The organism is Microbacterium sp. A93 (genome assembly GCF_051842835.1).
Genome location: NZ_JBPXMT010000008.1, coordinates 55,587 through 113,257 on the forward strand (window position 1 = coordinate 55,587; position 57,671 = coordinate 113,257).

General features: G+C 70.2%; 45 protein-coding genes (1 of these 45 only partly in view). 19 read left to right on the plus strand and 26 right to left on the minus strand.

Going from position 1 to position 57,671, the window contains the following annotated elements; genetic code table 11:
* Window positions 1–840: the 3' portion of an MFS transporter gene (locus tag ACSU1G_RS19765; protein ID WP_439281701.1), read on the plus strand. 537 nt of this gene lie to the left of the window's left edge; 840 of the gene's 1,377 nt are visible here — the last part of the coding sequence; its start codon lies beyond the left edge, outside the window; it ends in the stop codon at window positions 838–840.
* 113 nt (window positions 841–953) lie between these two features.
* Here ACSU1G_RS19765 and gatB read toward each other — a convergent pair whose 3' ends face one another.
* The 4 genes from gatB to ACSU1G_RS19785 all read right to left on the minus strand — a co-directional run bounded on the left by gatB (window position 954) and on the right by ACSU1G_RS19785 (window position 5,085).
* Complete coding sequence (gatB, locus tag ACSU1G_RS19770; protein WP_439281702.1) at window positions 954–2,468, minus strand: Asp-tRNA(Asn)/Glu-tRNA(Gln) amidotransferase subunit GatB; 1,515 nt, start codon at window positions 2,466–2,468, stop codon at window positions 954–956.
* Window positions 2,468–4,012: an Asp-tRNA(Asn)/Glu-tRNA(Gln) amidotransferase subunit GatA gene (gatA, locus tag ACSU1G_RS19775; RefSeq protein ID WP_439281992.1), complete on the minus strand. Its 1,545-nt coding sequence runs from the start codon at window positions 4,010–4,012 to the stop codon at window positions 2,468–2,470. The genes gatB and gatA overlap by 1 nt, the downstream gene beginning before the upstream one ends.
* A 54-nt stretch (window positions 4,013–4,066) precedes the next feature.
* Window positions 4,067–4,363, minus strand: coding sequence for an Asp-tRNA(Asn)/Glu-tRNA(Gln) amidotransferase subunit GatC (gatC, locus tag ACSU1G_RS19780; RefSeq protein ID WP_439281703.1), 297 nt, complete (start codon window positions 4,361–4,363; stop codon window positions 4,067–4,069).
* 83 nt (window positions 4,364–4,446) lie between these two features.
* A complete protein-coding gene (locus tag ACSU1G_RS19785) occupies window positions 4,447–5,085 on the minus strand; it encodes a GNAT family N-acetyltransferase (protein WP_439281704.1) in 639 nt (212 codons plus the stop codon).
* A gap of 73 nt (window positions 5,086–5,158) precedes the next feature.
* On the opposite strand from ACSU1G_RS19785, the gene ACSU1G_RS19790 reads away from it, so the two are divergent.
* The gene (locus ACSU1G_RS19790) at window positions 5,159–5,449 is read left to right on the plus strand and encodes a hypothetical protein (RefSeq protein ID WP_439281705.1); all 291 of its coding nucleotides are present in this window, start codon (window positions 5,159–5,161) and stop codon (window positions 5,447–5,449) included.
* A 20-nt stretch (window positions 5,450–5,469) separates the two neighbouring features.
* Here ACSU1G_RS19790 and ACSU1G_RS19795 read toward each other — a convergent pair whose 3' ends face one another.
* Genes ACSU1G_RS19795 through ACSU1G_RS19805 form a run of 3 tightly spaced genes read right to left on the minus strand, consistent with a single transcriptional unit; the run spans window position 5,470 to window position 7,135 of the window.
* Entirely contained in the window at window positions 5,470–6,327 is an 858-nt protein-coding gene (locus ACSU1G_RS19795; protein ID WP_439281706.1) for an SDR family oxidoreductase, read from the minus strand.
* A gap of 33 nt (window positions 6,328–6,360) precedes the next feature.
* Window positions 6,361–6,756 carry a hypothetical protein gene (locus ACSU1G_RS19800; protein ID WP_439281708.1) on the minus strand — a complete coding sequence of 132 codons (396 nt, stop codon included), beginning with the start codon at window positions 6,754–6,756 and terminating at the stop codon, window positions 6,361–6,363.
* A gap of 28 nt (window positions 6,757–6,784) precedes the next feature.
* A complete protein-coding gene (locus tag ACSU1G_RS19805; protein ID WP_439281709.1) occupies window positions 6,785–7,135 on the minus strand; it encodes a metalloregulator ArsR/SmtB family transcription factor in 351 nt (116 codons plus the stop codon).
* 145 nt (window positions 7,136–7,280) lie between these two features.
* On the opposite strand from ACSU1G_RS19805, the gene arsB reads away from it, so the two are divergent.
* A complete protein-coding gene (gene arsB / locus ACSU1G_RS19810; protein ID WP_439281993.1) occupies window positions 7,281–8,348 on the plus strand; it encodes an ACR3 family arsenite efflux transporter in 1,068 nt (355 codons plus the stop codon).
* Entirely contained in the window at window positions 8,345–8,797 is a 453-nt protein-coding gene (locus tag ACSU1G_RS19815; protein WP_439281711.1) for an arsenate reductase ArsC, read from the plus strand. Before arsB ends, ACSU1G_RS19815 begins: the two co-directional genes overlap by 4 nt.
* Window positions 8,798–9,115: 318 nt before the next feature.
* On the opposite strand, the gene ACSU1G_RS19820 is transcribed toward ACSU1G_RS19815, so the two are convergent.
* Genes ACSU1G_RS19820 through ACSU1G_RS19840 form a run of 5 tightly spaced genes read right to left on the minus strand, consistent with a single transcriptional unit; the run spans window position 9,116 to window position 15,499 of the window.
* Entirely contained in the window at window positions 9,116–9,580 is a 465-nt protein-coding gene (locus tag ACSU1G_RS19820; protein ID WP_439281712.1) for a glutaredoxin domain-containing protein, read from the minus strand.
* A 4-nt stretch (window positions 9,581–9,584) separates the two neighbouring features.
* Window positions 9,585–10,517 carry an inositol monophosphatase family protein gene (locus ACSU1G_RS19825; protein WP_439281713.1) on the minus strand — a complete coding sequence of 311 codons (933 nt, stop codon included), beginning with the start codon at window positions 10,515–10,517 and terminating at the stop codon, window positions 9,585–9,587.
* Window positions 10,514–13,045, minus strand: a complete 2,532-nt coding sequence (ligA, locus tag ACSU1G_RS19830) for an NAD-dependent DNA ligase LigA (RefSeq protein WP_439281714.1) — start codon at window positions 13,043–13,045, stop codon at window positions 10,514–10,516. Before ligA ends, ACSU1G_RS19825 begins: the two co-directional genes overlap by 4 nt.
* A 9-nt stretch (window positions 13,046–13,054) precedes the next feature.
* A complete protein-coding gene (locus ACSU1G_RS19835) occupies window positions 13,055–14,680 on the minus strand; it encodes an arylsulfotransferase family protein (RefSeq protein ID WP_439281715.1) in 1,626 nt (541 codons plus the stop codon).
* A gap of 3 nt (window positions 14,681–14,683) precedes the next feature.
* The gene (locus ACSU1G_RS19840; protein ID WP_439281716.1) at window positions 14,684–15,499 is read right to left on the minus strand and encodes a Crp/Fnr family transcriptional regulator; all 816 of its coding nucleotides are present in this window, start codon (window positions 15,497–15,499) and stop codon (window positions 14,684–14,686) included.
* A 141-nt stretch (window positions 15,500–15,640) separates the two neighbouring features.
* On the opposite strand from ACSU1G_RS19840, the gene ACSU1G_RS19845 reads away from it, so the two are divergent.
* From ACSU1G_RS19845 to ACSU1G_RS19855, 3 genes are all read left to right on the plus strand, one after another.
* The gene (locus ACSU1G_RS19845) at window positions 15,641–15,877 is read left to right on the plus strand and encodes a heavy-metal-associated domain-containing protein (RefSeq protein WP_439281717.1); all 237 of its coding nucleotides are present in this window, start codon (window positions 15,641–15,643) and stop codon (window positions 15,875–15,877) included.
* A gap of 39 nt (window positions 15,878–15,916) precedes the next feature.
* Window positions 15,917–17,938: a heavy metal translocating P-type ATPase gene (locus tag ACSU1G_RS19850; RefSeq protein ID WP_439281718.1), complete on the plus strand. Its 2,022-nt coding sequence runs from the start codon at window positions 15,917–15,919 to the stop codon at window positions 17,936–17,938.
* 97 nt (window positions 17,939–18,035) lie between these two features.
* On the plus strand, window positions 18,036–18,941 hold the full coding sequence (locus ACSU1G_RS19855; RefSeq protein ID WP_439281719.1) for an NADP-dependent oxidoreductase: 906 nt from the start codon (window positions 18,036–18,038) through the stop codon (window positions 18,939–18,941).
* A 119-nt stretch (window positions 18,942–19,060) separates the two neighbouring features.
* Here ACSU1G_RS19855 and ACSU1G_RS19860 read toward each other — a convergent pair whose 3' ends face one another.
* The 12 genes from ACSU1G_RS19860 to ACSU1G_RS19915 form a co-directional block, all read right to left on the minus strand.
* Window positions 19,061–19,840 carry a hypothetical protein gene (locus ACSU1G_RS19860; protein WP_439281720.1) on the minus strand — a complete coding sequence of 260 codons (780 nt, stop codon included), beginning with the start codon at window positions 19,838–19,840 and terminating at the stop codon, window positions 19,061–19,063.
* 76 nt (window positions 19,841–19,916) lie between these two features.
* Window positions 19,917–21,587, minus strand: a complete 1,671-nt coding sequence (locus ACSU1G_RS19865; RefSeq protein ID WP_439281722.1) for a serine/threonine protein kinase — start codon at window positions 21,585–21,587, stop codon at window positions 19,917–19,919.
* Window positions 21,584–23,548, minus strand: coding sequence for an FHA domain-containing protein (locus ACSU1G_RS19870; protein WP_439281723.1), 1,965 nt, complete (start codon window positions 23,546–23,548; stop codon window positions 21,584–21,586). Before ACSU1G_RS19870 ends, ACSU1G_RS19865 begins: the two co-directional genes overlap by 4 nt.
* Window positions 23,545–24,489 (minus strand): PP2C family protein-serine/threonine phosphatase, encoded by a 945-nt coding sequence (locus ACSU1G_RS19875; protein ID WP_439281724.1) that lies wholly within the window; start codon window positions 24,487–24,489, stop codon window positions 23,545–23,547. Before ACSU1G_RS19875 ends, ACSU1G_RS19870 begins: the two co-directional genes overlap by 4 nt.
* Window positions 24,486–25,760: an RDD family protein gene (locus ACSU1G_RS19880; RefSeq protein ID WP_439281725.1), complete on the minus strand. Its 1,275-nt coding sequence runs from the start codon at window positions 25,758–25,760 to the stop codon at window positions 24,486–24,488. Before ACSU1G_RS19880 ends, ACSU1G_RS19875 begins: the two co-directional genes overlap by 4 nt.
* A 7-nt stretch (window positions 25,761–25,767) precedes the next feature.
* On the minus strand, window positions 25,768–28,374 hold the full coding sequence (locus tag ACSU1G_RS19885; protein WP_439281726.1) for a transglutaminaseTgpA domain-containing protein: 2,607 nt from the start codon (window positions 28,372–28,374) through the stop codon (window positions 25,768–25,770).
* Complete coding sequence (locus ACSU1G_RS19890; protein ID WP_439281728.1) at window positions 28,371–29,681, minus strand: DUF58 domain-containing protein; 1,311 nt, start codon at window positions 29,679–29,681, stop codon at window positions 28,371–28,373. Before ACSU1G_RS19890 ends, ACSU1G_RS19885 begins: the two co-directional genes overlap by 4 nt.
* A gap of 16 nt (window positions 29,682–29,697) precedes the next feature.
* Complete coding sequence (locus ACSU1G_RS19895) at window positions 29,698–30,777, minus strand: AAA family ATPase (RefSeq protein ID WP_439281729.1); 1,080 nt, start codon at window positions 30,775–30,777, stop codon at window positions 29,698–29,700.
* Between the two features lie 94 nt (window positions 30,778–30,871).
* The gene (locus ACSU1G_RS19900) at window positions 30,872–37,078 is read right to left on the minus strand and encodes an Ig-like domain-containing protein (protein WP_439281730.1); all 6,207 of its coding nucleotides are present in this window, start codon (window positions 37,076–37,078) and stop codon (window positions 30,872–30,874) included.
* Between the two features lie 169 nt (window positions 37,079–37,247).
* Window positions 37,248–38,390: an adenylate/guanylate cyclase domain-containing protein gene (locus ACSU1G_RS19905; protein WP_439281994.1), complete on the minus strand. Its 1,143-nt coding sequence runs from the start codon at window positions 38,388–38,390 to the stop codon at window positions 37,248–37,250.
* A gap of 196 nt (window positions 38,391–38,586) precedes the next feature.
* Window positions 38,587–39,261 carry a PH domain-containing protein gene (locus tag ACSU1G_RS19910; protein WP_439281731.1) on the minus strand — a complete coding sequence of 225 codons (675 nt, stop codon included), beginning with the start codon at window positions 39,259–39,261 and terminating at the stop codon, window positions 38,587–38,589.
* A 54-nt stretch (window positions 39,262–39,315) separates the two neighbouring features.
* Window positions 39,316–40,146 (minus strand): biotin--[acetyl-CoA-carboxylase] ligase, encoded by an 831-nt coding sequence (locus ACSU1G_RS19915; RefSeq protein WP_439281732.1) that lies wholly within the window; start codon window positions 40,144–40,146, stop codon window positions 39,316–39,318.
* 319 nt (window positions 40,147–40,465) lie between these two features.
* Here ACSU1G_RS19915 and ACSU1G_RS19920 point away from each other — a divergent pair, with 319 nt between their 5' ends.
* On the plus strand, window positions 40,466–42,052 hold the full coding sequence (locus ACSU1G_RS19920) for an acyl-CoA carboxylase subunit beta (RefSeq protein ID WP_439281734.1): 1,587 nt from the start codon (window positions 40,466–40,468) through the stop codon (window positions 42,050–42,052).
* Window positions 42,053–42,096: 44 nt separating this feature from the next.
* The gene (locus tag ACSU1G_RS19925; protein WP_439281736.1) at window positions 42,097–42,333 is read left to right on the plus strand and encodes an acyl-CoA carboxylase subunit epsilon; all 237 of its coding nucleotides are present in this window, start codon (window positions 42,097–42,099) and stop codon (window positions 42,331–42,333) included.
* Between the two features lie 278 nt (window positions 42,334–42,611).
* Here the strand turns inward: ACSU1G_RS19925 and ACSU1G_RS19930 are convergent, their stop codons facing one another.
* The gene (locus ACSU1G_RS19930) at window positions 42,612–43,562 is read right to left on the minus strand and encodes an endonuclease domain-containing protein (RefSeq protein ID WP_439281737.1); all 951 of its coding nucleotides are present in this window, start codon (window positions 43,560–43,562) and stop codon (window positions 42,612–42,614) included.
* Between the two features lie 356 nt (window positions 43,563–43,918).
* Between ACSU1G_RS19930 and ACSU1G_RS19935 the strand changes: the two genes are divergently transcribed.
* From ACSU1G_RS19935 to ACSU1G_RS19955, 5 genes are all read left to right on the plus strand, one after another.
* Window positions 43,919–45,604: a DUF885 domain-containing protein gene (locus tag ACSU1G_RS19935; protein WP_439281738.1), complete on the plus strand. Its 1,686-nt coding sequence runs from the start codon at window positions 43,919–43,921 to the stop codon at window positions 45,602–45,604.
* An 8-nt stretch (window positions 45,605–45,612) separates the two neighbouring features.
* Window positions 45,613–46,296 (plus strand): Maf family protein, encoded by a 684-nt coding sequence (locus ACSU1G_RS19940; protein ID WP_439281995.1) that lies wholly within the window; start codon window positions 45,613–45,615, stop codon window positions 46,294–46,296.
* A gap of 202 nt (window positions 46,297–46,498) precedes the next feature.
* Window positions 46,499–48,331, plus strand: coding sequence for a biotin carboxylase N-terminal domain-containing protein (locus tag ACSU1G_RS19945; protein ID WP_439281740.1), 1,833 nt, complete (start codon window positions 46,499–46,501; stop codon window positions 48,329–48,331).
* A gap of 15 nt (window positions 48,332–48,346) precedes the next feature.
* A complete protein-coding gene (locus tag ACSU1G_RS19950; protein ID WP_439281741.1) occupies window positions 48,347–49,645 on the plus strand; it encodes an alpha-hydroxy acid oxidase in 1,299 nt (432 codons plus the stop codon).
* 134 nt (window positions 49,646–49,779) lie between these two features.
* The gene (locus ACSU1G_RS19955; RefSeq protein ID WP_439281742.1) at window positions 49,780–51,210 is read left to right on the plus strand and encodes an MFS transporter; all 1,431 of its coding nucleotides are present in this window, start codon (window positions 49,780–49,782) and stop codon (window positions 51,208–51,210) included.
* Between the two features lie 149 nt (window positions 51,211–51,359).
* On the opposite strand, the gene ACSU1G_RS19960 is transcribed toward ACSU1G_RS19955, so the two are convergent.
* Complete coding sequence (locus tag ACSU1G_RS19960) at window positions 51,360–52,772, minus strand: NAD(P)H-quinone dehydrogenase (protein WP_439281743.1); 1,413 nt, start codon at window positions 52,770–52,772, stop codon at window positions 51,360–51,362.
* Window positions 52,773–52,901: 129 nt separating this feature from the next.
* On the opposite strand from ACSU1G_RS19960, the gene ACSU1G_RS19965 reads away from it, so the two are divergent.
* The 5 genes from ACSU1G_RS19965 to ACSU1G_RS19985 all read left to right on the plus strand — a co-directional run bounded on the left by ACSU1G_RS19965 (window position 52,902) and on the right by ACSU1G_RS19985 (window position 57,671).
* On the plus strand, window positions 52,902–53,708 hold the full coding sequence (locus tag ACSU1G_RS19965) for a purine-nucleoside phosphorylase (protein ID WP_439281996.1): 807 nt from the start codon (window positions 52,902–52,904) through the stop codon (window positions 53,706–53,708).
* Window positions 53,709–53,722: 14 nt separating this feature from the next.
* Window positions 53,723–55,582 carry a phospho-sugar mutase gene (locus tag ACSU1G_RS19970; protein ID WP_439281744.1) on the plus strand — a complete coding sequence of 620 codons (1,860 nt, stop codon included), beginning with the start codon at window positions 53,723–53,725 and terminating at the stop codon, window positions 55,580–55,582.
* 9 nt (window positions 55,583–55,591) lie between these two features.
* Entirely contained in the window at window positions 55,592–56,251 is a 660-nt protein-coding gene (deoC, locus tag ACSU1G_RS19975; RefSeq protein ID WP_439281745.1) for a deoxyribose-phosphate aldolase, read from the plus strand.
* Window positions 56,252–56,340: 89 nt separating this feature from the next.
* Window positions 56,341–56,592: a hypothetical protein gene (locus tag ACSU1G_RS19980; RefSeq protein ID WP_439281746.1), complete on the plus strand. Its 252-nt coding sequence runs from the start codon at window positions 56,341–56,343 to the stop codon at window positions 56,590–56,592.
* Window positions 56,593–56,669: 77 nt separating this feature from the next.
* On the plus strand, window positions 56,670–57,671 hold the full coding sequence (locus ACSU1G_RS19985) for an acyltransferase family protein (protein ID WP_439281747.1): 1,002 nt from the start codon (window positions 56,670–56,672) through the stop codon (window positions 57,669–57,671).

Sequence of the window (57,671 nt, forward strand, 5' to 3'; positions counted from 1 at the left end):
GTACCGGGCCACCCAGACGGCGAGACACCCAGGACCCCCTTCGACCTGACCGGGGCCCTCCTGTTGGGCGCCGGTCTCGGAAGCCTGCTGCTGGGCATCAGCGAGGGCCCCACGTGGGGCTGGACGGCACCGTGGACGATCGTCGTCCTCGTGGTCGCCGTCGCCGTGCTGGCGGTGTGGGTCCGTTGGTCCCTGCGCGTGCGCCATCCGTTGATCAACCTGCGCGTCTTCGCCCACGGCGAGGTCCTGTTGGCCAACGGCTCGGCCATCGGTCTCGGCGCCGCCATCTACATCGGCCTCTCGGTCTCCAGCCTGGTGGCCCAGGCTCCGGCCGATACCGGGTACGGACTCGCCATGCCGGTCTTCTGGGCAGGGTTCGTCATGCTGCCGCTGTCCGTGGGCAGTTTCCTGGCCAACCGGATCGTCCGCCGGGTCTCCCGGCAGGTCCCGCTCACGGCGCTACTGCCGATCGGGGCGGGACTGACCGCCGCCTCCGGCACCCTGCTCTGGCTGGCCCACACGCAGCTGTGGGAGGTACTGCTCGGCATGTTCCTGTTCGGGCTGGGCATCGGCTCCAGCTATGCGGCCATGCCGGCTCTGATCGCCCGGAATGTGGCCGCAGAAGGACTGGGCAGCTCAGTCAGCTTCAACCAGGTCCTGCGGACGATCGGCAGCTCCTTCGGCACCGCCGTCTCGGCCGCGATCCTCGCCGTCACCGCCGCCCCTGACGGCCAGACCACCGATGCGGGCATCACCGGCACCTTCGGGCTCGGAGCCGTCCTGTGTCTGGCGGTGTGCCTGGCCCTGGTCACCCATGCCGTGGTGCGCCGCGTGAGGTGAGAGCCGCCGCACGCTCCCCGGAGACTCAGCCCCAAACGACCGTTGACCCGTCCATCTCCGGGGCATGAGCACGTGATGCTCGCGGGGATGGACGGGTCAACGAGGGGGTGCGGCTACTCGGTGACTCCCAGCTGCTCCATCACGATCTCGCGCACGCGGGCGGCATCGGCCTGACCGCGGGTGGCCTTCATGACGGGGCCGATCAGGGCACCGATGGCCTGCAGCTTGCCGGCCTTGATCTTGTCCACCACGCCGGGGTTCTCGGCGATGGCGGCCTCGACCGCGGCGTTCAGGGCACCGTCGTCCGAGACCACGGCCAGGGAGCGGGCCTCGACGATGGCCTTCGGGGAGCCCTCGCCCTCGGCCACGAAGCCGAGGACCTGCTTGGCGATCTTGTCGTTGATCGTCTTCTCGGCGATCAGCGTCTCGACCTCCACCACGTCTGCGGGGGTGACCCCCAGCTCGGCGATGTCCTTTTCTGCGAGGTTGGCCAGACGGGCGATCTCGCCCATCCACCACTTGCGGGCGGCTGCGGCCGAGGCACCGGCCTCGATGGTCGCGGCGATCTCGTCCATCACCCCGGCGTTGACGACGTCCCGGAACTCCTCGTCCGAGAAGCCCCAGTCCGCCTTCAGGCGCCTGCGGCGATCTGCCGGCGGCTCGGGCAGTTCGGCCCGCAGGCGCTCGATCCACTCGGCGTTGGTGTGGATCGGCACGAGGTCCGGCTCCGGGAAGTAGCGGTAGTCATCCGCATCCGACTTCGGACGGCCGGAGGTGGTGGTGCGGGTGGCCTCCTGCCAGTGGCGGGTCTCCTGGGTGACGGTGCCGCCGGAGGACAGGACCGCGGCCTGGCGCTGGATCTCGAACGTCACCGCGTGGGCCACGGCCCGGGTGGAGTTGACGTTCTTCGTCTCGGTGCGGGTGCCGAACACGGTGGATCCGTGGGGCATCAGTGAGACGTTGGCGTCGCAGCGTACATTGCCGCGTTCCATCCGGGCGTCGGAGATGCCGAGGTTCTTGACGATGTCCCGGATCTGGGTGACGTAGGCCTTGGCCAGTTCCGCGGCCCGTGCGCCGGCCCCGGTGATCGGCTTGGTGACGATCTCCACCAGTGGCACGCCGGCACGGTTGTAGTCCACCAGCGAGGAGGCTGCGTCCTGGATGCGGCCGGAGGCCCCACCCTGGTGGGTCAGCTTGCCGGCGTCCTCCTCCATGTGCGCACGCTCGATCTCCACGCGGAAGACCGTGCCGTCCTCGAGTTCCACGTCCAGCCAGCCGTCGTAGGCGATCGGATCGTCGTACTGGGAGGTCTGGAAGTTCTTCGGGGTGTCCGGGTAGAAGTAGTTCTTCCGGGCGAAGCCGCAGACCTCCGCGATCTGGCAGTTCAGGGCCAGGCCGAGCTTGATGGAGTAGTCCACGGCGGTGCCGTTGACCACGGGCAGCACGCCCGGCAGGCCGAGGTCCACCGGGGTGACGCTGGTGTTCGGCTCGGCCCCGAAGCCGTTGGGGGCCGAGGAGAACATCTTGGTCTTGGTGTTGAGCTCCACGTGGACCTCGAAGCCGAGCACCGGCTCATAGGCGGCCATGGCCTCGTCGAACGTGAGCACCTCATCGGTGACGGCGGCCATCAGTTCTCTCCTCCTGCAGTGGTGGGGGTCAGTTCCGGGGCCTGAGCCCAGAACGGGGTGCCCCAGGACTGCTCGAGGCGGGTCTCCAAGGCTGCGGCGGCGCGGTACATGGTGGCGTCCCCGCGGGCCGGGGCCAGGAACTGGATGCCGACGGGGAGGCCTTCGGACAGGCCGGCAGGCACCGAGATGCCCGGGATGCCGGCCAGGTTGGCGGGGATGGTGGCCACGTCGTTGAGGTACATGGCCAGCGGGTCATCCAGCTTCTCCCCCAGGGGGAAGGCGGTGACCGGCGACGTCGGCGAGACCAGCACGTCGACCTGCTCGAACGCCGCGTCGAGGTCGCGCTGGATCAGGGTCCGGACCTTCTGGGCGGAACCGTAGTACGCGTCGTAGTATCCGGCCGAGAGGGCATAGGTGCCCAGGATGATGCGCCGCTTGACCTCGTCGCCGAAGCCGGCCGCACGGGTGGCGCCCATGACCTGCTCGATGGTGCCGCCGCCGTCGGGAACCACGCGGTTGCCGTAGCGCACGCCGTCGAACTTGGCGAGGTTGGAGGAGACCTCCGAGGGCATGATCAGGTAGTAGGCGCCCAGGGCGTAGCCGAAGTGTGGGCAGGAGACCTCGGTGATCTCGGCGCCGGCCTCCTTCAGCACCTCCACAGCCTCCTGGAAACGGGCCAGCACGCCGTCCTGGTAGCCCTCGCCCCGCAGCTCGGACACGATGCCGATGCGCAGGCCTTTCAGCTCGCCGTTGCGGGCGGCCTCCAGCAGTCCGTCCATCGGCTCGGGCAGCGAGGTGGAGTCCTTGGGGTCATGGCCGCCGATGAGCTCCTGTAGGGCCGCGGCGTCCGCCACGGTGCGGGTCACGGGGCCCACCTGGTCCAGGGAGGAGGCCATGGCGATGACTCCGTAGCGGGAGACCGCGCCGTAGGTGGGCTTGGCGCCCACGGTGCCGGTGACGGCGCCGGGCTGGCGGATGGAGCCGCCGGTGTCCGTGCCCAGGGCCAGCGGGGCCATGAAGGCCGCCACGGCAGCGGCGGAGCCACCGCCGGAGCCGCCGGGGGTCCGGTCCAGGTCCCAGGGGTTGCGGGTGTCCCCGAAGGCCGAGTGCTCCGTGGAGGAACCCATGGCGAACTCGTCCAGGTTGGTCTTGCCCAGGATCGGCAGCCTGGCAGCGCGGATCCGCTCCACCACGGTGGCGTCATAGGGACTCATCCAGCCCTCGAGCATCTTCGAGGCGGCGGTGGTGGGCTGTCCCACCGTGACGATGAGGTCCTTCACCGCGATCGGCACGCCGGCCAGCGGGTGCAGGGCTTGGGCGTCGGCGCCACCGGCGGCGCGGATGGCGTCCACCTCGGCGGCGACGGCGAGCGCCTCCTCCGTGTTGACGTGGAGGAAGGCGTGGATCCCGCGGCTGCCACCCCGGCTGGAGCCGTCGGAGCCGTCGGGACCGTCGGCGGCACCGTCCACGGCGGTGATGCGGTCCAGGTGCGCCTGGGTCAGGGCCACGGAGGTGACGTCGCCGGCACGGAGCCGTTCGGCCATCTGCAGGGCGGTCAGCCGGATCAGTTCGTCGGTCTTCTGCTCAGCCACGTCCGATCACTCCCCGTCCAGAATCGCGGGGACCTTGAACTGGCCGTCCTCGGCGTCCGGTGCCATGGCCAGCGCCTGCTCCTGGGTCAGCATGCCCGTGGGCACGTCCTCACGGAAAACGTTCTGCAGCGGTATCGGGTGGGACGTGGGAGGCACGTCCGCCCCGGCGACTTCGCTGACAGAGGCGATAGCATCCATGATGACGTCGAGCTCCCCGGCCATGGTGGCCAGTTCGTTCTCGTCCATCCGGATGTGGGCCAGCCGCGCCAGATGCGCGACGTCCTCACGGGTGATGGCAGACATGAAACTCCTGCGGTTGAAGCGGGGTGGGTGGTTCGGTCACCCAGTCTAGTGCGGCGGCCGGCACCCTCCGGATCAGTACGGGCTCAGAGAATGCGGCGGTAGACCCAGTACAACGGGTCGTCACCGTCCGTGGGCTGTTGGCCGATGTCCGAGAGGCGCCAGTCCCGCTCCGGCACCCGCACGAACCCCTCGGTCTCGTAGAGTCGGTGCGCCCCGGCCATGGTCATCATGGTGGTCAGCACCACGGCGTCCACGCCCTCGAGTTGTTCGGCCCGGTCGATCGTGGCCCGCACCAGGGCGCGGGCCACCCCGCGGCGCTGGACCCCCGGGTCCACCGCGAGCATCCGGAACTCCAGTTCGCCCTCGCGCGCGGTCTCGGACATCGGCATCCCCGGCAGGGTCAACACCACGGAACCGGCGACGACGGCCCCCGCCTCGGTCTCCACCTCGCCGACCAGCACCCTGGCCTGGCGGGCCCGGTGGGCCACGTCCTGCAGGTGCTCGATGTACTCGTCCGCCGGGTCGATATGACCACCATCCACATAGGAGTTCACCGTGAGGTGGGCGATGGCCTCGTGGTCAGACTCCCGCGCATCCCGGACGGTGACCCCTTCAACGCGGGAGGACGGCTGAGGCCAGCCGGCGGACCGAAGGGCCGGGTGCAGGTCCGCCGTGGGGTCAGCAGTGAGGTCAGCGGGGGCGTGGAGATCGTCATGCGGCACGGCAGAGATCCTACGCCGCCCCTCGAGGCCGCCGGGTGCGGTCTCGGGTAGCTTAGATAGCACACTAACTATTGTGACCGTTCGGGCCCGTCGGCACCGCGACGAGGACACATCGAGAGCGAGCATCATGAGCGGCAAGGCCTACTCCGTGACCTCCGACAGCACCGGCCTGGGCTTGGGCTTCCGGTTGCGCTGGCGTCTGGCCTACATGGTCACCTTCGTCACCGGTTCCGCCAGCCGGCAGGGCACGCTGGATCCGAGTGCGCAGTTGCGCCTGGACCGCGCACGGCGTCTCCTCGCTGGCTACGAGGCGCAGGGCACCGAGCCCCCGGTCGCACTGACCCGGCTCGTCCGCGGGACCTGAGAACCGAGCGCCCCCCGGCATCAGCCCCGGCGGGCGTGCAGGAACGTCCTGAAGTCCACCGGCGCCGTTCCGGTCACCCGCTCGATGTCCCCGCTGACCACGTCCAGCTCGCCCGCGGCGATGGCCGTGTAGGTCGAGACCCAGGCATCAGCCTGCCAGGGCGGCGGGTTCCAGGCCTTCCGGGACTCGTAGGCCTCCTCCACGGTCTCGTCCTGGAAGCGCACCGGGTGCCCCTCCACCTCGGTGATGATCCGGGCAACGTCCTCGAAGGTCAGGGCCTCGGGGCCGGTCAGCCGGTAGGCGTGCCCCTGATGCGGCGCGGGGTCGCGCAGGATGTGGGCTGCCGTGCGGGCGACGTCGTCGTGGGCCACGAAGGCGCACCGGCCCTGCCCGGCCGGACCGCGGATGATCCCGTCCTGACCGACCACGCCACGGGCCACATCCATGTAGAAGCTGTCCTGCAGGAAGGTGTACGCCATCCCCGAGGCCGCCAGGTCCACCTCGGTGTCCGCATGGGTCCGGGCGAAGGTGAAGGTGGCCTCCGGGCTCGCCCCGAGGAAGGAGGTGTAGACCACGTGCCGCACCCCGGCGTTCGCGGCCGCCGCCACGAACTCCTCATGCTCGGCCTCCCGGTCCTCGGATTCGGAGGCGGAGACCATGAACACGGTCCCGACGCCGGCCAGGGCCTCGGTGACCGCGTCGCCGTCCCCATAGGGCGCCCGGTGCACGGTGGCGTTCGGCAGCTGCGGCGCCTTCTCCGGTGTGCGGACCAGCAGACGCAAGGGCACCTGGGCGTCGGAGAGCAGACGGGCCACCCGCCCGCCGAGTTGGCCGGTGGCCCCGGTGACGGCGATAGGCGCTGGGATCTCAGGGGTCATGAACTCACCTTAGGCCTCGCAGCACGGGCCGTCCTAGCCCAGGATCATCGGGAGCAGCGAGAGGGCGAATCCACACAATCCCGCCCCGGCGATCGCGCCGCCCAGGGCCAGGCACACAGCCGTCAGTGGCCGGCGGGCCTCCAGCCGCATGCGGGACGGGTCACGGCGGCTGACGTAGGCCACGCAGTCCTCCCGCCCGAACAGCCGGCCACGCTCGGCCCGGTGGAGGCTTCGCCCGTGGAAGTCCCCGGCCGCGAACCAGCGGGCCAGGACCATCCGGGGTTGCTGCACCACGACGATCTCCACGGGGACGAAGACCGCATCAGCCGAACGCATCAGGAGGCCGAACAGCAGCAGTGGCACCCCGGCGATCAGTCCGATCCACGCGAGGACTTCCCCCGCCATCCCGGCGCCGTCGATTCCGTTCACGGTCCAAGATTAGTCGCATCCGGCGGTGTCAGCCGATCTCGAGCAGGCCGCGCAGGGTGGCAAAGGCCTCGGGGACCACGGTGTAGTGCGCCCACTTGCCGCGTTGCTCCCGGGTGAGCAGGCCGGCGTCGACCAGCTTCTTCATGTGGTGACTCACGGTGGACTGACTGATGCCCAGGTCCTCGGTGAGGTCACATCCACAGACCGCCTCGCACCCCTGGGCCGCCACATGTGAGAGCAGGCGCAGGCGCATGGGATCAGCCAGGGCCTTGAAGCGCTCCGCCGAGCGCTGGGCATCCCCCACACCCAAGGGGCCGCTCGACAGGGAGCAACAGCCGTCGGCCGAGCGGTCGAGGTTCACAGAGGTGGTCAGGGCCATGCCAGCATCTTACATTGACGCTCATCGATATGTCCCGCTAGTCTTCACTTCGACCTTGATCGATATGAAAGCGGGCCGCACCGTGAGTTCCCCGAGTCCGACCACCACCTCACCCGTGGCTCAACCACAACCCGTGGCGCAACAGATGTCCTTCCTGGACCGCTGGCTGCCGGCCTGGATCCTGGTGGCCATGGCAGTGGGCCTGGCCCTGGGCCGGTTCATCCCGGGTCTGGACACGGCGCTGGAAGCGGTGAAGATCGGTGAGGTCTCCCTGCCGATCGCCATCGGCCTGCTGGTGATGATGTACCCGGTGTTGGCCAAGGTCCGCTATGACGAGACCCACCGGGTCGCCGGGGACAAGCGCCTGATGGTCACCTCACTGGTGCTGAACTGGCTCGTGGGTCCAGCCCTGATGTTCACCCTGGCCTGGCTGATGCTGCCGGACCTGCCCGAGTACCGTACCGGGCTGATCATCGTCGGCCTGGCCCGGTGCATCGCCATGGTGTTCATCTGGAACGATCTGGCCTGCGGTGACCGGGAGGCCGCCGCCGTGCTGGTGGCCATCAACTCCGTGTTCCAGGTCGTGGCCTTCGGCGCCCTGGGCTGGTTCTACCTGCAGGTGCTGCCCTCCTGGCTGGGACTGGCGACCACCTCGGCCGACTTCTCCGTCTGGGCGATCGTCCTCAGCGTCCTGATCTTCCTCGGCATCCCGCTCCTGGCCGGCTTCCTGACCCGCCACTTCGGCGAGAAGGCCAAGGGCCGCACCTGGTACGAGGAGACCTTCCTGCCGCGGATCGGCCCCTGGGCCCTGTACGGACTGCTGTTCACCATCGTGCTGCTCTTCGCCCTGCAGGGCGAGGCCATCACCTCCAACCCGTGGGACGTGGCGCGGATCGCCTGGCCCCTGCTGACCTACTTCGTGCTGATGTTCAGCATCTCCCTGATGGCCTCCAAGGCCGTGGGCCTGAACTACGCCAAATCCACCACCGTGGCCTTCACCGCGGCCGGCAACAACTTCGAGCTGGCCATCGCCGTGGCCATCGGCACCTTCGGCGTCACCTCCGGCCAGGCCCTGGCGGGCGTGGTCGGCCCGCTGATCGAGGTCCCCGTGCTCGTCGGCCTCATCTACGTCTGCCTCTGGGCCGGCCGCCGGCTCTTCCCCGGCGACCCGACCGTTCCCACCGCCCCCTCCATTGATCGGCTCCCCGCATGAACACCGAACACCCGACCACGTCCACCCCCCAGCCCTCGGTACTGTTCGTCTGTGTGCACAACGCCGGCCGCTCCCAGATGGCCGCCGCCTACCTCCAGCACCTCGCCGGCGGCCGAATCGAGGTCCGCTCGGCCGGCTCCGAACCGGCTGACACCGTCAACCCGGCGGCCGTTCAGGCCATGGCCGAGGAGGGCATCGACATCAGTGCCCACCGTCCCCGGGTCCTCACCACGGAGGCGGTGCAGGACTCCGACGTGGTCATCACCATGGGCTGCGGGGATGTCTGCCCTTTCTTCCCCGGCAAGCGCTACGAGGACTGGACGTTGGATGACCCGGCCGGCCAGGGCATCGATAGTGTCCGACCCATCCGCGACGACATCAAGACCCGCATCCAGAGGCTCATCGCAGAGCTGCTGCCCACCCCCGTTCGAGGGGACCACCATGCCTGAGACCACCGTGCGCGAGACCACCATCCGGTGGGGCACCGCCCCGGCCCCCACTCGACGGTCCCGCCCGTCGGTCAGTCCGCCGTCCTACCCGCCGGCCGGTCCACTTCTTGTTGTTGAGTCCCAGATGTTGAGTCCCGTCCCGCCGAATGAAGGACCAACGATTGGTCCCCCCAGGCCACACTGAGCCCACCCAACAGGCTCCAGAGCGGCAACTTCGGCCCTCATACCGGCAACTTCGCGGAGGCCGGGGACCAATCGTTCGGCGCGCCGGTGTAGGCCGCCGCTCAGGCCAGTGCAGACCTTCGCTCGGGCCACCCCTCACACCGCGGGCTTGGAACGTCCGATCACGGCCTTGGCCCTGCCGTAGGTCTCGGCGTCCTTGGCCACGAAGTGCCCGTCTGAGGTGACCACCGTGGGCACGGTCTCATGACCGTGGTGGTATTGGCCGACGCGGGCGGCGGACTCTGGATCGGCCCAGATGTTGACCCAGTAGGGCACGCTCCGGCCCTGGGAGCCCAGTTCACGGATGAGGCGGGCGCAGAACTGGCAGCCGGGGCGCCAGTACACCACCACTCCCCCGGCGGTCAGATGCTCCTCCACCCCGGAGACGGGGCGGGACTGCACCTGGGTGGTGGAGACGAAGCGCACCGCGGAGAACAACAGGATGGCCGCGGCCACGTAGTTCAGCGGCCCCCGGCCGATCAGTCCCCAGACCACAAACAGCGCGCCGAGGGCCAGCATCATGGCGGGCAGGAACCAGGCCCGGGCGAAGAGTCGGCGCATGGCCTCAGCTCCCCGCAGCCTGGCCGGGGGCCGGTCGCGGGAGGTGGAACTCCCCGGCCGCCCAGGACGGGTCCAACACCCCGGCCACCGTCCAATCCGGGTGGTTCGTCCCGTCCCCGGAATCGGGCCGCCGCACCGGCGCCCCGGCCTCCTCGGCAATGAGGACCCCGGCGGACCAGTCGTGCTCCTGGATGCCGAACTCGGCGTAGGCGTCCAGCGTGCCGTCCGCCACCATGCACAGGTCCAGGGCGGCCGAGCCGATCCGCCGCAGGTCCCCGAAGTGGGGCAACAGCTCGGCCAGGGCCCGCAGCTGGAAGTCGCGGCGCTGGCCCGCATACCCGAAGCCGGAGGCCAGCAACCGCCCGGAGCGGCCGACGATCGGCCCATGGATCCGCACGGGTTCTCCATCCAGTCCGGGCCCGTCCACGGTGGAGAAGGCCCCGCTGCCGGCGGCCGCATACCAGGTCCGGCCCAGGGCGGGCGCGACGACGGCCCCCGCCAACCAGCGCACCTCGCCCGCGGCGTCGGTCGCGGCGTCGGTCGCGGCGTCGGTCGCGGAATCAGGAGCCTCCGGGCCGGCTGGGCCGGCTGGGCCTTGGACCGCCACCGAGGTGCAGAACTGCGGCACGCCGCGGATGAAGTTGGTGGTGCCGTCCAGCGGATCGATCGACCAGCGGAAGCCCGAGGGATCCGCCGGCTCCGTGTGTCCATACTCCTCACCCGAGATCGCATCGTTCGGGCGGTAGGCCGTGATCACCGCGCGCACCGCCTGCTCGGCCCGGCGGTCGTAGTCCGTCACCCAATCCGAGCCCGAGGACTTGGTGACCGCTCCGAGCGAGTCCTGCGTGGCCGGCGTCGGGCCCAAGGTCCTCTCCGCCAACACCGCGGCTCCGGCCCGGGCCGCGGCCCGGGCCACGGCGAGCAGTCCCTGACTCATGATGCGTCCTCCTCTGGTTCCTGCGCTGGTTCCTGGTCTGGTTCCGGCGGCCCCTCGGCCAGCAGTGTCCGGAAACCCTCCTCGTCCAGCACGGTCACGCCGAGGGATTCGGCCTTGTCCAGCTTCGTCCCGGCGTTCTCCCCGGCCACCACGTAGTCGGTCTTCTTCGAGACCGAACCGGAGGCCTTGCCACCGCGGATGATGATGGCCTCCTTGGCGGAGTCACGGCTGAAATCCTCGAGGGATCCGGTCACCACGATCGTCAGACCCTGAAGGGTGCGTGGGGTGTCCGCGTCCTGCTCGTCCTCCATCACCACGCCGGCCGCGTGCCAGCGTCCGACGATCTCCCGATGCCAGGGTTCGGCGAACCAGTCGATCACGGCCTCGGCGATGATCGGTCCCACGCCGTCCACATCGGCCAGGCGCTGCTGGGCAGCGGCGTGGGACCCCTCGGCCGCCGCCTCGTCACCACCGTCCGCCGCGCCGGTGGCCTCGGTGGCCAGTGCCTGCAAGGCCTGCAGGGAGCCGAACGCGGTGGCCAGGGAGCGGGCCGCGGTCGGGCCCACGTGGCGGATGGACAGGGCCACCAGCACGCGCCAGAGCGGCTGGGTCTTCGCCTTGTGCAGCTCCTGGAAGAGCCGGCGGGTGTTGGCGGTGGGCTCGGACGGTTTCTTGGCGGTGCCCTGGGTCCAGAAGTACGGCTTGAGTTCCCATGCACCGGAGGGTGCCATCTTGCCGGTCTCCGGGTCCCGGGCGCGCTTCTCCCGCCAGACCATGACCTCGGCCAGTCTCGCCTGGATCTCGGACAGCTGCTCCGGATCGTAGGGGTCCTTGAGGTTCTTCTGCTCCGTGTCCGAGAGCTCGAAGAGCTGGGCGTCCTCGGTGATGAGGCCGGGGCCTTCGGGGCGGACCTGCTGGTCGTTCTCCGCCGGGTCCGGGCCCGGGCCGTTCGTCAGCCAGAGGGCGGCCTCCTCGCCCAGCGCCTCGATGTCGAAGGCCCCGCGGGAGGCGGCATGCTCGATCCGGCCGGTGAGCTGGGCCGGGCAGGATCGGGCGTTGGGACAGCGCAGGTCCACGTCCCCCTCCTTGGCGGGGGCCAGGGCGGTGCCGCAGGAGGGGCAGTCGGCGGGCATCACGAAGGGCCGCAGCTCGCCCTCTCCGATCGGTCCGGCCGCGGCGTCGCCCGGGACCTCCTTCTTGCCCTCGCGCAGCGGCATCACGGGTCCGACGATCTCCGGGATGACGTCCCCGGCCTTGCGCAACACCACGGTGTCCCCGATCAGCACGCCCTTGGCCTGGACCACGTCCTGGTTGTGCAGGGTGGCCATGGAGACGGTGGATCCGGCCACCAGGACCGGTTCCATCACGGCGTAGGGGGTGACCCGGCCGGTGCGGCCCACGTTGACCCGGATGTCCAGCAGCCGTGTGTGGACCTCCTCCGGCGGGTACTTGTAGGCCGCCGACCAGCGGGGCACGCGCGAGGTGTGACCCAGTGCCCGCTGCAGGGCGAAGGAGTCCACCTTGACCACGATGCCGTCGATCTCGTGGACCAGGCCGTGACGCTGGGCACCGTTGTCCTCGATGAACTGCAGGATGCCGGTGTCATCGCCCCCGTGGCCCTCGAGGGTGTCCACGATCCGCGTGTACGGACTGGTGGGCAGGCCCCAGGACGCCAGCAGTTCGTAGGTGCCGTACTGCGACTCGGCGTCCAGGCCCGTGTGGGCACCGATGCCGTGCACGAACATGCTCAGGGGCCGTTTGGCCGTCTCGGCGGGGTCCTTCTGGCGCAGGGAGCCGGCCGCGGAGTTGCGGGGGTTCGCGAACGGTGCCAGTCCCTCGCCCACCCGCTGCTCGTTGAAGGCGCGGAAGTCCGCGCTGGGCATGAAGATCTCCCCGCGGACCTCCATCTCCGCCGGCCAGCCGGAACCGGCGAGCTGCTGCGGGATGTCCTTGATGGTCATCACGTTGTGGGTGACGTCCTCCCCCGTGGTGCCGTCCCCGCGGGTGGCGGCCCGGACCAGGACGCCGTCCCGGTAGAGCAGGTTCACGGCCAGGCCGTCGATCTTGACCTCGACCAGCCAGCGGGGTCTCGTGCCGGGGGCGATCTTCTCGATCGAGGCGGAGGTCTTCTCGTACCAGGCGCGCAACTCCTCGATGGAGAACAGGTCGTCCAGGGAGTACATCCGGGCCAGGTGGGTGACCGGGGCGAAGGCGGTTGAGACCTCGCCACCGACCTCCTGGGTGGGCGAGTCGTTGGACACGATCTCCGGGTGCAGCGCCTCGAGGTCCTCCAGGCGGCGGTAGAGGGCGTCGTACTCGGCGTCCGAGACCTCCGGCGCATCATTCTGGTAGTACGCCGTGCGGTGCTTGCGGACCACGTCCACGAGGTCCTCGTACTGCTCCCGCAGGGCCTCCGGGGGGATGTCCTTGGACTCCGGCTGGACGGCGGAATCGACGTCGGGGTCGATGTTCGGGTCGATGTCCGGGTCGGTGTCCGGAACCTCGGGGGTGGTCTGCTCGGTACTCACCGGTCCAGCCTAGCCGCGTGCTGCGGCTCCGGTCCCGAGGACGGCACCCTCGGCGTCCAGTGCTTGAACGCCGGTGTAGGCGGCGTCCGCGGCGGCCGCAGGCACCGGGATGGCCGTCTCGAAGCCGTCCCGGTCCACCGTGGACTGTTCCGTGGCGCTGGCTGCGTCCTGACCTGTCACGAGCCGCCACCGGGCCACCTCGGTGGCCCCGTTCCAGGAGACGAAGGCGACCGGGCCGCCGTCGTGCTCCTCGCCGCCGTCCTGGACCACCACATCCGGGTCCGTGGCCGGATGGCCGGTCCAGTCGAACCGGTAGGCGCGGTAGCTGCCTCCGCCGCCCTCGAAACCGGCCCCCATGCACTCGTCACCGTGGCAGACGTCGTAGATGAGCTCACCCGCCCCGGTGTACTCGGAGTAGTGGGGGCGGGCACCCCAGCCGATCAGCATGTTGCCGTTCGGCAACTGCTGCGCATTGGCCATGGACCCGGCCTCGCGCTGGGCGGGCGGGAGGTACTCGGTGGCCACCTCGGCGGTCATCGCCTGCTCGTCCAGACGCAGGCGCAACCCCCGGGAGGATTCGTCGCCGGCACCGCCGTGGGCGTGGTTGTCGAACAGGGTCAGGGTGCCGTCCGGGCGGCGGTGCGCATCATGTTGCCACGCGAAGGTGGCACCCTCACCCATCTCGAAGTCGCTGGCCGAGCCGCCCAGGGTCCAGTCCACCGCCCCGGTGGTGCGGTCGATCCGGTACACCGCGTTGGTGTGCCGGGCGGAGACCAGCAGGGAGCCGTCTGCGTCCTCGGTGATGGAGTTGATGTGGAAGTAGTCGAAGGGTTCGGCCTCGGTACCCAGTTCCGCCGGCTCCTCGCCGTCCCCGGCGTCCTGATCCACCTCATCCTGTTCCTCGTCGAAGTCGAGCATCGTCTGGTGCAGCGGGACGTGGTCGATCGCGCTCCATTCGAAGAGCACGTCCCCGGTGGCGATGTCGATCTCCTGGATGACCGCGTCCTGGAGATGACCGTCCTCGGGGCCGCCCAGCTCGCTGAGGTCTGCCGGGGTGGGGTGGTAGGCGGCGATCAGCATGGTGTGCTCGCCGGTGATGGTGGTGTCATGGAAGTCCGCGTGGCCGGGCCCCAGGGTGCCGCCGGTGGTGACCCGGGCGATCTCCTCATAGGACTGATCGAGGATGCGGATCTCGCCGTCCCCCATCCCGCCCTCGCTGGAGCCCGAATACACCGTGAGCACGGGTTCCCCCCGGTACTCCTGGACCCGCAGGTCGAAGGGATCGTCCTCCCTGTCCTCGTCCGAGGCGGGTTCCATCCACACGAGCTCGCCGGAGGCGTCGAGGATGACGGACCCGTCCTGGGGTGTCTCGGATCCGTAGTTGGGGCTGATGAAGGTCAGCTCGTCCGTGTCCCCGTACTCCTCCGTCCAGGCCGGGCCGTGGGTGATCTGGACGGCAGGCGGCTTCAGGTCCGGCCGGCTGACGAACTCCTGATGCGGTATCGGCTGCTTGTCAGGCAGCACCTCCTCCACCAGGCCGCAGGACGAGGCGGCCAGGATCATGGCACCCGAGACGGCTACTGCGCCGAACACCCGGGCGGCTCGGCCCCGGCGTGAATGCTGCCGCGCACCCATGGTTCAGACCTCCCCTGCTGCCCCGGACGCCGAGTATCCACCGGCCTCGTCCCGGAGCCGGTCCAGGTCCTTCAGCGCCGTCCAGCGGCGCCCCGACTCGATGACGCCCTCCCGCTTCCACCGGCTCATCACCCGGGACACGGATTCCGGTGTCGAGCGGGCCAGCCCTGCCAGGTCCGACCGGGTCAGCGGGACCTCGAGCATCATCCCCTCGGCCCCGCGGTCCTCACCGAGTTTGTCCGCCAGTCGCAGCAGGGCGGTCGCGACGCGCTGCGAGACCAGGTCACTGGTCTGCCCGCTGATGTCGGACTGCGCCCGGGTCAGGCGGGCCGCGACGTCGTCCAGGACCGTCAGACCGACCAGCGGGTATTCGGTCAGCACCTCGCGGAAGTCGCGCTGGTCGATCCGCAGCGTGCACGAGCCCACCAGCGCGGAGGCGGTCTGCCGGTGGTACGGTTCGCCGAGCGTGGTCATCCCACCGAACAGCTCGCCGGGGACCATGATGTCCGAGACGGTCTCGACCCCGGCGGCGGTGCTCTGGGAGAGTTTCACCCGGCCCTCGGCCACCACGTAGAGGGCGCCCGCCGGTTCGCCGGCCTGGTACAGCAGGTCCCCCGCGGCCCAGGAGTCCGTCCGCATCCGCCGGTCGATCCCGTCCAGCTCAGCCTCGCCCATGCCCCGGAAGTAGGGGGCCCGGGACAGCACGTTCAGGCGCACCGGCCGCGGGCAGTGATGGGGCGGGGTGATCTCACGGAGCGGGATGGTGCGGCGACCCTGCGTTGCCGGACCCCGTTCCGTCCCGACGTCCTGGAATGCCATCGTGTCCTCCTGTCGACCCCTTCCGGCAGGCTACCTTGCGGAGAATTGACGCGCATCATGTCGCTTCCGAAGCCGTCTGCCTAGCGTAGGAGTACGCCCCCGGGAAGGCCCCGGGGACGCCGACGCATCAGGGAGCACCTCGTGACCACCACGAACACCACCACCCACACCCTCTTCCGCGCCGAGGGCTTCTCCTGTCCCTCCTGTGTGGGCAAGATCGAGAAGCACGTCGGCAAGCTCAAGGGCGTGGAGAACGTCAAGGTCCACTTCGCCACCGCCCGTGTCGAGGTCGACCACGACGAGTCGAAGACCACGGTGGACGACATCGTCGCCGCCATCGCCAAGGCGGGCTACACGGCCGCCCCGTCCGCCTTCTGACCTCCCGCCCATCCCGCCTCCTCAGAAAGGACGCCTCTCATGAACAGGCTCCAGACATGGGTCCGTAGCAGCTGGTCCGTCCCCGCCATCTCGGGCCTGCTCATCCTCCTCTCCTTCGGCGTGGAACGACTGGACGCGGGCGCCTGGAACTCCGTGGTCGGCCCGCAGTGGTGGATCGATGCCGGCGTCCACGCCCACGGCTCTGGGCACGCCTTCACGCTGGCCAACCTGTTCATGCTGGCCGCGGCGGTCGTCGCCGGCTACGGGATCGTGGTGAAGGCGGTCCGTGCGCTCTCGGTCAAGGTCATCGGCATCGACCTGCTGGTGTCCATCGCCGCGATCGGTGCCATCCTCATCGGCAACTTCTGGGAGGCCGCAGCCGTCACCTTCCTGTTCGCCATCGGCCACGCCCTCGAGGCGGCCACCCTGAACAAGACGCGCTCGGCACTGAGCGAGCTCGTCGCCGTCGCCCCGGACAGCGCCGTCGTCATGCGGGACGGCGAGCAGGTCGAGGTCCCGGCCCACCTGGTGCGGATGGGCGAGATCGTGCTGGTGAAGAACGGCGCCAAGGTGCCCGTGGACGGACAGGTGGTCTCCGGCACCGGTGCCATCGACGAGGCCTCCATCACCGGCGAGTCGATCCCCGTGGAGAAGGCCAAGTCAGACCAGGTCTTCGCCGGCACCGTCTCCCGCGGCGGCTTCCTGCAGGTGCTGGCCACCGGCATCGGCGCGGACACCACCCTGGCCCGCATCATCCACCGCGTGGAGGAGGCCCAGGATGCCAAGGCGAAGACCCAGGCCTTCATCGACCGCTTCTCGAAGTGGTACACCCCCGCCGTGATCGTGCTGGCCCTGGCCACCTGGTTCATCACCCAGGACGTGGTGCTGGCCCTGACCCTGCTGGTCATCGGCTGCCCCGGCGCCCTGGTGATCTCCATCCCGGTCGCGATCGTGGCCGGCATCGGCCGTGCTGCCCGCAACGGCATCCTCATCAAGGGTGGGGAATACCTGGAGACCTCCGCCAAGATCTCGGCCGTGGCCGTGGACAAGACCGGCACCCTCACCGAGGGCAGGCCGCAGTTGACCGACGTCGTGGTCCTGTCGGCCGAGCTGGACCGCACCGAGGTGCTGCGCTGGGCTGCGGCCGCCGAGGCCGGATCCGAGCACCCGCTCGCCAAGCCGATCCTGGACTCCGCCCGCGAGGCCGGTGTGGCCCCGCAGGGCATCCCCGGCCACGTCACCCCGGTGCCCGGCAAGGGGATCGTCTCCGACGTCGGCGGGCAGCGGGTGCTGATCGGCAACCCGCCGCTGCTGGACCAGTACGGCGTGAGGGACGACGTCGGCGCCGGCCCGGCAGCTCAGGAGCTCGCCGCCGCGGGACGGACCCCCATGATCGTCGCCGTCGACGACCGGGTCATCGGCGTGATCGCCGTCGCGGACCAGATCCGCGAGGACGCTCCGGCCATGGTCGCCCGGCTGCACGATGCCGGCGTCAAGAAGGTCGTCATGCTCACGGGCGACACCCGTCTGGTGGCGGAGTCCATCGGTGCGAAGACGGGGATCGACGAGATCCACGCCTCGCTGCTGCCGGAGGACAAGCTGGAGGCGGTGGCTCAGCTGCAGCGGGAGGGTCACACCGTGGCCATGGTCGGTGACGGCGTGAACGACGCCCCCGCGCTGGCGACGGCGGACATCGGTGTGGCCATGGGTGCTGCTGGTTCGGCCGTGGCCGTGGAGACCGCGGACATCGCCCTGATGGGCGACAACCTGATGAAGCTGCCCGAGTCGATCAGCCTGGCCAAGCGCACGGTGAGCGTGATGAAGCAGAACATCGTCATCGCCCTGGCGACCGTGGTGGTCCTGCTAGCCGGTGTCTTCGCCGGGGGCGTGACCATGTCCGTCGGCATGCTGGTCCACGAGGGCTCCGTGCTGGTGGTGATCCTCAACGCCATGCGCCTGATGCGCAACGACCAGAACTCCACGGCCATGTCCAAGGAGCTGCGGAAGCCGAGGCGCCAGCAGGTGCAGGAGGAGGCGGGCGCGACAGCCGTCGACGCCTGAGCACCGGATACCGACAGACGCACTACACCCCGCCGCAGGGCGGAACCCGGCCCTGGGCCGACCACGGATGATGTGACAAGGAATGCAGGAGGAGCAGATGTCGAAGGTATTGGTCTTCGCAGCCTATGGCGGAGCGGAGAACCAGGAGATGGTCGAGCGCGAGGTACCGCAGCCGGGCCCCGGCGAACTGGTGGTAGAGGTCAGGGCCGCCGGCGTGAACCCGGCGGACATCACGATGCGCTCCGGCGGCTTCGGTACCCGTCGGAGCCTGCCCTCCCCGATGGGGCTGGAGGCCTCCGGCGTGGTCACCGCCGTGGGAGAGGGCGTGGACGCCTTCGCCGTCGGTGATGCCGTGCTCGGGCAGCCTGCCGCGGGTGAAGGCACCTTCGCGGAGCACGCCGTGCTGGATGCCGCCAACACCGTGGCCAAACCGGAGGAGATCCCCTTCGCGGATGCGGCGGCCATCCCGGTCGCCGGGTCCACCGCCTATGACGTCACCCACCAGATCGAACTCGAGGCCGGTCAGACGCTGCTGATCCTGGGAGCCGGCGGCGGCGTGGGACTGATGGCGGCCCAGATCGGGAAGGTCCACCAGTTCACGGTGATCGGGGTGGCCAGTGCGTCAAAGCGGGAGTTGGTGGAATCCACCGGGGCCACGTTCGTCGAGTCCGGTGACGGCGCTGCAGATCGGGTGCGTGCCGTTGCCCCGGACGGTGTGGACCTGGTGGTCGACCTGGTCGGAGGGCAGCCGCTGCGGGACATCGCCGCGGTGGCCAAGGACCCGAAGGGGGTCATCTCCACCGTGGATCCGGACCTCGTCGCGGAACTGGGCGGAGCCGCCGTCGTGCGGACCGGCGGGGCGCTGGCCAAGATCACCGACGTGATCTCCTACGGCCTCGTCACCCCCAACGTGGGCCGGCGCTTCAGTCTGGCGGACGCCCAGGACGCGCTGGCCATCGTCGAGGACGGCCACACGGCCGGCAAGCTGGTGATCATCCCCTGACGCCTGGGCCCTTGGAGCGCCAGGGCCATCTGGGGCCGGAGGAGTCCTCCGATTCCACGCACCGACGGCGCCCTTCCAGGGGCCGTGTGCGTGGAATCGGATGACACCCCCGAGGACTCTCAGTCCTCGTCGCCGAGGGACTGGTCCAGCAGCGGCAGGTCGTCCGGGGTGATCAGGTGGGACGTCACGGCGTGCTCCACGAGGCGGGCCCGGCGGTTGGTGGCCAGTTTGCCACCACCGCCGCGCAGTCCGGCCACGCCCACCCGGTCCAGCTTGTCGCAGACGTTGTCCAGCTTGCGGTTGAAGCGGGTCAGCGGCCAGCCCAGGCGCTTCGCGGCGTTGGCGGAGGAGGGCACGGTGGAGAACCCGGTGCCGCCGCGGCGCAGGATCGGCTCGGCCAAGGCCACGATGATGGCCTTCTGGGACGGGGTGAAGACCACGGGGCCGATGGTCGTGTCCCCCACGGCTTCACTGCCGTTGGACTGCTGCAGGAAGGACGGGCTCTTCAGGTGCACGGCGAATTCGTAGGTGGTGGGGCCGGCGGTGAAGACCACGTTGAGCTGGCCGAAGACCAGGGGGATCCGGGATCCCGGCGAGACCCAGGCCTGCATGCCGCCGGAGGAGTCGGCCACGGTGGCCGAGATCATGGTCCCCACGTTGGACAGCCACCACAGGCCGCCGATGCGCTGGATCTCCATGAAGCGGCGGTGCAGGTAGGGGTTGTCGTCGATCTCGAGATCGCCCTCACGCCCGATGGTGAAGACCGTCTCCGGGGAGACCTCGTACCACTCGCCCACGAAGTCGAGGGAGAGCTCACCGGCCCCCTCGCCGTCCGGCAGACCATCATCCTGGACCGACTGGACCGATCCGTCCCGACGGTCCTGTTCCCCCACGCTCATGACCACTCCCCCTGATTCATCGTCACAGTCCCATGATGCCCGTCAAACCTGTTCTTCACCCGTATTGAGACAGGACCTATTCGAGACACCCCACGGTCGGATCCGATTGTTTGCCGTTGGACCGGATCACCACCACCTCGATGCAGGTGCGGTCCCCCTCCAGCACCGCTGTGCTGGCCGTGGCCTCGTCCGCGGTGGTGATCCGGCCCTTGCCGGTGGCGGTGGTGGTCCGCCACATGTACGTGTCGCCGTCCTTCGGGTCCGGGTTCTCCCACGTGAAGACGGCTTCCCCACCTTCCTCGCTGGCGATCACGCCCTCCGCCGCGGTCACAGGATCCTCAGGTTCCGGGACCGGCAGGCCCGGGGATTCGCTGATGAACGTCGGGTCCGGGTCCTGGCGCGGCTGGACCGCGAGGTTGTTGGCCAGCCACACGGCCCCCACGATGCCCAGCACGAGCACCACGAGGGAGGCGACGATGCCGATCTTGTTCTCCGAGACCCATGCCGCGGTCGGTGAGGATCCGGTCTTCTCCTCCACCCGGTGCGCGGTGGCGCCGTCCGGCTCCCACTCGCCGCCCGCGTCGGGAAAGGTCCTGACAGGCCGTTGCGGCGCACGGGACCCGGCCCAGCCATTACCGACCCGGCCGCCCATGATGGTGGGGTCGTCATCCGGGGTGCCACCCGGGCCCGGCCGCATGACCGTGGCGCCCTCGATGTCCTCGGGGCTCCGCGGCGGCCCGGAGGGCGGGGGCATCGGCGGGAAGTGGCGGGAGGTGTTGGTGGAGCCGCGGTCCGGATCGATCGAGACGATCTGCCGGACACGGGTGGCGTCACCGCCCTCCTCGGTCTCCTCGTCCTCTGCCTCCAGCGAGCCGGACTCGTCCATCACCTCGAAGGGGGTGACGGACAGTCCCAACTCGGTCTGGACCCGTTGCAGGGCCAAGGCGAAGGAGTGGGCGGAGGGGAACCGGGAACCGGGGTTCTTGGCCATGGCCGTGGCCAGCACCAGTTCCAGGGAGGCGGGCATATCCGCCCGGTTCAGCGGCGGCAGCGGCGCCTTGGCGATCCGGGAGATCAGTTCCTTCTGCGAGTTGTCCGCCCCCGGACGCACGAACGGGGACCGCCCGGCCAGCAGCGTGTACAGGGTGGCCCCCAGGGACCAGACATCCATGGCGAAGCCGTCCTGGCTGCCACCCGCGAAGGCCTCCGGGGCGGACCACGGGATGGACATGCCGGCGTCGTCATCCAGCATGTCCGTGGTCCCGGAGATGCCGAAGTCCGTCAGCGCCGGACGGTTGTAGTCGGTGGTGAGGATGTTGGCCGGCTTGATGTCCCGGTGCACGATCCCCGCACGGTGGGCGGACTCCACGGCCGAGGACACCTGGATCCCCAAGGCCAGGACCTCATCCACGCCGAGACGTGAGCGGCGGTAGCGCACGTCCAGGGAGGGCCGGGAGCAGTACTCCATGGCCAGGTAGGAGTGGCCGTCCTCGGTGATGTCCGCCTCGTAGATCGTGACGATGTACGGGTGGGAGGACAGCTGGGCCATCAGGTTGGCCTCGGACTCGAAGGACTTGCGCGCCCGTTCGGTCTTCAGCCCGGAGAGCAGGACCTTGATGGCCACCTTGCGCCGGGGGCGGTCCTGCTCGTAGAGGTAGACATCCGAGAAGCCGCCGGAGCCGAGCAGGCTGACGTACCGGAAACCACCGATGTGCGGCGGCGGTGCCGGTGGGCGCTTTGCGCTCACAGCAGCCCCTCGAAGCGCAGCGAGACGCCGTCGCCCAGATCAGCGATGTCCCCGTCCAGGACCATGAGCGACTCGCCCTGGCCCAGCCGCCGCGGTGGCTGCCCCTCCCGGATCAGCACCGTGCCGTTCGTGGCCTTGAGGTCTCGCAGCTGCACATGCCAGCCCTCCAGCACCACCTCGCAGTGGGAGCGCGAGATGTCTCCATTGGGGCTGCGGACCTGCACCATCCGGGGCATGGTGCCGGAGCCGACCCGGTGGGCCTGCGGCTGGCGGCCGACCACCGCCGGGCGGTCCAACTCCACGACTTCACCGGTGGACATCCGGATGCGGCCCAACGAGGGGCGGCGCACCTGCTGGGCCTCACCGCTGAGCGACTGCCCGCAGATCCCGCAGGTCGCGCTCGTCGGCGGGTTGGCGTGGCCGTCGGAGCACTGGCGTGCCAGCACCACAGGCCCGGTCGTCGGTGGCGGAGCCAGGGCCGGGGCGGGGGCTCCGGCCGGCAGGTCCGCCGGATCCAGGTCTGATTTCATGACGGTCTCGCCGTCGTGGTCATCCGTCACGGTGGTCGGTGTGCCGGCCACTGCAGGGCCCGACGTCGGCCCGGCCGGTGGCATGGCCGGGGCCGGGACGGGCGCGGCGCCCGGAGCCGACGGCGAGAGCACGGTGTCCGCGTCATCCGCATCCTCCACGTCCTCCACGTCCTCCACGTCCATGGACCGGGCGCCGTGGTCATCCTCGAAGGACGGTGCCGGAGCCACCGTCATGTTCAGGTCCGCCGGCATCTCGACCATCGCCTCGTCGGCCGCCTCCGGAGCCGGCGGGGGAACCGCCTTGCGGGCCGCGGCCAGCCACGGCACCGAATCGATGAGTTCCTGTGGTCCCGGCACGGCGCCGGCGGACCGTGCCGGCTGTCCCGTGGCGGCCTCCGGGGCAGCCGCCGGGGCGGCAGGGGAACCCGGCCGAGCACTCGACGGTGAGCTGGCGATGGTCTGGTCATCGACATCGTCCTCGACGTCCTCGGTAGCGCTCTCCGCCGTGGTGGCGGATTCAGGCAGGCGCTCGGGCACCATGGTGGCGTCGTGGTCCGTGACATCGTCTGCGGCAGGCGCCGGCTCGGGCTCGGGCTCGGGCTCGGGCTCAGGCTCAGGCTCAGGCTCAGGCTCCGGCTCGGCAACGTCTGCGGCAGGCTCAGGCTCCGGCTCGGCAACGTCTGCGGCAGGTTCAGACTCCGCAGCGCCGTCTATCTCGCCATCCACCTCCGGCCCGGCGACCTCAGCGGTGTCGGACTCCTGCTCCTCGTGAGGCGCGACTCCGGAGTCGTCCGCGATCTCCGAGACAGGGTCGGCAGCTGCAGCAGCCTCCGTTTCACTTTCCGCTTCTGGCTCTGGCTCTGGCTCTGGCTCTGGCTCTGGCTCTGGCTCTGGCACCACGGCTACCGCCGGGAGGTCCTCCGCGGGATCCTCCTCTGCCGGAGCTTCTTCCGCCACCCTGTCGGCGGGGCACCCTTGACCGAGGTCGGCATGCAGTGACCCCAGCCGGACGGCGCCAGACTCCAGGGGCAGGTTCTCGACGTCAGAGACGGCGTCGTCCACGAGCAACTCGAAGGTGCCGATGTCCCGGAACACCCGCTCGTTCCAGGTCGCCACGCCGGTGCCGTTCAGCTCAGTATCGCTCCCACGCGTGGTGGTCATGCGCAGGGACACCTCGCCACGCAGGATCGCGTGCACCGAGGTCCCCTCGCGGAAGGACACGATCGCGAAGGAGGGCAGCCCCGTCAGGTCCAGCCGGCCCGACAACACCGTGCCGAGCAGCTGCTCCACGCCGGGGGTACCGGACAGCAGGTCCCAGGCCACGGCGGCCGTCTCCTCGCTGGCGTCTGCCGGCAGCGCCACGAGGCAGCGTCCGCGCACCAGGCCCAGCCAGCCTCCCGCGCTGTAGCGAACTCGCACCGTCTGACTCATCGGCCGTCTCCCCTTTCGCCGGATCCGTTCGATCCGTCCCCGTCTGGACCCGCATCCGGATCCATGCCAAACACGCGTCCGCCGCTGACCATCCGTCCGCCGCTGCCGCCGTCGAACCGGGGGCGCGTGATCTGGTGCTCGTCCTCCTCATCCGGCCGCGGCGAGGTGGTGACCCGCTCGCCCTCGGCGTCGGTGTCCTCCACATCCACCACGATCACGGTGATGTTGTCCCGGCCACCGCCGTCCAGTGCCAGCCGGATCAGCGCGTCCACGGCGTCCTGCGGAGAGTGTTGCTCGGCCAGTTGCCGGCGGATGTCTTCGTCAGAGACCTCGGAGGTGAGGCCGTCCGAGCAGATCATGAGCCGATCCCCGTCATGCACGGACAACATCCAGAAGTCGGCCTCGGAGGCCTCACCCGTCCCCAGTGCCCGCGTGATGACATGACGGCGGGGGTGGTGGCGGGCTTCCTCGGCCGTCAGATACCCGTCGTCCACCATCTCCTGGACCTCGGAATGGTCCACGCTGACCTGCGCGAACTCCCCCTCGGAGAGTCGGTAGGTGCGAGAGTCCCCCACGTTGAAGACCATCCAGTACAGGCCGTGCAGTTCCCGGACGATCGCCACGCCGGCCAGGGTGGTCCCCGCCCGGGATCCCCCGACCCGGCGGATGGCGTCATCGGCGGTCACCATGAGTTGTTGCAGCTCATCGGCCGTGAGGTCGTTGCGGACCTCCTTGATCCCGGCGGCCAGGGTCTCCACGCAGATCCTGCTGGCGACCTCGCCTGCCTCGTGGCCACCCATCCCGTCCGCCACGGCGAAGAGGTTGCCCGTGACCACCAAGGAGTCCTCGTTCAGCTGCCGGCGCAGGCCTCGGTGTGAGCCGAAGCCGTAGTTCAGCCGGAACGGGCGTTGGGGCGCATCCCCGCTCATCTCCAAGGTCATGCAGCCGACACCGTGAAGGAGCGGTCTCCGAAGTGCACGGTGGCGCCCACCGGGGCCAGCACCGGCTGCCCGGGTTCCAGTCGCTGACGCTCGCCCCCTCGCGGGGTCACCCCGGAGCCGTTCGTGGAGTTGCGGTCCGTCACCCAGACACCGGTCGAATCCACGATCAGGTGCAGGTGGGTCTTGGACACGGAACGGCCCATGTCTGCGAACGGGATCAGCAGGTCCACGCTCTCCCCCGCGGCCGAGGCGGGGTTGCGGCCCACCAGGCCCGAACCGGCCAGCACGTGCTGCTGGCCGTCGTCGAACCTCAGCTTCACAGCGGACGGCGCGTCAGACACCTCACTGCGCAACTGGGTGGAGCCCATCTCCTGGTCGGGATCAGCGGGATCTGCCGCGCCGCCGACCACCACGACCTGGCTCTCCTGATAACCGGAGGAGGACTGCCCGGCCCCGGACGTCGCCGGCGCTGACGGTGTGGCCGTACCGGCCGACGTCGGGCTGGGGGACGGTGCGGCCGGTGCGTGAGCCGCCGGCTGGAGGGCCGGTGGGGCCGGGGCGTGGCCGGGCGGTGCGGCCTGCGGCGGCTGCGTTGGCTGCTGCGGTCCGCCCGCGGGGGTACCGGCTCCGGGCACTGAGGTGATGGGACCGGCCGCGACCGCCGGGTTGAAGGCGGGCCAGCGTGAGGCCGGCGGCACCGAGACGCCGGTCTCGGGGTGGCCGGGGTCCCCGGGCTGCAGCGCGCCGGGGGCAAAGGTGGACGGGCCGAAGAGCCCGCCGGTGGTCAGCGGGTTGCGGCCGGCGTTGACATCCACCACGAGGGTGCGGGCCACCTTGTCATGCCAGCCCTGGCGCTGGTGGTTCGTGTCCCAGAGGTTGGACAGCAGCATGAGCACGGGGCCCACCACGGGAACCAGCCCGCTGACGGAGATGATGACCCACCGCAGGAAGATGGGGCCCCAGCCGGCGGCGGTGCCCTCCTCCGAGGTCACCCGCAGTCCCAGGACCAGGTTGCCCGGCGTCTTGCCGGCGGAGGCCTGCCAGCCCCACAGCCACACCGTGTAGGCCAGGCACACCACGGACGTGACCAGCATGGCCATGGTGTAGGTGGCCAGCGCCTGCTGCTGGGCCACTCCGGCAGAGTCCAGCACGGCGGGGAAGGTGGCACCGGCGACGATGCCCACGGCGGCCGCCGGCAGGATCTGGTCGATCAGCCAGGCCGCCAGCCGCTTACCGGCCGGGGCGTTGACCAGGTTGAGGGTTTTCTGCACGGGGTACCTATTCCTGTTCCTTGCGAGCTTGCTGGTCCACTGTACGGACAGACGGGGTGCCCTCGCCACGCCGGGCATCCCGGGTCTGGCGTTCGGCGGTCCGGTCCCCCCGGCGGCGTTCGGCCTGACGGTCCCGGGCCACCTGACGCTGCAGCTTCTTCGCCCGGCGGCGCCGCTGGCGACCGGCCCGGGCCTCGAGCATCAGAGAGCGCGGCGAGTACTTGGCCCGGAAACGAGCCCAGCCACCCACTGAGTCCCGCATCCCGGACAGGTTCTCGTCCACACGCGCCCAGTAGTCGGCCACCTGTGCCTCGCTCGGTTCCCCGGGGCCGAAGACGGCCTGGTCCGCGCGGCGAGCCAACAGCGTGGTGGTTGCGGCCACCGTCGGGAAGGTCCCGGCCAGCTGGCCGGCATGTTCGCGCCGGGTGCCCGAACGCTGGGGCTCGGAGCCCAGGTCCGTGGCCAGGGACAACACCTCGGACCAGCCACCCGAGACCTGTTCGGCGGGGGTGTCCGCGGACCGGCGGCGCTTGCGCCGACGCGTCTTGAGGATCGCGATGATGATCAACGGGATCATCAGGATGATCAGCGGGATCAACGAGTAGACCACGATCATCACGAGCTGACCCCACTGGTCCCACCAGGAGCGGTCCTCCTGCTCGGCGTCCTGGGGTTCCGGTGCCGTGTCCGGGGGCAGGTCGGCCTGCTCCTGCGGCGGGGGCGGGGGCTGGAGCACCTGAGGCTTCGGTGTGGACTGGGGCTCCTGCTGCGGCGGGGTGGGGACGTTGTCCTTGTCCGGGGTGGGATCCAGGGCGACCCAGCCGATGTTCTCGAAGTTGACCTCGACCCAGGCGTGGACGTCCTTGCCCTTGATCTGGACCGGGCCCCCGTCCGCGGGATAGTTCTCCGGGTAGAAGCCCATCACCACGCGCGCCGGGATGTCCAGGGAGCGGGCCATCAGGGACATGGCCACGGCATACTGCTCGTCGTCCCCGATCCACTGTTCGGCATCCAACAGCTGGGTGACGCGGCCGGCGTAGTGACCGGAGAGTGAGGTGACCTCGCCCTCGCGGCCGTTGGAGAACGCGCCGGACTCATGCAGCGTGGAGGCCAGACCGCTGGCGATGGCGAAGGGCTGGTCCTGGTTGCCCGTCAGCTCCGCGGCCTTCTCCGGCACGATCTGCGGCACTCCGGTCAGCTCCGGCATGACGATCTCCCCGAAGTCCTGACCCTCCAGGTCCTCGGGGGCCACCTGCACCGGGAAGACCACGTCCGCGGAGTAGGAGTCACCCTGCTGCAGCGGGATGGTGGACAGCGCGGTCTCGTTGCCGTCGTTGTAGTACAGGGACTGGGAGAGCTGATCCGCGCGGGGTCCCTGGAGTTGGGCGCCGTTGAGCTTGCCGCCGCCGGGCAACCATACGCCGCGGTAGGCCTCGATGGAGATGTCCAGGGTGCCGGAGGACCGGTTCGGGATCTCGGTGTCCGAGGTGCCGGTGAGCTTGGAGGCGTCGCCGACCGGCGAGAAGTTGCCGCCGGACTGCGGGTTCACGTTGTAGACCATGCCGTCGTAGGCATCCAGGGCGGCCAGCCGGACCCGCTGGCCCTCCGGCAGCCCGTCCACCGTGAACAGCACCTCCTCGTGCTCGTCTTTGACGTACTGGCGGAACTTCATCAGCGGGCTCGGGTAGTCGAAGAGCTCGATGGGAGGGTCCACCACGTCTCGCAGCACCTTGCGGTCCTGTCCCTGCAGCAGCAGCGGCGAGGCGGCCGACGTGAGCAGTCCGGCCACGGCCAGCACGGCGGCTCCCATGCCGACCCGGCGCCACAGCATCTTGCGTGCGGTGGACGGATGGGACACGGTGGTCGTACCGGCTGACTCGGCGGACGAGTCCGCCTGGGTCCCCTGCACCCGCATCCGGTGGTGGCGCCAGGCCAGCCAGGCCACGGAGGCCATCACCAGCACCATGCCGCGGACCAGGGCCATGGGCGCGTCCTTGGTGCCGAACATGATCCCGACGGCGGCCATGGCCAGGACCGGGATGATGGTCCAGTAGGGCAGGCGGACCCGCCACGCCAACAGTCCGGCCACCAGGGCGGTGAGCATCCCGGAGAGGTACGGCGCCACGAGCATGCCGCCGTTGATGCCCACGGGCGCGGCGACCGTGAGGATGTCCTTCCACGCCGTGACGGGCCCGGTGACCAGGACCATCAGGGACTCCAGGCTGGGCAGGAACCCGACGGCGGCCTCCACGGGCGCTGCCAGCGCGAAGCCGAACACCAGGTAGGTGAGCACGGCCGCACCGGCGGTCTTCCAGACGTTCCAGTGCAGGTGGGCGCTGGCCAGGGCGAGGCCCAGCCCCAGCACGATGCCGCCGAAGCCGGCCAGGATATAGCGCCAGCCGCCGGCGAAGGTGTCATGGAAGCCGAGCACGCCGAGACCGAGCAGGATCACCAGCACGGCCGCGTCGATACCGACCTGAGCCCAGGTGAAGCCGGGCCGCAGGCCCCGGGGGCGGGGCTGCCTGGGCAGCTGGGGAGCCGCCGCGCGGGCACCAGTCTGCTGGGTGCGCTGGGTGCGCTGGCCGCGCTGGCCGCGCTGGCCGCGGGCCATCATGCTGCCGCCTTCCGCAGGGCCAGGCCGAGGTCCTGGAGGTCGCCGATCGAGATGACGGTCAGGTCACCGATGTTGGCGCGCTGGGTCTCCAGGCCGTGGGCGCAGCGGATCGCGAAGGCGCGCACGCCCGGAGGCACGTTGTTGGTCGCCTTGCGCAGGTCGCCGGCAGTCGGCTGGTCGCCGGTGATGAGGAAGAACACGGAGGCGTTGGGGACCTGGTCCGCCGTCTCGCGGGACACGTCCACGCTGGTCTTGCGCAGCGGCTTGCCCTCGATCCGGGTCATGTCATCCAGCATGTTCCGCCCCGTCTCGGTGTGGACCGGTCCGGCGTGGGTCCGGATGGACAGGTTGCGCTGTTCCTTGAAGGCCTCCAGCCCGATGGAGGCCGCCACGGAGATCGCCAGCTCGAAGTCGTTCTCCGTGGCGTATTCGGAGGTGTTCGTGGACAGGGCGATCGCGAGGTGGGCGCGCCGGGTCTCCTCGAACTGACGCACCATGAGCTTGTTGGTGCGGGCCACCGTCTTCCAGTGGATGTGCCGGCGGTCATCCCCCGGGACATAGTCGCGCAGGGCGTGGAAGGAGACGTCCGCGCTGGACAGGTCCTTGGTGGGGAGGCCTTCCAGATCGCGGATGAACCCGGCCGAGGACCCCTGCAGCGCCGCCGTGCGCGGATGGACGAACAGCTCCTCCGGCTCGGTCCACTTCAACTGGCGGCGCAACAGGGACAGCGGGTCCTGGCGCACGGAGCGCACCGGGCCCACCGTGATCACGGCGCGGCGGTTGGTCGGGATGGTGAAGAGGTCCTCGTGCACCGCTGCCGGACGCATGCGGGGCAGCTGGAACACGGCGGTGGCGCGGCCGACCGGCAGTTCCATGGCGGCGGGCATCAGCGCCTTGTCCGCCGTGTTGGTCACCTCGATGGCGCCCACGGCGCGGTCCCCCACGGCCACGCGGGAACGGGCCAGGTCCAGTTCCACCCGGTAGGAGGACCGGCCCAGGATGAACCCGATGGCCAGCAGCAGCAGGAAGACACCGACCAGTCCGGCGATGAGGGCCTCCGCCCACCCGAACACGAGGCCGACGATCCAGGCCCCGACGGTGATACACAGCACGAGCCACCCCAGGGGGGAGACGACGTCCAGGACGGGTTGGATCTTCCGGCCCCACCAGCCGGTGGCGGCCTCGCGGGCCGGCTCCGTGCTGACGGCCGTGGACTCGCGCAGGCGCCGCCAACGGTTCTGCAGCTGGTCGGTGGTCCGTTGCGCCCGTTGCGAGCGGCGCGTTTGAGGTGATGACTCGGTGCTCATGCGGTGCGGTGAACCCTCAGGCGCCGGTGACGGAGGAACCGCCACGGTAGACGGTGTCCTCGTTCGCGTCATCCGCAGCGGCCTGGCCGTTGGTGGACGGCGCGGCTCCGGCCATGGCGGCGGCCGGTGCCTCGGTGCGGTGCTGCGGGGCACCCACGGTGGCCAGGACCCGGCTGAGCACGGCCTGCGGGGTGGCACCGGCGAACTCGGCCTCCGGGTCCAGGACCAGACGGTGGGTCCACACGTGCGGGGCCAGGTCCTTGACGTCATCCGGCAGGACGTAGTTGCGGCCCACCGAGGCGGCCCGCACCTTGGCGGCCCGGACCATGGCCATGGCGCCGCGCACGGAGACGCCCAGGCGGGTCTCATCCGCGGCGCGGGTCTCCTCCGTCAGTTCGGCGATGTAGTTCAGCACGGCACCGTCCACGTGCACTGTGGTGCCGAGCTCCGTCATGTCCCGGATGGCCTGGGTGGTGATGATCGGGGACAGGGCACCCGAACGGTCCTTCTGGGCGGCGCCGGAGAGCAACTCCACCGTGGAGGCCCGGTCCGGGTAGCCGATCGAGGTCTTGATGAGGAAGCGGTCCAGCTGGGCCTCGGGCAGCTTGTAGGTGCCGGCCTGCTCGATGGGGTTCTGGGTGGCGATGACCATGAAGGGGTGCTCGTTGTTGTACGTGACGCCGTCCACCGTCACGCGGGACTCCTCCATGACCTCCAGCAGGGCCGACTGGGTCTTCGGCGAGGCGCGGTTGATCTCATCCGCCAGCACGATGTTGGCGAAGATGGGGCCTCGGTGGAACTCGAACTCCTGCGTCTTCTGATCGTAGATGGTCACGCCCGTGACGTCCGAGGGCAGCAGGTCCGGGGTGAACTGGATGCGCGAGTGGGTGCCCTTGACCGTGGCAGCCAGCGAACGGGCGAGCATGGTCTTACCGGTTCCGGGGGCGTCTTCGAGCAGGACGTGACCATCCGTGAGCATGGCCGTCAGGACCAGCGAGATGACGTCCTCCTTGCCCAGGATGGCCTGGCCGACGTTGTCCGAGATCTTCTCGAACGTCCCGGCAAACCACTCGGCCTGTTCGGTGGTCATGGTCATGGGTGTTACTCGCTTTCGTGGTGCGGGTGGAGGCTAGAGACGTGTTACAGCGGCGGACTGGGTACTGAGCGGCAGTTGTTCGCCGGGCGGTGTGTCACCAGGCGTTGATCCGCCCGGAATCAACCACGTGGTTTCCATTCTGGTAAATCCTCGCCCAGATCTTTACTCCAGACACCTTCCCGTGATAACAACCTACGTCCTGCCGCGCGGTCCTACTCGATCCAACTGAGATCGTATGGTCGTACGTACCGAATCGGTGATCGCCACCCTGGTCTGACCAGCAATGCACCGTGTACGTCGCCGGGTTGACGTCCTTGAGCTCTACATTCAGGTTGTAGCAGCTGATATTGCATTCAGCATTGCTGACCGGGGCGCCCCGACGCACAGTGGCAGAGGGATTCGGTGGCGGGGGCGGGGCCGCGTTGGATGTCGCACTGCCCGTCCAGGATTTCGCCTCACCCTCGCTCGGAGTCGCCGTCACCGTGATGGTGCGCCTCTCCGAGTAGCCGGTGCTCACGCTCTGCGAACCGTCATTGGGCGTGCTGCCGGAGCCGGAGATGGACACCGTGACGGTGACCGGGCGACCGTTCGCATAAGACGACGCATTGGAACCCCAACTGAAGTTGACCTTCTTCTCCCCGCCGGAGGCCTTGATGTTCGAGGCGTTCGTGACCGGGCCGTAAGCGCTCTCCTGGTTGGAGGCACTCGACGCGTCGCCGGCGCCGGCGGCGTTCAACGCCCGCACCTTCACCGTCACATTCTTGCCGTTGCTGCCCACGTTGATGGTGCTGCCCGAGCCACCCAGGCTCTGCCAGCTGCCCCCGCTGACCTGATACTGGTAGCCGGTGATCGGCGAGCCGTTGGCGGAACCGGCCGTGAAGTCCACCGTGATCTGGTGGTTCGATCCCGTGGCGTCGATCGACGGCGTCGAGGGGGCCTTCGGCCGCCCATAAGGCGTGACCGCAGTGGACTTCGATGACGTCTCGGAGGTCCCGACCCGGTTGGTCGCCTCCACCGAGAAGGTATAGGAGGCGGTGGTCTTCAGGCCGGTGACCTGCTGCGAGGTGCCCCCGGTCTTGACCGACTTCAGGAGCGAACCACCCTCGAAGACGTTCAGCGTGTAGCCGCTGATCTTGGCGCCGTTGGCGTTCGGCGCCTTCCAGCTCACATTGGCCACGCCGCCGTTCACCGCTGATTCGGCGCGGGAGGCCGAGGGTGCCAATGGCTGCATCGGCTTGCCCGCGGGGGTGACCGAGGACGACCAGCCGGAGAACTCGCTGGGCCGGTCGGCATCGTTCACGGCCTGGATCCGGAACTGGTAGGCGGTGCCGTTGGTCAGCCCCTCCCACGTGGTGGAGGTGCCGGAGACGGACTTCTGGGACACGCCGTTGGCCGGGGCCGGGGAGATCTCCACCGTGTACGCGGTGATGGGAGAGCCGCGGTTGACCGGGGCCGTCCACGTCAGATCGGCCGTCTTGTCCTCGTCGGTGCCCTTTGGCGGGGCCGGGCGCTCGGGCTCCACGTCCGGGCGGGCCGGGGCGGAGGCCACGGAGGGATCGGACTCCCCGACCTCGTTCGTGGCGGTGACGGTGAAGGTGTACTCCTGGTTGTTCGTCAGCCCGGAGATGGTGCACGTGGTGGCGGCGCATTCCTGGTTCACGCCGCCCGCCGTCACGGTGTAGCCGGTGATGGCAGCGCCGTTGTTGGCCGGGGCATCCCAGGTGAGCACCACCTCGGAGTCACCCACCGAGTCGATGCGCGGGACGCCGGGCGCCTCAGGGGCACCCTTGACGTTCAGGGTGATGGTGCCCACGACGTTACGGTCCGGGTCCTCCGTCATGTCCTGCACGGTGTACTGCACGGTCATCTGTCCGACGAGGTCTTCGGATGGGGTGACCACCACGGTGTCGCCGGAGATCGTGGCTTCGCCTTGCGATGGTGCGGCCTCAGCGCCGACGAGCTTCAGCGAGCCCTCCCCCTCAAAGGGGTTCACATCATTGGCCAACACCGGCACGGTCTCGGACCGGCCCTGGTGGGCGTCCGGCACGGTGTCCGGATTGGCCACGGCCAGCGGGCGGTCCGAGGCGTTCACGGTGAGGGTCACCTGCGCGGTGACCGGATCGGACTTACCGTCCGTCACCGTGACCTGCACCGTGCCGCTGGTCCCCTTGGGGGTCTTGGCACCGGCCGAGGCCGTGAGCACCGAGCCCTCGAGGTTCACGTCGATGCCCTCGATGGAGGACTCCCCCACCGCGAAGGTGAGGTTCTCGGCGTCGTCCGGGTCCGGATCGGACGCGGTCTGGGCCAGGTCGAGGCGGGCGGGATCACCGCCGGCGGCCACCTCCATGGAGTTGGACTGGAACACCGGTGGCTTGTTCTCATCCGGGCGTGGGAGCACCGTGATCGGCTGCGTCAGCACGGCCTTCAGGCCTTCGGCATCGTCCGGGCCGGAGCCGTCCGTGACCTCGAAGGTCACCGAGGCCGCGCCGGAGAAGTCCGCCGGAGCCGTGAAGACCAGCTCCGTGGCGGAGCGGACCAGCCCACCCTCGGACTGCGGCGTGGAGGACACCTTCGACTCCTCGGTCAGCCGCGGCGACTTTCCGTCCCGCACCACCACGAGGTCGTCCAGGTTCAGCGACAGCTCCTCGCCGGCCGTCACCTCGATGGGGGCGTCCGAGCGCAGGATCGGACGGGCCTCGCCGGCGCCGGGGATGATCACGAATGCGTAGGAGGAGAGGTCATCGGTGTCCGTGAGCCGGTAGGTGATCACCTGCGGGTTGGACTGCACGGGCACCACCAGTTGGTGGTCCTCGGTGAGCGTGACACCCTCCGGGTTGTCCGGCAGGTCCACCGTCAGGTCATCCGGCGTGCCGTCCGGATCTTCATCGTTCTTGAGGATGTCCACCGTGACCTCGTCCTGGTCCACGGTCTCCTGGAAGGACACGCGGTCGTCCCGGGCGATCGGGGCGCGCAGCGGGGCGTTGGGATCAGACTCGACCGTCAGGGTGCCCGTGTCCTGGCCGCCGCGGCCATCCGTGATCGTGTACCGCACGGAGGTGAAGCCGGCCTCGGCCGGGGAGGTGAGCAGGATGCGGCCGTCCACCAGCGCGGCGTCGGAGCCCTCGGTGGCCTCCAGGGTGTCCACGAACTTCAGCTCATCGCCGTCCGCGTCCGTGTCATTGGACAGCACGTCCACAGCCACCGGACGGTCCGGGCGGACCCGGATGGAGTCGTTGACCGCCACGGGCGGGGTGTTCTCCTGGGCCACCGGGGCGATCCCGACCATCACGGTGCCGGTCGAGCGGGCCCCGAGCCGGTCCTCCACCACGTAGGTGAACACATCGGTGCCGGTGGCGCCGGCCGTGGCCGTGTACTCGATCGAGTTGGCGGTGACCTTGGCCGAGCCCTTGGTGGGCGGGGTCTCCAACTGCACCAGGGACACGGAGTCCCCGTCCGGGTCGATCCCGTCCAGCGGGATCGGCATGGCCACGGTCTCTCCGGAGAACACCCGGCCCTCCACGGTCTCGGGCGACGGCGGGGAGTTGTTCTCCAGGTCCAGCTCGTTGATGTGGAACGTCACGCGGGCGGAGGCCTGCTGTCCGTCCGGCCCGGACACGGTGTACACGGCGGAGACGGTCTTGGCCTCATCCCCGGCCCGGAAGCGGATCTTGTTGTCCGAGACGGACACCAGGCCGTCGGCCGGGTCCACTCCCTCGGCCAGCTCGGGCTCCAGGGTCATCTCGGCGTTGTTGGGGTGCACGTCGTTCTCCAGCACCGGCACGGTGACCACGTCGCCGGCCCGCACCACGGCGGTGTCCGGATTGGGGCGCGGCGGCTCCATCGTCTCGGGCGCCGGGATCGGGATGACGGTGACCTCGCCCTGGGAGGCGGCGGTCCCGTTCGTCACGGTGTAGGAGAAGGTGATCGGCCCGGTCATGCCCTGCTGGTCGGTGATGCGCAGCACGGCGTTGCGTTCCACGGACACGTTGAACGGCGCGTCGTCCGGAACGTCCACCTGCTGGGCCACCAGCACGCCGCCCTCGGGGTCGGAGTCGTTGCCGAGGATGTTGACCAGCACCTCGCCGTTGGCGGGCAGCAGGGCCACGTCACGCACGGCCACCGGCGCCCCGGTGTTCTTGGCCGGATCCTTGACGTCCACCCGGATCAGCCCGGGCGCGGAGGACGGGCCGTTGGTGGCCACGTACTTCAGGTAGAAGGTCTTCTCCTGGTCCGAGCGGAAGGACACCGTGCCCGTGTCCGAGTTCATCTGGGCTTCGGCCCCGGAGACGGGATCCACGTGGGCCAGCCGCAGCTCGCCGCCGGTCGGGTCGAAGTCATTCTCCAGGGGCGAGAAGGTGGCCTCCTCCCCCACGTTCACGGTCACGTGGTCCGTGGCGGTGATCGGTGGGGCGGCGCCCTTCGGCAGCACCTCCACCACCACGCGCCCGGTCGCGGACTCCCGGCGGTCCGAGACGGTGATCTCCAATTCCTTGGTGCCGTCCGTCTTGCCGACGTCCTCGAAGGTCAGCACGCCGTCCGGGCGCACCCGGACCACGTCCCCGTCCTCGGAGACCGCACCCATCAGCTGGAGGTCGTCCCCATCCGGGTCCTGCCAGTCTGTGAGGATGTTCTGGGAGACCTCGGTGCCGGCCTGGACCCGCAGGGTGGTCACCCGCTTCTGCTCCGGCTTGGTGTTCTCGTCCTCCGGGACCACCCGCACGGTGGCCTGGGCCTGGTCGGTGCCACCGCGGCCGTCGTCCGCGGTGTAGGTGAAGTTCGAGGAGCCGGAGGCATCCGGAGGGACCACCATCTGGAAGCCCGTGCCGTCATAGATCCGCTGCAGGGTGCCCGTCTTCGGCTGGTCCCCGGAGAGTTCGGCGGTCAGCAGGTCCCCGTCCGGGTCCACATCGTTGAACAGCACCGGCAGGGCGGTGGTGCGCCCGGCGCGGACCCCGAAGGAGTCATCCTGCGCCACCGGCCTCTGGTTCTCCTCCTGACGGTCGGGGAGTTCGATCGAGTCGGTGATCTCGTCCGACTCCTCCTCCTCCTGCTCGCCCTCGCCCTTCGGCGGTTCCAGGTCGGACCAGTTGTTGACGATCTTCATGCCGTCCGCCACCAGCCAGGTGTTGCCCTGGGAGATGTCGTTGAGGACCACCACGTCCCGGTTGACCCGGAAGACCATCTGCGCCTCGGCCGGCATCTCCGGGATCCGCTCGGTGGTGTCCCGGGAGTCGTCATCGCAGTCCCGGTGGTAGAGGCCCGAACCCTGCCAGGCGGCGTGGGTGCAGTGGCCCACGCGCACCGGCTGGATCGGGCTGCCGGTCTCCTCCACGGGCGTGTACTGGGCCTCGCCGCCCCCCAGGGGCACGGTAGCGGTCTTGTTCGCCAAGGCGACGACGGCCCCGTCTGCCTCCGGACCCGGCGCCTGGAGCTTGCCCTCACCCGGGTCGACGACGGCCGAGGAGTCGCCCTCGGAGGTCACCAGGGTGCCGGAGGCGGCGTCGAAGACGACGCCGGTCTCCCCCACGGCCGAGATCTGCGGCTCAGCCAGCCCGGAGAGTCCGTCGACCTCGGTGGAGGAGATCTCCCGGAAGCCGGCAGGATCGGTCTCCTGGCCGGCGTCGTCCTTCTCTGCCTCGTCTGCCTCGTCTGCCTCGTCTGCTTGGCCTTCTGCTGCCGTCTCGCCGTCCCCGACCGACTCGGTCTGGTTGGCCTGCTCGCGCAGCTCCTCATCCGTCAGCGGTCGGAAGCCCTTGATCAGGTCGGCGTCCAGATCCGCCACCCACACCGTGTCATCCCGGCCCACGGCGGAGAGCACCCGGCCCTCGGCCTCGTACAGCGGATCGGCGGTCTCCGAGGACATGGCCCCGAGGTTCTCCGTGGTGGCGGCGTAGACGCGTCCCTGCTCGGCATCCGAGACGGCCACGATCCTCTCACCGTAGGAGAAGGAGGAGTTCGCCGGCAGCATCGTCTCATCGGAGAGCACGAAGGCGGCCGGGTCGATCGCGGTGGCCGCACCCATCTCCAGGTCCCGCAGGTACACCCGGTCCGCGTGCTGCGCCAGGTCGTACTCGGTCATGGTGGTGGCCACCCCACCGTCCAGGGTCTGCGACTGGTAGTTGAGGTGGGCTACCTTGTTCTCTTCCGTGTTGACCACCCAGACGCCGCCGTCATTGAGGTCCACGTCAGCGGTCTGGAAACCCGGGTAGAGGATGGCGCCGGTGACGGCAACCGCGGAGATGCCGATGAGCGCCGTGGCCTTGAGGGCACCCTGCCGCCCCGCACCGAAACCAGTCCCCACGTTGTTCCCCCGTCAGCGAATATGCCGGGCTGCCGTGCACGTACGGCGCAGTAGCCACTCGGGGGAGTCTACCGGTTCCGCTCACGGCACCAGCCCGCTGTGGCACGGTTCTGATGGGGAGAACTCCCCATGCTGGGCGCTTGCCAACGCCGGGCCGGTCAGGACCGAATCAGTCGACGACGAGTCCGTTGCCGGTGCCGGCTATCAGGATGGACGGACGGATCTCGCCGAAGCCGCGGACCATCTGTGGCGGCTGCGGCACCAGGATGAAACGCTCGTCCGACTCCAGGGCCATGGCGGTCATCGCATCCACCAGTACGGTGCCGGGATCCGCGAGCGAGGTCAGCCGGGAGGCCAGGTTCACGGTGGGTCCGTAGATGTCCCCCAGCCGGGAGAGCACCCGTCCCCAGACCACGGAGACGCGGGACGAGGGCAGCACCTCGTCCTCTGACATGGCCCGGGCCAGGGCCAGTCCGATCAGGGCGCCGGCCTCCGGTGTCTCGGCGTTGAACATGACCTCGTCCCCGATGGTCTTGACCAGGCGGCCACCGCCGATCGAGATGATCTCCGCGCACTTGCTCTCGAAGCGCTGCACCATCTGGGCCAGGGTGCGTTCGTTCATGCGCCGGGACAGGGAGGTGTAGGAGACCATGTCCGCGAAACCCACGGCGCGGGCCAGTGGCAGCGGGGCGTCGTCCTCGGAACCGTCTCGCCCCACGGCGCTGGCCGCCAGCCCGGCCTCCGCTCGGACGGTCAGCCGTTGCAGGGCCGAGTTCAGCTGGCGCCGGTAGGAGTAGGCCATCACCTCTTCGAGGGGTTCGATGATCTCCGGCAGCATGCGCACCACCTCACGGCGGGCCTGCGGGTCCGTCATGCCCTCGCTGATCTTGTTCTCCACCAGCGCCTCGATCTGCCACACCACCATGCGGTCCGTCATCTGGCCGACGGAGCGGGTCAGCGAGATGGCCGTCTCCTCGTTGAGGATGCCGCGGCGGACCAGGTCGATCATGGTGCCGATGGCGTCCGTGTCCAGCTGGGTGAAGGCCCGGTCCTCGTCCTTGACGTTGGGGAAGCCCAGCGCCCGCCAGAGCTTGCGGGCGGAGATCAGCGAGACGCCGAGCTCGCTGGCCATGTCCCGCCGGGTCATGGTGCGGGGGCCGCCCAGCAGTTCCTTCTCCAGGGTGGAGATCGCCTGGGTCCAGGAGCTGGCGTCGTCCGCATCCTGCAGGGCCAGGGCGGCCGAGGCGGTCGTATCCGGCGGCGGTGTACTGCGAGCCTGACGGGTCTGGTCCGCGGGAGGCACCGTCTCCATCTGCGCGGTCCGCGGGATCGGGCCGACTGCGGTCTCACCGGGCGCAGCCTCACCGCGGGCGGTCGCACCGGAGGCGGTCCCACCGGGGACGGCAGTGCCGGTGAGGCCCTCGAGGAGTTCCCCGAGATCACTGTCTCCGGCGTCCAGGTCGAGGGGTTCGGGCAGCTCGTCCCAGTCGTCGATCGGTGCGGTCTCGTCAGCCACGGTAGGCACGTCCCCTTCCACCCAGGATGCCGTGTGTGTGCGCCCCGGAGGGCGCGTGAGCCGGTGCCGGGGCTGGCGCTGGTGCTGGTGTCCGTGCCGGCCGGTACCCGGGTGACGGCGCTGCGGCCTGCATCGGCGGCTGCGGGGCACCGCCCTGGAGTGAGATCTCCTGGCGCAGGGCGCCGACCTCACGCAGGATCAGTTCCCGGAAGCGGACGGCCTCGGGCATGTTGGCCAGTACCCAGGACCCCCCGGAGCCGTGGTCCACCATCAGGTCACCGGACTGTGACATCCGTTGTCCCCGGCGTTGGCGCATCCGGACATCGTAGACGGAGAGCAGGTGCAGGGCCCTCTCGCGGGAGGCCCCGAAGCCGGCACGTTGGATGATCCGGCGGGTGGTGAGCAGGGTGCGGCGGTTGAACCAGCGCCAGGCGGGGCGCAGGCAACCGAAGAACAGTGCGGCGGCGGCCAGGATCCAGACGAGGCCGACGAGCCAGCCGCGGGCTTCCACCAGCAGCTCGGGTAGGTCCGGCCGGGCCAGGAGTCCCTGCACGTAGCTGGTGGCCAGCGCGATCAGCATCAGCCGCAGGACCGGTCCGGTCAGGGCGCGCGGGTGTGAGCGGGTGCGCACGCGCACCTGTTCACCGGGTGCCAGTTTCAGCCCCACCTCGTCACCGACCTCTCGTTCTCCGTGCCTTCTCCGTGCGTTCTCCGTGCGATCTCAGCGGCGCAGGTGCACCACGTCCGCCGCGGATACCTCGAGCAACGCACCCCTGCGGGTGGCGCCCGGCACCGCCGTGTCCATCTTCCCACGGTCGGCGGGTTCCACGAGCAGGGTGCCCCCGGATCCCAGCCCCCGGGCGGTTCCCGCCAGGGTGGATCCGCCCGGCAGGTGCAGGGTCACCTCGGATCCCAGGGTCGTGACCTGACGCACGACGCCGGCCGCGGCCGGGTGCGTCCCGTCCACCTCACCGGGATGGGCACGGACGGCGCGGTCGAAGTCGTCCAGAGCCGCGGACAGCGCCTTCAGCACGGCCTCGAGCAGGTCCGGAGCCGAGACGTCGGTGCCCTCGGGGAGCCACTCGGCGACCGACGTGGCCGTGGGCACTGGCGGACCGCCTGGACCGAAGTCCAGGTTGAGTCCCAGCCCGAGCACGATCCCGGACTGGTCCGGCAGGACGGAGGCGAGGATGCCGCAGAGTTTGCGTCCATCCTCGGCCAACAGGTCGTTCGGCCACTTCACTCGGGCCGGGACCCCCCGGGCCTGTAGTTCACCGCAGGCGGCGGCCGCGGCCACGAGGGTCACCCAGGTGTAGTGCTCCAGGTCCAGGTCCGGGCGCAGCACCACGGAGACCGCCAGGGCCGTCCCGGGCGGGGTGGTCCAGCCGCGGCCCCGCCGACCGTGGCCGGAGCGCTGGTCCAGGGTGGCCGCCGCAGACAGGTGCGGCCACTGGTCCGGCTGGGCGGCTGCCGCCTGAAGGACGTGGTCCTGGGTGGAGCCGGTGGTCTCCAGCCAGGTGACCGGCGGGGGTGGGGTCGGTGAGGGGGCCATAGTTCAGGTATAGCGTGTGGATCTGGCGATCCGGTAAACGTCTCCGCACGTCTCCCCTGTCTCCGAACCTCTCCGCCGGAGGGTGTGTGGACCATTCGCGTGGCAGTCCGGGCCAGATTTGTAGGGTTCCTCCAAGCGTCCGGCGCGGGTGCAAGTTCTAGACTGAGGCCTTGACCGTGGTCATCAGCGGGTTCCACCCGGCGTGCACCGCGGCACCGCCCGAGGGGACTTGTATGAAAGCACCAAGCGTGCCCCGCCTCGGCAACCGCCCAGACATCCACCGAGACATCCACCCCGACCCCATCCCCACGGAGGACCTGTGACCGAACCGGATCTGACCACCACGGCCGGCAAACTGCAGGACCTGGCCCGCCGCCGGGCCGAGGCCGCACTGCCGTCTGGCCAGCAGGCCGTGGACAAGCAGCACGCCCGGGGCAAGCACACGGCCCGCGAGCGCGTGGAGATGCTGCTGGATCCGGGGTCCTTCGTGGAGTTCGACGCCCTGGCGGTGCACCGCACCACGGCCTTCGGCATGGAGAAGAAGAAGCCGGTCGGGGACGGCCTGGTCTCCGGCCATGGCACCATCGACGGCCGGCTGGTGGCCGTCTACTCCCAGGACTTCAGCGTCTACGGCGGCTCCCTCAGCCAGGTCAACGGCGAGAAGATCGTCAAGGTCCAGGAGTTCGCCGCCCGGAACGGCTGCCCGGTCATCGGCATCAACGACGGCGGGGGCGCTCGGATCCAGGAGGGCGTGGCCTCCCTGGCCCGGTTCGCGGACATCTTCCGGAACAACGTGCTCGCCTCCGGCGTGATCCCACAGATCACCCTCATCATGGGCCCCTCGGCCGGCGGCGCCGCCTACTCCCCCGCACTGACGGACTTCATCATCATGGTGGACAAGACCTCGCACATGTTCATCACCGGGCCGGACGTCATCAAGACGGTCACCGGAGAGGACGTGGACATGGAGACCCTGGGCGGGGCCACCTCCCACAACACCGTGACCGGCACCGCCTCCTACCTAGCCGCGAACGAGGAGGACGCCCTCGAGTACGTGCGCGAGCTGCTGGAGTTCCTGCCCTCGAACAACCTGGCCGAAGGGCCGGTGGAGCCGTTCGAGGAGGAACTTGAGGTCACCGACGAGGACCTCGAACTGGACACGCTCATCCCGGACTCGGCGAACCAGCCCTACGACATGCTCACGGTGATCGAGCACCTCGTGGACGACGCCCACTTCCTGCAGATCCAGGAGCTCTACGCCCCGAACGTGATCTGCGGCCTCGGCCGGGTGGAGGGTCGCTCCGTGGGCGTGGTGGCCAACCAGCCCCTGCAGTTCGCCGGCACGCTGGACATCAACGCCTCCGAGAAGGCGGCCCGCTTCGTCCGGTTCTGCGATGCCTTCAACATCCCGATCATCACGCTCGTGGACGTGCCCGGGTTCCTGCCCGGCACGGACCAGGAGTTCTCCGGGATCATCCGCCGCGGCGCCAAGTTGATCTACGCCTATGCGGAGGCCACCGTGCCGAAGCTGACGGTCATCACCCGCAAGGCCTACGGCGGCGCCTACATCGTGATGGGTTCCAAGAAGCTCGGTGCCGACCTCAATCTGGCCTGGCCCACCGCCCAGATCGGCGTGATGGGCGCCCAGGGCGCCGTCAACATCCTCTACCGCCGAGACCTGCAGGCCGTGGCCGAGGCCGGCGGCGACGTGGAGGCCAGGCGCGCGGAGATCGTGAAGGACTACGAGGCCGAGCTGCTCAACCCCTATCAGGCGGCCGACCGCGGCTACGTGGACGCCGTCATCACCCCCGCCGAGACCCGCACCCAGATCGTGCGCGGGCTCCGGGCCACCTTCCACAAGCGTGAGTCCCTGCCGGCCAAGAAGCACGGGAACATCCCGCTGTGACCCGCCGCAAGCCAGAATCCCCGTCCGAGCCCCAGGAGGACACCATGCACACCGCCACCACGCAGAACAACCCCGAGCTCGTCGTCAAGGGCACCCTTGACGCCGAGGAGACCGCCGCCCTGGCGGCCGTCCTGCAAGCCATGGCCGTCCAGGCCGAGCAGCACCACCATGAGGAGAACGGCAGCACGGACCGGGACCGCACCCTGGACCGCCGCCGCCGGCTGGGGCTATGGGCCCGCCCGGGCTCCGACTCCTGGAAGCACGCCGCCGGCCGACGCTGACCCTGCGGTCCGCTCCCGTCTGTCCGCTCCAGCGAGTAGTCCGATCCCCGAGTGGGCCGCTCCCGTGAGTGGTCCAATGCCGTGAGTGGTCCGATGCCGTGAGTGGTCCAACGTCGTGGCCTTGGACTGCCTCAAGGCCACGACAACAGACCACTCATCGTTTCCTCGTCGCCGACCACGGGTGGCTCCACGAACGGCGCACGCCAGCACACGCACGGCGATGCTGCAGACGGCACGGTCAAGGTGCTGGGGCGTGTCGCCTCAGGCGGAGATGCGTCTCAGGCGGAGATGCGTCGGGAGTCCAGGGCGTGCTGCAGATGGGCGTGGAACCGCGCCCAGCCTGCAGCGCTGAAGACCTTCTTCGTCACGCGGATGACGATCCAGCCGTCTGCCTGCATGCGTAGGTCGCGCTCGATGTCCCGGTCCCACTGGTCCGAGTCGCTGCGGTGATGATCACCCTCGTACTGCACACAGATCTTGAGGTCCCTCCAGACGAGGTCCGGTGTGATCTCCTCGCCGGAGGACAGGATGATTTCGGGGTTGACAAGGGGCTCGGTGATCCCCGCGTCAACGATCTTAATCCTCAGCCTGCTCTCCTGGGGAGAGTCCGCACCCTCCCGGAGCAGCTCGACGAGGGTGCGAGCGCGGGTGATCCCCTTCATCTTGGTCCGAGAGGTGATCGCCGCCTCGATGGCCTGGATCGAGGACCGCGGATGCACACCGGGTTCTCGCTGGGCGCTCGGCCCGTCGGCGGCCTGCAACAGGCTGTCCCCGGCAGCCACGAGATCGGCGTCGCCGATGGTGGTCGCCGCCAACTGGACCCAGGTCCACTCCGGTCCGGTGACTCTGATTCCCCGGTACCTGCGAATCGACGCGTGCAGGGGAAGCAGATGTCCATGCACGCCCCTCCTCCGGGGACGCGGGCCGGCCCTCCGTGCCTTGGACAGGTGGACCGGGCGGATCGGATCGAACGTGCGGGGCAGCCACATGCCCCATACGGCGGCCGCCGTCGCGTGAGAGAAGACCCCCATCGGATGGATGTCCTGCAGAGCGAACAGGTACTCGATGAGATCGGGGCCGGCGGCTCCGCGCTGACGGATGCCCCGGCTGAGGACCTCAAGGCTCGGATGGCGAAGGTCTCGATCCGTGGCTCCCTCGGCACAGGCCTTGCGCGTGGAGAAGCACGTGGAGGGCAGGTCTTCCGGAAGCGGGATCAGACGGGCAGGCATGGGCTCAGCCTCGCGGGCACGCGGCGTGACCGCGAGGCCACGGAAGTCCGGGGGTGGACAAGGTGGTCCACACCGAACCCTGTGCAGGAGCGGACCTTCACTCCTACCCCAGTGCACGACGTGTCACCTGATCGCCTGACGCCCACGGGCGTCAACATCCGTGAGTGACGTGAGTGGTCAGCTGCCGTGAGTGGTCAGCTGCCGCCGGCTTCCACCTCCCGAAGGCAGCGCCAATGGACCACTCAGCGCGGGCAGGGAACGCCTCACACCGTGAGTCGTCAGCTGCCGCCGGCTTCCACGTCCCGAAGGCAGCGCCAATGGACCACTCACGCCGGCGCAAACAGTAGGGTGCTGGCATGAGCGATTCCACCACCGCCGGCACCCGGCAGTCCAGCCCCATCGACGCGCTGGCCGACCGCTACTTCGCGGACACCCTCGCCCTTCACCCGGAGGAGGCCACCGCGCTGGGCCACCCGGGCCGGGAAACCGAGTACTCGGACTACTCCCCCGCCGGCACGGCCGAGGACGACCAGCTCAACCAACGGCTGCTCGCAGACCTCGAGAAGCTCGAACCCGCCGACGAGGCGGACCGGGTCACCGCGGCCGCCCTGCGCGAGCGCATCGGACTGGCTCGGCGGATCCACGCCACCGGTCGCACCGAGCTGAACAACCTGGCCTCCCCGGCCCAGGAGATCCGAGGGATCCTGGACCTGATGCCCACGGCCACCGAGCAGGACTGGGCGCACATCGCCGGCCGTCTCGCCAACCTCCCCGACGCCCTGGCCGGCTACACCGCCTCCCTGCGGGCCTCGCGGGACGCCGGCCAGATCGCGGCCCGCCGCCAGCTCGACGTCGTCATCGAACAGTCCCAGGCGCACTCCGAACCCGACGGATTCTTTCCGGGACTCATCGAGCGCGCGGAGGCGGCCGGCGTCGTGCCCTCGACGTTGATGGCGCAACTGGAGGCCGCCGCGCGCGGCGCGGGCGAGGCCTACCGCACCCTCGCGTCCTTCCTGCGCGAGGACCTGCGGGACATCGCCCCGGAGCAGGACGCCGTGGGCCGGGACCTGTACTCCTTGTACTCGCAGGAGTTCCTCGGCGCCACGGTGGACCTCGAGGAGACCTATGCCTGGGGCCAGGAGGAGCTGGCCCGGATCATCGCGGCGCAACGCGAGGACGCCGAGCGGATCAGGCGCGGTGCGAGCATCGAGCAGGCCCGCGAGGTGCTCAACAACGACCCGGCCCGCCGGCTCCACGGCACCGAGGCCTTGCGGGAATGGATGCAGTCCGTCACCGACGAGGCCCTGGAGTCGATGACCCGCTACTTCGAGATCCCCGCACCCATGGACCGGGTCCAGTGCATGATCGCGCCCACGCAGGAGGGCGGGGTGTACTACACCGGCCCCTCGGAGGACTTCTCCCGGCCCGGACGCATGTGGTGGTCCGTGCCGCCGGGCGAGGACTCGTTCACCACGTGGGAGCAGAAGACCACCGTCTACCACGAGGGTGTGCCGGGCCATCACCTGCAGATCGGCACGGCCATGCTGGCGCAGGACGAGTTGAACAGCTGGCGCCGCAATGGCCTGTGGACCTCGGGCCACGGCGAGGGCTGGGCGCTGTACGCCGAACAGCTGATGGAGGAGTTCGGCTACCTGACCGACCCGGGCGACCATCTGGGCATGCTGGACGCCCAGCGGATGCGCGCGGCCCGCGTGGTGTTCGACATCGGGGTGCACTGCGGCTTCGAGGCCCCCGCGTCAGAGGGCGGCGGGGTGTGGACTCCGGAGCAGGGCTTCGCGTTCCTGAACAAGCACCTCAACGACACCCCGGGACAGGTGCGCTTCGAGTTCATCCGCTACCTCGGCTGGCCGGGACAGGCGCCGTCCTACAAGGTCGGACAGCGCATCTGGGAGCAGATCCGCGCCGAGCACGCCTCGCGCGCCGCGGCTGCCGGAGAGGACTTCGACCTCAAGGCCTTCCACACCCGCGCCCTGCGGCTGGGCTCCATGGGCCTGGACACCCTGCGCTCGGCCCTCGCGTGAGCGCTGGTATGCGCTCGGAACAGGTGGAGCACGACGACGGCGCGCCGGGTCCCGCAGTCCCGCGCCTGGTGCTGGCCTCGGCTTCCCCGGCCCGTGCGCGGATCCTCGAGGCGGCGGGCCTCCCCTTCACGGTGCTCGTCTCCGATGTGGACGAGGACGCCCTCGCGGCCGCCCACCCCCTGGCCGGGCCCGCCGAGACGGCCCAACTGCTGGCCCGGGCGAAGGCCGAGGACGTCGCGGTCCATGCTGACGCCGCCGGGGCCCTGGTGGTGGGTTGCGACTCGGTGTTCGAGGTGGACGGTGTGGCCTACGGCAAACCGTGGGAGCCCGAGGTGGCTCTCGAGCGGTGGCGGATGCAGTCCGGGCGGACCGGCGAGCTCCACACCGGCCACTGGGTGGTGGACACCCGGAGTGGCTCAACGTCGGGCGCGCCGGCCTCCCGGCCGGCCGTCGGCGCCCTGGCCAGCGCCTCGGTGACCTTCGCCGAGGTGGATGAGGCCAGCGCCGCCGCCTATGTGGCCACCGGGGAACCGCTGCAGTGCGCGGGGGCCTTCACGATCGACGGCCGTGGGGCGGCGTTCGTCACCGCGGTGCACGGAGACCCCAACGCCGTGATCGGCCTGTCCGTGTCCACGTTGCGGGTGCTGCTCGCGGACCTGGGGGTCTCGTTGACCTCGCTGTGGGGGACCTGAGGTCTCAGCAGCCTCCACACCCGGAGACCTTGTGGACTTCCTACAACCCTCGACCCGCGGCGCAGGGAAAAAGCCCCGGATCCTGTAGGAAACCCACGGGTCCGTCTAGGCTCGGCGAGTGGGATCGTCCCCGGCCCGCCCAGTGGCCGGATGCCCCACCGTAGACCGACTGCCCCGAAGCTCGTGAAGGAGTCCCTCCCTGATGTCCCTGCAGACGCCGAACGCCGCGACCACACCCCGACCGTTCTCGCGGGTACTCGTGGCCAACCGCGGGGAGATCGCCGTCCGCGTCATCCGCGCGGCCCATGATGAGGGGCTCACCGCGGTGGCCGTCTACGCCGAGCCGGACCGAGACGCGCTGCACGTGCGGATGGCGGATGACGCCATCGCCCTCGGTGGGGCCTCCGCCGCAGACTCCTACCTCGTGACGGACAAGATCCTGGCGGCCGCGAAGACCTCCGGGGCGGACGCCGTGCACCCCGGTTACGGCTTCCTGTCTGAGAACGCCGACTTCGCGCGCGCCGTCCAGGCCGCCGGACTGGTCTGGATCGGCCCGCCCCCCGCGGCGATCGAGCAGCTCGGGGACAAGGTCTCCGCCCGGCACCTCGCCCAGCAGGTGGGCGCGCCCCTGGTCCCGGGCACCGCCGATCCGGTGGTCTCCGCGGACGAGGTCCTGGCCTTCGCGGACACCCACGGCCTGCCCCTGGCCATCAAGGCCGCCCACGGCGGCGGCGGGCGCGGCATCAAGGTGGTCCGGACCCGCGAGGAGATCCCGGAACAGTACGAGTCCGCGGTGCGTGAGGCCACGGCGGCCTTCGGCCGGGGCGAGTGCTTCGTGGAGCGCTTCCTGGACGCCCCCCGGCACGTGGAGACCCAGTGCCTGGCCGACGAGGCCGGGAACGTGGTGGTGGTCTCCACCCGCGACTGTTCCCTGCAGCGCCGCAACCAGAAGCTCGTGGAGGAGGCCCCCGCCCCCTTCCTGACGGCCGAGCAGCAACAGCGGCTCTACGAATCCTCCAAGGCGATCCTGCGCCGGGCCGGCTACGTGGGGGCCGGGACGTGCGAGTACCTGGTGGGCACGGACGGCACCATCTCCTTCCTGGAGGTCAACACCCGGCTGCAGGTGGAACACCCGGTCTCCGAGGAGATCACCGGGCTGGACCTGGTCCGCGAACAGTTCCGGATCGCCCGGGGCGAGGAGCTGGGTTACACCGATCCCGAGGTCCGCGGCCACAGCTTCGAGTTCCGCATCAACGGCGAGGACCCCGGGAAGAACTTCATGCCCTCCCCCGGCACCCTGAGCCGATTCCGCTTGCCCTCGGGCCCGGGCGTGCGCGTGGACGTGGGGGTGGAGGAGGGAGAGACCGTCTCCGGAGCCTTCGACTCCCTGGTGGCCAAGCTGATCGTCACCGGCGCCACACGTGAGCAGGCCCTGGAGCGCTCCCGCCGAGCCCTGGCTGAGATGCAGGTGGCCGGCATGCCCACCGTGCTGCCCTTCCACCGGGCCGTGGTGTCAGATCCGGCCTTCGCCCCCGTGGACGGCAGCCCCTTCACGGTGCACACCCGCTGGATCGAGACCGGATTCCAGAACACGATCCCCCCGTTCGCGGGCACCCCTGAGGCAGCGGACCCCGCCGCGGCCGAACACGGGGACCGCCGATCCGTGACCGTGGAGGTCAACGGCAAACGCGTGGAGGTGACCCTGCCCGCCCTCTTCGGTGCCCTCTCGACCGCGGCCACGGGCGCGAAGACCGGGGGCCGCAAGCGCAAGGCCCGCGGCTCCGGAGGGTCCCGCGGAGCCACTGCCTCCGGGGCCAGTGGTCAGACCCTCACCTCGCCGATGCAGGGCACGATCGTCAAGGTCGCCGTGGCGGTCGGGGACACGGTGGCCGAGGGTGATCTGATCGTGGTGCTGGAGGCCATGAAGATGGAGCAGCCACTGACCGCGCACCGGTCCGGGACCGTGACCGAGTTGCTGGCGGAGGCCGGGGCCACCGTGACGGCGGGTGCCGCGGTCGCGGTCATCACCGACTGACCGGGCGGAGGACCCATGCCGAGACTCATCCGCCGCCTGCCCCAGCCGTCCCAGCTGCTGCCGCTGATGCGCTTCCGGCCGCCCACGCTGAACCGGCGCACGGCGCGACTGGCCTCAGCGGCCGACCTCTGGGACCTCCGCCGGATCGCGCGGCGCCGGACCCCCCGGGCGGCGTTCGACTACGTGGACGGCGCCGCGGGCTCCGAACTGACGGCCCGCCGCACGCGGGAGGCCTTTGAAGCCACCGAGCTGCTCCCGAGGATCCTGCACGCCACGCCCTCGGCAGACCTGTCCACCACGATCGCCGGCGGCCCGTCAGCACTGCCGTTCGGGATCGCACCCACCGGGTTCACGCGCTTCATGCATGCGGAGGGCGAGGACGGTGGCGCCTCGGCGGCCGCGTCAGCCGGGATCCCGTTCAGCCTCTCCACCATGGGCACCCGCTCCCTCGAGGAGGTCGCCAGGGTTTCCGGGGCGGGGCGCCGCTGGTTCCAGCTGTATCTGTGGAAGGACCGGGACCGGTCCCTGGACCTGCTGCACCGGGCCGAGGCCGCCGGCTTCGACACCCTGCTCGTCACGGTGGACACACCCGTGGCGGGACAGCGGCTGCGGGACGTGCGCAACGGCATGACCATCCCACCCCAGCTGACTCTGCGCACCGTGGTGGACGCCTCGTACCGCCCCGGGTGGTGGTTCAACTTCCTGACCACGGACCCGCTGACCTTCGCCTCGCTGAGTGACACGGCCGCCGACCTTCCGACCATCATCAACAGCATGTTCGACCCCACCCTGTCCATCGCGGACCTCGAGTGGATCCGCTCGGTGTGGCCCGGACGGCTCTTCGTCAAGGGCATCCTCACCGCCGAGGACACCCGCCGCGCCCTGGACGCGGGGGCGGACGGCCTCCTGGTGTCCAACCACGGTGGCCGCCAGCTGGACCGCGCCCCCGTGTCCCTCCGAGCCCTCGGCGAGGTGCGCGCGGAGGCCGGGGCCGGCGTCGAGGTCATCCTGGACTCCGGCATCATGTCCGGGGCGGACATCGTTTCCGCGCTGGCCCTCGGCGCGGACTTCGTGCTGATCGGCCGCGCCTACCTGTACGGGCTCATGGCGGGCGGCGAGCAGGGTGTGGCCCGTGCCATCGAGCTGCTGGCGAGGGAAGTCGAGTCGGCGATGATGCTCATGGGCTGCGCCACCGTCGCCGACCTCAAAGGCTCCGGCCAGGTCAGAGCCTCCTGGCAGGCCGGGGCGAGGCGGGAAGGCAGACGGTCCGGGACCGGCACCGGGCAGCACAACGCGCCCCGGATCCCGTCCTGAGCGTCGACCCACTGTCGAGACACGTCCACCATGTGGACAACATTCTTGCCTGCTGGACACCGCCGCTACGCTTGATGGGCCGCCGGAGCAGTCAGCGGCAACAGTCATCATGAACCTTGCCGAGGAGCACCCCCATGTCCACAGATCTGTCCTCCGGAGGCCCCCGCCCGGGCCCGCAGGCTGATGTCCCCGTGAAGGATGACGGCACCGCCGAGCTGGGCGTGCCCCGCTCCCGGATAGTGCTCGCCTCCCTGATGGGCACCACGATCGAGTTCTACGACTTCTACGTCTACGCCACCGCGGCGGTCTCGGTCTTCCCGCTGATCTTCTTCGCGGCCGGTGACGAGGGGGCCGCCCTGCTGGCCTCGATGGCCACCTTCGGCGCAGCGTTCGTCGCCCGCCCGATCGGCTCGATCGTCTTCGGACACTTCGGGGACCGGATCGGCCGCAAGGCCACCCTGATCGGCTCCCTGCTGACCATGGGCATCGCCACCTTCATCATCGGCCTGCTGCCGACGTACTTCCAGATCGGCCTCTGGGCCCCCGCCCTGCTGACGATCATGCGCTTCTGCCAGGGCCTGGGCCTGGGCGGCGAGTGGTCCGGCGCGGCGTTGCTGGCCACCGAGACCGCCAAGGAGGGCAAGCGCGCCTGGGCGGCCATGTGGCCCCAGCTCGGCGCCCCCTTGGGCTTCCTGCTGGCCAACGGCCTGTTCCTGATCCTCACCCTGGCCTTCAACCACGACTCCACCAACCCGGAGATGGGCGGGCCCTTCCTCACCTGGGTCTGGCGGCTGCCGTTCCTGCTCTCCCTGATCATGGTGGCCGTGGGCCTCTACGTCCGTCTCCGCCTGCAGGAGACCCCCGTCTTCCAGCGCGCCGTGGACAACGACGAGCGCGTCAAGGCACCGCTGGGCGAGGTCTTCCGCAAGAACTGGCGCGAGCTCATCCTGGGCACCTTCATCATGCTGGCCACCTATGTGCTCTTCTACCTGATGACCACGTGGATCCTCTCCTACTCCATCAGCTCCCCGAAGGCCAGCGGCCTGGGCGTGCCCTACGCCGACTTCCTGGTGCTGCAACTGATCGGCATCCTGTTCTTCGCGGCCTTCGTGCCGGTCTCCGGCTGGCTCGCGGACCGGTTCGGCCGCAAGCCCACCCTGATCGTCATCTCGGTCCTGCTGGTGCTCTTCGGCCTGACCTTCGGCTGGTGGCTCTCCGCCGACTCGATCGGGCAGGGCGAGGGGTTGAACACCACGCAGATGATGCTGTTCCTGATCGTCGGGATGACCCTGATGGGCCTGACCTTCGGTCCCATGTCCGCCGTACTGCCGGAGCTGTTCCCCACCAACACGCGCTACACGGGCTCGGGAATCGCCTACAACGTGTCCTCGATCCTCGGCGCCGCGCTGACCCCCTTCGTGGCGCAGTGGCTGGTGCTGAACTTCTCGGTGGCGCACGTGGGCTACTACCTGTCCTTCGCCTCCGTGCTCACCCTGATCTCGCTGGTCATCGCGCCGGAGACCAAGACCAAATCCCTTGATTCAGTGCGCGGCCTGGACGCCTGAACCGGATACACCCCACGCCCGACGCCGGCCCGGCACCCACCGCAGGAATCCTTGCGGTAGGTGCCGGGCCGGCGTCGTCCCCAGGTGTTTTCCGGGCAGAGATCACCAGTGATCTCTGCCCGGAAGGCGAGAGGGGCTGGGGTCAGGGGTTAGAGGTATACGTGGAGGCGGCGGGCCGCCTCGGAGATCGATCCGGAGATCGAGGGGTAGACCGTGTAGGTGTTGGCCAGATCGTCCACGTGCAGCTTCTGGCTGACCGCCAGGGCGATCGGGTAGATCAGCTCGGAGGCGCGCGGGGCCACCACCACGCCGCCGATCACGGTGCCGGAGCCCTTGCGGGCGAAGATCTTCACGAAGCCGTGCGTGACATTCTGCATCTTGGCCCGGGCGTTGGTGGCCAGGTCCAACTTGAGGATGTCCGCCTGGTACTTGCCGGAGGCCACCTGGGCCTCCGTCACGCCCACGGTGGCGATCTCGGGCGAGGTGAAGATGTTGGAGGACACCAGGTGCGGTTGGAACGGCTTGACCGCGTCCCCCATCAGGTGGGCCACGGCCACGCGCCCCTGCATGGCGGCCACGGAGGCCAGGGCGAAGACGCCGGTGCAGTCGCCCGCGGCGTAGATGCCCGGCGCGGAGGTGCGGGAGACCCCGTCCACGGCGATGTGCCCGGACTCGTTCAGCCTCACCCCGGCCGCCTCCAGGCCCAGGTCCGCGGTGTTCGGGACGCCGCCGACGGCCAGCAGGCAGTGACTGCCCTCGAGGACCCGACCGCCGGAGAGGTGCACCCTCACGCCGTCCGCAGTACGCTCCACCGACTCGGCACGGGTCTTGGCCACCAGGTTCACGCCGTCCTCGGCGAACGCGTCCTCCAGCACCGCGGCAGCGTCCGGGTCCTCCCCCGGCAACACCCGGTCCCGGGAGGAGACCAGGGAGACCTGGGCGCCGAGCTGGTTGTAGGCGGAGGCGAACTCGGCACCCGTCACCCCGGAACCCACCACGATCAGGTGCTCGGGCACCTCGGTCAGCGCGTAGACCTGCGTCCAGTTGAAGATCCGCTCCCCGTCCGGCAGCGCGGTCGGCAGCTCCCGCGGCCTGGCCCCCGTGGCGAGCAGCACGTTCTCGGCCTCGAAGGCCTCGGTGCCGTGCTCGGTGACCGCCTCGACGGTGGTGGGCCCCGTCAGGCGTCCGGTGCCGATGACCACCTTCACGCCGGCCCGCTCCAGGGCGCGGTGGATGTCCCGGGACTGCTCGGCGGCCAGGTCGAGCAGTCTCCGGTTGACCACCGGCATATCCGCGACGGCGGGGCTGTCCCCCACGTCCACGCCCAACCCGGGGGCCCGCCGGGCCCGCCGCATGGAGTCTGCCGTGGCGATGAGCGTCTTGGAGGGGACCACATCCGTCAGCACGGCGGATCCGCCCATGCCCTTGGACTCGATGATGGTCACCGCGGCCCCCAGCTTGGCGGCCACCATGGCCGCTTCATAACCGCCGGGGCCGCCGCCGATGATGATGAGGGAGGGACGGGGACGCGAATGCAGAGGGGCGGAAGTCACGCCCCCCATTCTGACATGCGGCCCCTCCGGGCCGAAGACGCCGCGGCCACCGTGCGCGCGCGTTCCCGACCCCTCTAAGCTGAGGACGTGACTGACACGACTGACCCCTCCGCCGCCCCGTCCCCGCAGGACTCCCCGCTGGCCGGTGACCACCCCGGCTTCGCCGAGGCCCGCCGGGCCGCCGCCGCCCTCGCCGAGGCCACCGGCGTATCCCGGCACCGCATCGCCGTGGTGCTGGGCTCCGGGTGGGGCGGCGCCGCCGAGCTGATCGGGGAGACCACCCACACCGTGCCCACCGCCGAGCTGCCCGGCTTCGCCGCCCCCTCGGTCCCAGGACACAACCCGACGGTCCGCTCTGTGCGGCTGAAGGACGGGACGCAGGCGCTCGTCTTCGGCTCGCGGACGCACTACTACGAGCACCGCGACGCCGGCGCCGTGGCCCACACCGTGCGCACGGCGGCCGCAGCGGGCGCCGAGATCGTGGTGCTGACCAACGGCTGCGGCTCCCTGGTGCCCGAGTGGGGCCCGGGGACCCCGGTCCTGGTGGCCGACCACCTCAACCTCACCGGAGCCACCCCGCTCGTCGGCGCCGAGTTCGTGGACCTGACGGACCTGTACTCCCCGCGCATCCGGGCGATCGCCCGCGAGGTGGACGCCGGCCTCCCGGAGGGCGTCTACGTGCAGTTCCCCGGCCCCCAGTACGAGACCCCGGCCGAGGTCCGCTACGCCAAGGCCATCGGCGGGGACCTGGTGGGGATGTCCACCGCCCTGGACGCGATCGCCGCCCGGCACGCCGGCCTCGAGGTCTTCGGCATGTCCCTGGTGACCAACGCCGCCGCCGGATTCAGCGGCCAGCCCCTCAGCCATGACGAGGTGGTCCAGGCCGGCCGCGACGCCGGCCCGCGCATCTCCACCCTGTTGGCCGGCATCATCGACCGTCTCTGAAGGACTCACCGCACATGACCGACTCCCCCGCCCAGCAGCCCGTCCACGAGCCCGCGCCCGGTCCCGTCCTCGAACCCGCACTGGTGGCCGCCGCCGTGGAATGGGCACGTCAGGATCCCGACGACGGCGACCGCGCGGTCCTCGAGGCCGAGATCGCCGCGGCGCAGGGCGGGGATGGCACGGCCGCCGCGTCCCTGGCCTCCCGCTTCGCCGGGCCCCTGGCGTTCGGTACGGCCGGCCTGCGCGCCGAGGAGGGCCCGGGCCCGGCCCGGATGAACCGCGCCGTGGTGCGGCGCACCGCGGCCGGATTGGCCTCCTACCTGCTCGGGCGCCTGGACGCGCTGGACCTCCCTGCCACCGCCCCAGCCGCCAGCCCGGCCGTCACCCCGGCCACCACCGCGGCCGTCACCCCGCGCCCAGCGGGTGTCGAGGCGGACCGGAAGAGCCGGCGCCCGCGCGTCGTGGTGGGATATGACGCCCGCCGCGGGTCCCGGGGATTCGCCCTGGACTCGGCGGCCGTCTTTACGGCCGCCGGGCTGGACACGATCCTGCTGCCCTCCGCGCTGCCCACCCCGGTGCTGGCCTTCGCGGTGCGGCACATGGACGCGGACGCCGGGGTCATGGTGACGGCCAGCCACAACCCGCCCACGGACAACGGCTACAAGGTGTACCTGGGTGGCCGGATGACGGACGAGGCGGGCCGCGGCGCGCAGATCACCACGCCGAGTGACCGGGAGATCGCCGAGTGCATCGACCATGAGGCGCCGCTGGACTCGATCCCGCTGGCCCAGGACGGCTGGGCCGTGGCCGAACGGGGCATCGCGGCGGCCTACCGACTGGCCGCCTGCCGGGTGCTGGACCCCGAGAAGACCGCCCACCGGAGGCTGAACGTGGTCTACACGCCGCTGCACGGGGTCGGCGGCACGATCCTGCCGGACCTCTTCGAGGACGCCGGCTTCGACAGGCCGTTCGTGGTGCCGGAGCAGGCTGAGCCGGACCCGGCCTTCCCCACCGTCGCGTTCCCCAACCCGGAGGAGCCGGGCGTCATGGACCTCGCCCTCGCCGCCGCCCGCGCGCGGGGCGCGGACCTGGTGGTCGCCAACGACCCCGACGCCGACCGGCTGGCCCTGGCGGTCCCGGATCCAGCTGCCGAGGGCGGCTGGCGCATGCTCACCGGAGACGAGGTCGGCGTGCTGCTGGGGCGCCACCTGATGGGCCGGTTGCGGCCGGCGGGTGCCGTGGTGGCGAACTCCGTGGTGTCCTCCCGCCTGCTCTCCCGGATGGCGGCCGAGGCGGAGGTGCCGCACGAGACCACGCTGACCGGGTTCAAGTGGATCTCCCGGGTGCCGGGGCTCGGCTATGGCTACGAGGAGGCCCTCGGCTACTGCACCGCCCCGGAGATGGTGCGGGACAAGGACGGGATGACGGCCGCCCTGGTGGCGGCCGAGCTGGCCGCGGAACTGGCAGACCGGGGCCTGACCCTGGTGGACGCCCTCGACGAGGTCGCCCTGCGGTTCGGGGTGACGGCCACCGGCCAGCTCTCGGTGCGGGTGGCGGACCTGGCCCTGCTGGAGTCGATGATGACCGGTCTGCGCCGGGAACCGCCGCAGACGCTGGCGGGACAGGCCGTCGTCGAGACCATGGATCTGGCCGGCGGCTACCGGGACCTGCCGGGCACCGATGCGCTGATGTACACCACCGCGGACGACTCCCGGGTGATCGTGCGGCCCTCCGGCACCGAGCCGAAGCTCAAGTGCTACCTGGAGGTGGTGCGTCCGGTGTCCGCCCCCGCCGAGCTGCCGGCGGTCCGGGCGGAGGCCGCCGCCGGGCTGGCCGCGCTCTCCGCGTCTATCGGCGCGGCCCTGGGCCATTAGGCTGGTGCCATGAACACCGCCGAGCTCGCGAAGTACATCGACCACACCCTGCTCAAGCCCCAGGCCTCCCGCCAGGACATCCTCGCCGTCTGCGCCGAGGCCGCCGAGGCCCAGGTCAAGAGCGTGTGCGTCAACCCGGTGTGGGTCCCCACCGTGGCCGAGGCCCTGGCCGGCTCGGGTGTGCTGACATGCACCGTCATCGGCTTCCCCCTCGGCGCCACCACCACGGCGGCGAAGGTCGGCGAGACACGGGACGCCGTGGCGAACGGCGCCCACGAGGTGGACATGGTCATCAACATCGCCGCCGCCCTGGCCGGAGACCACGAGGCGCTGGTGCAGGACATCCGCGCGGTGGCACAGGCAGCCCATGAGGGCGGGGCGATCCTCAAGGTCATCATCGAGACCTGCCTGCTGGACGAGGCCGCCAAGGAACTCGCGTGCAGCGCGTCCGTGGCCGCCGGAGCCGACTTCGTGAAGACCTCCACGGGTTTCTCCACCGGTGGTGCCACCGTGGCAGACGTGGCCCTGATGCGCCGCGTGGTCGGCCCCGAGGTGGGCGTCAAGGCCTCCGGCGGGGTCCGCAGTCGAGAGGACGCCCTCGCCATGATCGAGGCCGGCGCCACGAGGATCGGTGCCAGCTCCGCCCTTGCTATCCTGAAGACCAACTAGTGATTCGTACCGAAGCACCACGGGTAGCCGCCGCCGCACCGGCCGGTGCCACCGCATGAGGAGACATTGTGATTGTTAACGGAAAACCGATGGAACACTCGGGCCAGGGCCGCTTCTGGGGCAACCTGATCATGACCGCCGTGTGCTTCGTGATCTTCTGCGGATGCCTGTACGCCATGGGCTGGTGGGACCTGGACAGCGTCTGGATCCCGGGTGGGATCGCCATGGCCCTGGCCGTGCTGACCTACCTCATCCCCCAGGAGCTGCTCGGCCGCAGCGACTCGGTGGACCACGAGGTCATCCACGCGGAAGCAACCGACGTCCGCAGCGCGGGCCACTGATCCCGGAGGGGCCCATCCCCCACGTCAACACCCCCGCGGCACCGCCGCCGAGAGCGCGTCCACGCCGGAACACCGGCGTGGACGTTCTGCGTATCGTCTCCATCGTGGCCGTGGTGGCCGGCCACGCCTACGGTCCCCGGCTGGTGGGCGGTGAGTACCTGGAGATCTGGCGGATGCCGCTGTTCTTCTTCCTCACCGGCTACTTCTGGACCCGGGGCCGGCCCCTCTGGTATGAGTTCCAGGCGCGGTGGCGGACCCTGGCGGTGCCCTACCTGATCTGGGCCGTCATCATGAGCGTGGCCGCCTGGGCCTGGACCCGGGACACCCCCGGCGAGTTCTGGGCCCTCATGGCCAACGGCTGGTACGGCGGCTCGGATCAGACCCCGCCCTGGTGGGCCTTCTGGTTCATCTCCGTGCTGTTCTTCGTGACCCTGCTGCGGCGGTTCCTCGAGCGCTTCCCCGTGGCCGTGGCCTGGGGCGTGGCCGTGCTCGGCCTGGCCCTGTCCATGCTGCCGGACAGCCTGCTCGGCCGTACCCCGCTGGGCATCGGACTGGCTGTGCCGTGCTTGTTCTTCGTCCTGGCCGGCGAGCTGTTCAAGTACTCGGTCCAACCCAGGATCACCCGGAACCGGGCGCTGATCGGGGCCGTGTGTGTGGCCCTCGGACTGCTGGCGGTGGCGCTCGGCGTGGAACCGCTGAACATCAAGTTCTCCGGCTTCGGCGATTTCCTGCTCACCCCGGTGGTCGGGGCGCTGACGGCGGCCGGGTTCGTGCTGATCTTCGGAACCGTGGTGGACCGCCTGGTGCAGGGCGGATCCCGGCCGGTCAACGCCCTGGTGCGGACCGGCACGGTGGTGGTGCTGTTCCACGGCTGGCTGTTGCAGACCCTCGTGGACGTGGGGATCCTGGCGGACGGCGCCAAGTTCGCCCTCACCGTGCTCATCAGCTGGGCCGTGGGCCTGGCCATCAACGCCACGCCGCTGTCCCCCTGGTTGTCCGGCGTGCCGGCACCGGACTGGTGGGTCTGGCGCCAGGACCGCCGGCGGGCCCGCCGGGACGAGCGCCGCGCCTCATCCTGA

What these genes read in the sequence shown, in the direction of transcription:
- ACSU1G_RS19895 (WP_439281729.1), bottom strand. Translation starts at nt 30,777, where the DNA reads ATGACCATGACCACCGAACAGGCCGAGTGGTTTGCCGGGACGTTCGAG.
- ACSU1G_RS19960 (WP_439281743.1), bottom strand. Translation starts at nt 52,772, where the DNA reads ATGGGGGGCGTGACTTCCGCCCCTCTGCATTCGCGTCCCCGTCCCTCC.
- arsB (WP_439281993.1), top strand. Translation starts at nt 7,281, where the DNA reads ATGTCCTTCCTGGACCGCTGGCTGCCGGCCTGGATCCTGGTGGCCATG.
- ACSU1G_RS19885 (WP_439281726.1), bottom strand. Translation starts at nt 28,374, where the DNA reads ATGATGGCCCGCGGCCAGCGCGGCCAGCGCGGCCAGCGCACCCAGCGC.
- ACSU1G_RS19980 (WP_439281746.1), top strand. Translation starts at nt 56,341, where the DNA reads ATGGAACACTCGGGCCAGGGCCGCTTCTGGGGCAACCTGATCATGACC.
- ACSU1G_RS19850 (WP_439281718.1), top strand. Translation starts at nt 15,917, where the DNA reads ATGAACAGGCTCCAGACATGGGTCCGTAGCAGCTGGTCCGTCCCCGCC.
- gatB (WP_439281702.1), bottom strand. Translation starts at nt 2,468, where the DNA reads ATGGCCGCCGTCACCGATGAGGTGCTCACGTTCGACGAGGCCATGGCC.
- ACSU1G_RS19945 (WP_439281740.1), top strand. Translation starts at nt 46,499, where the DNA reads ATGTCCCTGCAGACGCCGAACGCCGCGACCACACCCCGACCGTTCTCG.
- ACSU1G_RS19890 (WP_439281728.1), bottom strand. Translation starts at nt 29,681, where the DNA reads ATGAGCACCGAGTCATCACCTCAAACGCGCCGCTCGCAACGGGCGCAA.
- ACSU1G_RS19820 (WP_439281712.1), bottom strand. Translation starts at nt 9,580, where the DNA reads ATGCGCCGACTCTTCGCCCGGGCCTGGTTCCTGCCCGCCATGATGCTG.
- ACSU1G_RS19940 (WP_439281995.1), top strand. Translation starts at nt 45,613, where the DNA reads ATGCGCTCGGAACAGGTGGAGCACGACGACGGCGCGCCGGGTCCCGCA.
- ACSU1G_RS19860 (WP_439281720.1), bottom strand. Translation starts at nt 19,840, where the DNA reads ATGAGCGTGGGGGAACAGGACCGTCGGGACGGATCGGTCCAGTCGGTC.
- ACSU1G_RS19815 (WP_439281711.1), top strand. Translation starts at nt 8,345, where the DNA reads ATGAACACCGAACACCCGACCACGTCCACCCCCCAGCCCTCGGTACTG.
- ACSU1G_RS19915 (WP_439281732.1), bottom strand. Translation starts at nt 40,146, where the DNA reads ATGGCCCCCTCACCGACCCCACCCCCGCCGGTCACCTGGCTGGAGACC.
- ACSU1G_RS19795 (WP_439281706.1), bottom strand. Translation starts at nt 6,327, where the DNA reads ATGACCCCTGAGATCCCAGCGCCTATCGCCGTCACCGGGGCCACCGGC.
- ACSU1G_RS19925 (WP_439281736.1), top strand. Translation starts at nt 42,097, where the DNA reads ATGCACACCGCCACCACGCAGAACAACCCCGAGCTCGTCGTCAAGGGC.
- ACSU1G_RS19835 (WP_439281715.1), bottom strand. Translation starts at nt 14,680, where the DNA reads ATGGGTGCGCGGCAGCATTCACGCCGGGGCCGAGCCGCCCGGGTGTTC.
- deoC (WP_439281745.1), top strand. Translation starts at nt 55,592, where the DNA reads ATGAACACCGCCGAGCTCGCGAAGTACATCGACCACACCCTGCTCAAG.
- ACSU1G_RS19805 (WP_439281709.1), bottom strand. Translation starts at nt 7,135, where the DNA reads ATGGCCCTGACCACCTCTGTGAACCTCGACCGCTCGGCCGACGGCTGT.
- gatA (WP_439281992.1), bottom strand. Translation starts at nt 4,012, where the DNA reads ATGGCCGAACGGCTCCGTGCCGGCGACGTCACCTCCGTGGCCCTGACC.
- ACSU1G_RS19950 (WP_439281741.1), top strand. Translation starts at nt 48,347, where the DNA reads ATGCCGAGACTCATCCGCCGCCTGCCCCAGCCGTCCCAGCTGCTGCCG.
- ACSU1G_RS19875 (WP_439281724.1), bottom strand. Translation starts at nt 24,489, where the DNA reads ATGACCTTGGAGATGAGCGGGGATGCGCCCCAACGCCCGTTCCGGCTG.
- ACSU1G_RS19930 (WP_439281737.1), bottom strand. Translation starts at nt 43,562, where the DNA reads ATGCCTGCCCGTCTGATCCCGCTTCCGGAAGACCTGCCCTCCACGTGC.
- ACSU1G_RS19855 (WP_439281719.1), top strand. Translation starts at nt 18,036, where the DNA reads ATGTCGAAGGTATTGGTCTTCGCAGCCTATGGCGGAGCGGAGAACCAG.
- ACSU1G_RS19825 (WP_439281713.1), bottom strand. Translation starts at nt 10,517, where the DNA reads ATGAGTCAGGGACTGCTCGCCGTGGCCCGGGCCGCGGCCCGGGCCGGA.
- ACSU1G_RS19905 (WP_439281994.1), bottom strand. Translation starts at nt 38,390, where the DNA reads ATGGAGACGGTGCCTCCCGCGGACCAGACCCGTCAGGCTCGCAGTACA.
- ACSU1G_RS19935 (WP_439281738.1), top strand. Translation starts at nt 43,919, where the DNA reads ATGAGCGATTCCACCACCGCCGGCACCCGGCAGTCCAGCCCCATCGAC.
- ACSU1G_RS19970 (WP_439281744.1), top strand. Translation starts at nt 53,723, where the DNA reads ATGACCGACTCCCCCGCCCAGCAGCCCGTCCACGAGCCCGCGCCCGGT.
- ACSU1G_RS19840 (WP_439281716.1), bottom strand. Translation starts at nt 15,499, where the DNA reads ATGGCATTCCAGGACGTCGGGACGGAACGGGGTCCGGCAACGCAGGGT.
- gatC (WP_439281703.1), bottom strand. Translation starts at nt 4,363, where the DNA reads ATGTCTGCCATCACCCGTGAGGACGTCGCGCATCTGGCGCGGCTGGCC.
- ACSU1G_RS19870 (WP_439281723.1), bottom strand. Translation starts at nt 23,548, where the DNA reads ATGAGTCAGACGGTGCGAGTTCGCTACAGCGCGGGAGGCTGGCTGGGC.
- ACSU1G_RS19955 (WP_439281742.1), top strand. Translation starts at nt 49,780, where the DNA reads ATGTCCACAGATCTGTCCTCCGGAGGCCCCCGCCCGGGCCCGCAGGCT.